The organism is Jannaschia sp. W003 (assembly GCF_025144335.1).
Classification (GTDB): Bacteria; Pseudomonadota; Alphaproteobacteria; order Rhodobacterales; family Rhodobacteraceae; genus Jannaschia.
Genome location: NZ_CP083539.1, coordinates 686339 through 742419, shown reverse-complemented (window position 1 = coordinate 742419; position 56081 = coordinate 686339). Strand labels below are relative to the sequence as shown.

Annotated in this window: 54 protein-coding genes (1 of these 54 cut by a window edge); 25 read left to right on the top strand and 29 right to left on the bottom strand. The window is 73.7% G+C overall.

What is annotated here, in order from left to right:
- The 3 genes in view from K3554_RS03475 to K3554_RS03465 are tightly spaced (at most 25 nt apart) and all read left to right on the top strand, a layout consistent with a single transcriptional unit that may run on beyond the window.
- Positions 1-841, top strand: partial view of an ABC transporter ATP-binding protein gene (locus K3554_RS03475; protein ID WP_259943607.1) — the 3' portion only. The gene continues 164 nt to the left of window position 1, outside the view; 841 of the gene's 1005 nt are visible here — the last part of the coding sequence; its start codon lies off the left edge, out of view; its stop codon occupies positions 839-841.
- Positions 838-1593: an L-iditol 2-dehydrogenase gene (locus K3554_RS03470; protein ID WP_259943605.1), complete on the top strand. Its 756-nt coding sequence runs from the start codon at positions 838-840 to the stop codon at positions 1591-1593. The genes K3554_RS03475 and K3554_RS03470 overlap by 4 nt, the downstream gene beginning before the upstream one ends.
- Before the next feature lie 25 nt (positions 1594-1618).
- Positions 1619-3085, top strand: a complete 1467-nt coding sequence (locus K3554_RS03465; protein ID WP_259943603.1) for a mannitol dehydrogenase family protein — start codon at positions 1619-1621, stop codon at positions 3083-3085.
- Between the two features lie 23 nt (positions 3086-3108).
- Here the strand turns inward: K3554_RS03465 and K3554_RS03460 are convergent, their stop codons facing one another.
- On the bottom strand, positions 3109-4548 hold the full coding sequence (locus K3554_RS03460; protein ID WP_259943601.1) for an aldehyde dehydrogenase family protein: 1440 nt from the start codon (positions 4546-4548) through the stop codon (positions 3109-3111).
- A gap of 74 nt (positions 4549-4622) precedes the next feature.
- Positions 4623-5918, bottom strand: a complete 1296-nt coding sequence (gene xylA / locus K3554_RS03455; RefSeq protein WP_259943598.1) for a xylose isomerase — start codon at positions 5916-5918, stop codon at positions 4623-4625.
- Between the two features lie 356 nt (positions 5919-6274).
- Here xylA and K3554_RS03450 point away from each other — a divergent pair, with 356 nt between their 5' ends.
- From K3554_RS03450 to K3554_RS03410, 9 genes are read left to right on the top strand one after another with little or no spacing between them, the layout of a single operon-like run.
- Positions 6275-7594 (top strand): nucleotide sugar dehydrogenase, encoded by a 1320-nt coding sequence (locus K3554_RS03450; protein WP_259943595.1) that lies wholly within the window; start codon positions 6275-6277, stop codon positions 7592-7594.
- A gap of 7 nt (positions 7595-7601) precedes the next feature.
- Entirely contained in the window at positions 7602-9077 is a 1476-nt protein-coding gene (locus K3554_RS03445; RefSeq protein WP_259943585.1) for a glycosyltransferase family 2 protein, read from the top strand.
- Positions 9078-9085: 8 nt separating this feature from the next.
- Positions 9086-10138 carry a hypothetical protein gene (locus tag K3554_RS03440; protein WP_259943583.1) on the top strand — a complete coding sequence of 351 codons (1053 nt, stop codon included), beginning with the start codon at positions 9086-9088 and terminating at the stop codon, positions 10136-10138.
- Entirely contained in the window at positions 10135-11604 is a 1470-nt protein-coding gene (locus K3554_RS03435; protein ID WP_259943582.1) for a sugar phosphate nucleotidyltransferase, read from the top strand. Before K3554_RS03440 ends, K3554_RS03435 begins: the two co-directional genes overlap by 4 nt.
- Positions 11597-13396, top strand: coding sequence for a right-handed parallel beta-helix repeat-containing protein (locus K3554_RS03430; protein WP_259943579.1), 1800 nt, complete (start codon positions 11597-11599; stop codon positions 13394-13396). Before K3554_RS03435 ends, K3554_RS03430 begins: the two co-directional genes overlap by 8 nt.
- On the top strand, positions 13393-14172 hold the full coding sequence (locus tag K3554_RS03425) for a hypothetical protein (protein WP_259943576.1): 780 nt from the start codon (positions 13393-13395) through the stop codon (positions 14170-14172). Before K3554_RS03430 ends, K3554_RS03425 begins: the two co-directional genes overlap by 4 nt.
- Positions 14169-15467, top strand: coding sequence for an alginate O-acetyltransferase AlgX-related protein (locus K3554_RS03420; RefSeq protein WP_259943573.1), 1299 nt, complete (start codon positions 14169-14171; stop codon positions 15465-15467). The genes K3554_RS03425 and K3554_RS03420 overlap by 4 nt, the downstream gene beginning before the upstream one ends.
- Positions 15464-18184 carry a hypothetical protein gene (locus K3554_RS03415; RefSeq protein ID WP_259943570.1) on the top strand — a complete coding sequence of 907 codons (2721 nt, stop codon included), beginning with the start codon at positions 15464-15466 and terminating at the stop codon, positions 18182-18184. Before K3554_RS03420 ends, K3554_RS03415 begins: the two co-directional genes overlap by 4 nt.
- Positions 18181-19164 (top strand): alginate lyase family protein, encoded by a 984-nt coding sequence (locus tag K3554_RS03410; protein ID WP_259943568.1) that lies wholly within the window; start codon positions 18181-18183, stop codon positions 19162-19164. The genes K3554_RS03415 and K3554_RS03410 overlap by 4 nt, the downstream gene beginning before the upstream one ends.
- A gap of 16 nt (positions 19165-19180) precedes the next feature.
- On the opposite strand, the gene msrA is transcribed toward K3554_RS03410, so the two are convergent.
- The gene (gene msrA, locus K3554_RS03405; protein WP_259943561.1) at positions 19181-19687 is read right to left on the bottom strand and encodes a peptide-methionine (S)-S-oxide reductase MsrA; all 507 of its coding nucleotides are present in this window, start codon (positions 19685-19687) and stop codon (positions 19181-19183) included.
- A 111-nt stretch (positions 19688-19798) separates the two neighbouring features.
- Here msrA and K3554_RS03400 point away from each other — a divergent pair, with 111 nt between their 5' ends.
- Positions 19799-20764, top strand: a complete 966-nt coding sequence (locus K3554_RS03400) for a cation diffusion facilitator family transporter (protein WP_259943558.1) — start codon at positions 19799-19801, stop codon at positions 20762-20764.
- Here K3554_RS03400 and K3554_RS03395 read toward each other — a convergent pair.
- Both K3554_RS03395 and K3554_RS03390 read right to left on the bottom strand, forming a co-directional pair.
- Positions 20699-21460 (bottom strand): MauE/DoxX family redox-associated membrane protein, encoded by a 762-nt coding sequence (locus tag K3554_RS03395; protein ID WP_259943555.1) that lies wholly within the window; start codon positions 21458-21460, stop codon positions 20699-20701. The genes K3554_RS03400 and K3554_RS03395 overlap by 66 nt on opposite strands.
- A 41-nt stretch (positions 21461-21501) precedes the next feature.
- Entirely contained in the window at positions 21502-22380 is an 879-nt protein-coding gene (locus tag K3554_RS03390) for a DUF305 domain-containing protein (RefSeq protein WP_259943552.1), read from the bottom strand.
- A 127-nt stretch (positions 22381-22507) separates the two neighbouring features.
- Between K3554_RS03390 and K3554_RS03385 the strand changes: the two genes are divergently transcribed.
- On the top strand, positions 22508-22780 hold the full coding sequence (locus K3554_RS03385) for a metal-sensitive transcriptional regulator (protein ID WP_259943550.1): 273 nt from the start codon (positions 22508-22510) through the stop codon (positions 22778-22780).
- A gap of 67 nt (positions 22781-22847) precedes the next feature.
- On the opposite strand, the gene K3554_RS03380 is transcribed toward K3554_RS03385, so the two are convergent.
- The 13 genes from K3554_RS03380 to glpD all read right to left on the bottom strand — a co-directional run bounded on the left by K3554_RS03380 (position 22848) and on the right by glpD (position 33674).
- Positions 22848-23726 (bottom strand): copper resistance D family protein, encoded by an 879-nt coding sequence (locus K3554_RS03380; protein WP_259943547.1) that lies wholly within the window; start codon positions 23724-23726, stop codon positions 22848-22850.
- Positions 23727-24101 carry a copper resistance CopC family protein gene (locus K3554_RS03375; RefSeq protein ID WP_259943544.1) on the bottom strand — a complete coding sequence of 125 codons (375 nt, stop codon included), beginning with the start codon at positions 24099-24101 and terminating at the stop codon, positions 23727-23729.
- Positions 24098-24586: a cytochrome c gene (locus tag K3554_RS03370; protein ID WP_259943541.1), complete on the bottom strand. Its 489-nt coding sequence runs from the start codon at positions 24584-24586 to the stop codon at positions 24098-24100. The genes K3554_RS03375 and K3554_RS03370 overlap by 4 nt, the downstream gene beginning before the upstream one ends.
- 2 nt (positions 24587-24588) lie before the next feature.
- Positions 24589-25068 carry a DUF411 domain-containing protein gene (locus K3554_RS03365; protein ID WP_259943538.1) on the bottom strand — a complete coding sequence of 160 codons (480 nt, stop codon included), beginning with the start codon at positions 25066-25068 and terminating at the stop codon, positions 24589-24591.
- A 61-nt stretch (positions 25069-25129) separates the two neighbouring features.
- Positions 25130-25441 (bottom strand): hypothetical protein, encoded by a 312-nt coding sequence (locus K3554_RS03360; protein WP_259943535.1) that lies wholly within the window; start codon positions 25439-25441, stop codon positions 25130-25132.
- 115 nt (positions 25442-25556) lie between these two features.
- Positions 25557-27284, bottom strand: coding sequence for an ABC transporter substrate-binding protein (locus K3554_RS03355; RefSeq protein ID WP_259943533.1), 1728 nt, complete (start codon positions 27282-27284; stop codon positions 25557-25559).
- Between the two features lie 58 nt (positions 27285-27342).
- A complete protein-coding gene (locus K3554_RS03350) occupies positions 27343-27618 on the bottom strand; it encodes a DUF2160 domain-containing protein (protein ID WP_259943529.1) in 276 nt (91 codons plus the stop codon).
- A gap of 111 nt (positions 27619-27729) precedes the next feature.
- Positions 27730-28011, bottom strand: coding sequence for a GIY-YIG nuclease family protein (locus K3554_RS03345; protein WP_259943527.1), 282 nt, complete (start codon positions 28009-28011; stop codon positions 27730-27732).
- Positions 28012-28164: 153 nt separating this feature from the next.
- Complete coding sequence (locus K3554_RS03340; RefSeq protein WP_259943525.1) at positions 28165-29052, bottom strand: carbohydrate ABC transporter permease; 888 nt, start codon at positions 29050-29052, stop codon at positions 28165-28167.
- Positions 29049-29921 carry a carbohydrate ABC transporter permease gene (locus K3554_RS03335; protein ID WP_259943523.1) on the bottom strand — a complete coding sequence of 291 codons (873 nt, stop codon included), beginning with the start codon at positions 29919-29921 and terminating at the stop codon, positions 29049-29051. Before K3554_RS03335 ends, K3554_RS03340 begins: the two co-directional genes overlap by 4 nt.
- The gene (locus tag K3554_RS03330) at positions 29918-30997 is read right to left on the bottom strand and encodes an ABC transporter ATP-binding protein (protein WP_259943521.1); all 1080 of its coding nucleotides are present in this window, start codon (positions 30995-30997) and stop codon (positions 29918-29920) included. Before K3554_RS03330 ends, K3554_RS03335 begins: the two co-directional genes overlap by 4 nt.
- Complete coding sequence (locus K3554_RS03325) at positions 30997-32076, bottom strand: ABC transporter ATP-binding protein (RefSeq protein WP_259943520.1); 1080 nt, start codon at positions 32074-32076, stop codon at positions 30997-30999. The genes K3554_RS03330 and K3554_RS03325 overlap by 1 nt, the downstream gene beginning before the upstream one ends.
- Entirely contained in the window at positions 32073-33674 is a 1602-nt protein-coding gene (glpD, locus tag K3554_RS03320; RefSeq protein WP_259943518.1) for a glycerol-3-phosphate dehydrogenase, read from the bottom strand. The genes K3554_RS03325 and glpD overlap by 4 nt, the downstream gene beginning before the upstream one ends.
- 239 nt (positions 33675-33913) lie before the next feature.
- Between glpD and K3554_RS03315 the strand changes: the two genes are divergently transcribed.
- Positions 33914-34684 (top strand): DeoR/GlpR family DNA-binding transcription regulator, encoded by a 771-nt coding sequence (locus K3554_RS03315; protein WP_259943515.1) that lies wholly within the window; start codon positions 33914-33916, stop codon positions 34682-34684.
- Here K3554_RS03315 and K3554_RS03310 read toward each other — a convergent pair.
- Genes K3554_RS03310 through K3554_RS03290 form a run of 5 tightly spaced genes read right to left on the bottom strand, consistent with a single transcriptional unit; the run spans position 34681 to position 40992 of the window.
- Positions 34681-36039, bottom strand: a complete 1359-nt coding sequence (locus K3554_RS03310) for an aldehyde dehydrogenase family protein (protein ID WP_259943513.1) — start codon at positions 36037-36039, stop codon at positions 34681-34683. The genes K3554_RS03315 and K3554_RS03310 overlap by 4 nt on opposite strands.
- Complete coding sequence (locus tag K3554_RS03305; protein ID WP_259943510.1) at positions 36036-37169, bottom strand: glycosyltransferase family 2 protein; 1134 nt, start codon at positions 37167-37169, stop codon at positions 36036-36038. The genes K3554_RS03310 and K3554_RS03305 overlap by 4 nt, the downstream gene beginning before the upstream one ends.
- Positions 37170-37946 carry a lysophospholipid acyltransferase family protein gene (locus tag K3554_RS03300; RefSeq protein ID WP_259943503.1) on the bottom strand — a complete coding sequence of 259 codons (777 nt, stop codon included), beginning with the start codon at positions 37944-37946 and terminating at the stop codon, positions 37170-37172.
- Between the two features lie 2 nt (positions 37947-37948).
- Complete coding sequence (locus K3554_RS03295) at positions 37949-39460, bottom strand: NAD(P)/FAD-dependent oxidoreductase (protein WP_259943502.1); 1512 nt, start codon at positions 39458-39460, stop codon at positions 37949-37951.
- A complete protein-coding gene (locus K3554_RS03290; protein ID WP_259943500.1) occupies positions 39457-40992 on the bottom strand; it encodes an NAD(P)/FAD-dependent oxidoreductase in 1536 nt (511 codons plus the stop codon). The genes K3554_RS03295 and K3554_RS03290 overlap by 4 nt, the downstream gene beginning before the upstream one ends.
- A 169-nt stretch (positions 40993-41161) precedes the next feature.
- Here K3554_RS03290 and K3554_RS03285 point away from each other — a divergent pair, with 169 nt between their 5' ends.
- Genes K3554_RS03285 through hpnE form a run of 3 tightly spaced genes read left to right on the top strand, consistent with a single transcriptional unit; the run spans position 41162 to position 44126 of the window.
- Positions 41162-42004, top strand: coding sequence for a squalene/phytoene synthase family protein (locus tag K3554_RS03285; protein ID WP_259943497.1), 843 nt, complete (start codon positions 41162-41164; stop codon positions 42002-42004).
- Positions 42001-42867, top strand: coding sequence for a squalene/phytoene synthase family protein (locus K3554_RS03280; RefSeq protein WP_259943495.1), 867 nt, complete (start codon positions 42001-42003; stop codon positions 42865-42867). The genes K3554_RS03285 and K3554_RS03280 overlap by 4 nt, the downstream gene beginning before the upstream one ends.
- On the top strand, positions 42867-44126 hold the full coding sequence (hpnE, locus tag K3554_RS03275) for a hydroxysqualene dehydroxylase HpnE (protein WP_259943492.1): 1260 nt from the start codon (positions 42867-42869) through the stop codon (positions 44124-44126). Before K3554_RS03280 ends, hpnE begins: the two co-directional genes overlap by 1 nt.
- Here the strand turns inward: hpnE and K3554_RS03270 are convergent.
- Together K3554_RS03270 and K3554_RS03265 are read right to left on the bottom strand one after the other, a co-directional pair.
- On the bottom strand, positions 44010-44738 hold the full coding sequence (locus K3554_RS03270; protein WP_259943490.1) for a hypothetical protein: 729 nt from the start codon (positions 44736-44738) through the stop codon (positions 44010-44012). The two genes, hpnE and K3554_RS03270, sit on opposite strands and share 117 nt — an antisense overlap.
- A 96-nt stretch (positions 44739-44834) precedes the next feature.
- The gene (locus K3554_RS03265) at positions 44835-47156 is read right to left on the bottom strand and encodes a transketolase-like TK C-terminal-containing protein (protein WP_259943488.1); all 2322 of its coding nucleotides are present in this window, start codon (positions 47154-47156) and stop codon (positions 44835-44837) included.
- A gap of 391 nt (positions 47157-47547) precedes the next feature.
- On the opposite strand from K3554_RS03265, the gene K3554_RS03260 reads away from it, so the two are divergent.
- From K3554_RS03260 to K3554_RS03240, 5 genes are read left to right on the top strand one after another with little or no spacing between them, the layout of a single operon-like run.
- A complete protein-coding gene (locus tag K3554_RS03260; RefSeq protein WP_259943485.1) occupies positions 47548-48741 on the top strand; it encodes a CaiB/BaiF CoA-transferase family protein in 1194 nt (397 codons plus the stop codon).
- Between the two features lie 43 nt (positions 48742-48784).
- Positions 48785-50080 carry a TRAP transporter large permease gene (locus tag K3554_RS03255; RefSeq protein ID WP_259943484.1) on the top strand — a complete coding sequence of 432 codons (1296 nt, stop codon included), beginning with the start codon at positions 48785-48787 and terminating at the stop codon, positions 50078-50080.
- Positions 50081-50109: 29 nt separating this feature from the next.
- Positions 50110-51132 (top strand): TRAP transporter substrate-binding protein, encoded by a 1023-nt coding sequence (locus K3554_RS03250; RefSeq protein ID WP_259943481.1) that lies wholly within the window; start codon positions 50110-50112, stop codon positions 51130-51132.
- 57 nt (positions 51133-51189) lie between these two features.
- A complete protein-coding gene (locus tag K3554_RS03245) occupies positions 51190-51696 on the top strand; it encodes a TRAP transporter small permease (RefSeq protein WP_259943479.1) in 507 nt (168 codons plus the stop codon).
- On the top strand, positions 51689-52636 hold the full coding sequence (locus K3554_RS03240) for a hydroxymethylglutaryl-CoA lyase (protein ID WP_259943477.1): 948 nt from the start codon (positions 51689-51691) through the stop codon (positions 52634-52636). The genes K3554_RS03245 and K3554_RS03240 overlap by 8 nt, the downstream gene beginning before the upstream one ends.
- A 3-nt stretch (positions 52637-52639) precedes the next feature.
- Here K3554_RS03240 and K3554_RS03235 read toward each other — a convergent pair whose 3' ends face one another.
- The 4 genes from K3554_RS03235 to K3554_RS03220 form a co-directional block, all read right to left on the bottom strand.
- Entirely contained in the window at positions 52640-53116 is a 477-nt protein-coding gene (locus K3554_RS03235) for an Lrp/AsnC family transcriptional regulator (protein ID WP_259943476.1), read from the bottom strand.
- A gap of 63 nt (positions 53117-53179) precedes the next feature.
- Positions 53180-53512, bottom strand: coding sequence for a hypothetical protein (locus K3554_RS03230; protein ID WP_259943475.1), 333 nt, complete (start codon positions 53510-53512; stop codon positions 53180-53182).
- A gap of 27 nt (positions 53513-53539) precedes the next feature.
- A complete protein-coding gene (locus K3554_RS03225; protein WP_259943473.1) occupies positions 53540-54244 on the bottom strand; it encodes a hypothetical protein in 705 nt (234 codons plus the stop codon).
- Positions 54216-54494, bottom strand: a complete 279-nt coding sequence (locus K3554_RS03220) for a hypothetical protein (protein ID WP_259943471.1) — start codon at positions 54492-54494, stop codon at positions 54216-54218. Before K3554_RS03220 ends, K3554_RS03225 begins: the two co-directional genes overlap by 29 nt.
- 146 nt (positions 54495-54640) lie before the next feature.
- Between K3554_RS03220 and K3554_RS03215 the strand changes: the two genes are divergently transcribed.
- A complete protein-coding gene (locus tag K3554_RS03215) occupies positions 54641-55339 on the top strand; it encodes a hypothetical protein (protein ID WP_259943470.1) in 699 nt (232 codons plus the stop codon).
- Positions 55340-55371: 32 nt separating this feature from the next.
- Complete coding sequence (locus K3554_RS03210; RefSeq protein WP_259943469.1) at positions 55372-55980, top strand: ribonuclease HII; 609 nt, start codon at positions 55372-55374, stop codon at positions 55978-55980.
- Positions 55981-56081: the final 101 nt, after the last annotated feature.

The window sequence follows — 56081 nt, the reverse complement described above, 5'->3', positions numbered from 1 at the left end:
CACATCCGGCGTCATCGAGATCGACGGCGAGGACGCCACCAACCGTCCCCCCGCCAAGCGCAGCCTCGCGATGGTGTTCCAGAGCTACGCGCTCTACCCCCACATGACCGTGCGCAAGAACATCGCGTTCCCGCTGCGCATGGCCAAGATGGAGCAGGCCGAGCAGGACCGCCGCGTGGCCCACGCCGCCAAGATCCTGAACCTCGCCGACTACCTCGACCGCCGGCCGGGCCAGCTCTCGGGCGGCCAGCGCCAGCGCGTCGCCATCGGCCGCGCCATCGTGCGCGAGCCCGCGGCCTTCCTGTTCGACGAGCCGCTGTCGAACCTGGATGCCGCCCTGCGCCACGGGATGCGCGTGGAGATCGGCGAGCTGCACAAGGATCTCGCCACCACGATGATCTACGTGACCCACGACCAGGTCGAGGCCATGACCATGGCCGACAAGATCGTGGTGCTGCGCGCCGGGCACATCGAGCAGGTGGGCTCGCCGCTCGAGCTCTACCGCGCGCCGCGCAACCTCTTCGTGGCGGGCTTCATCGGCTCGCCGGCCATGAACCTCTTCGAGGGTCCGGCCGCCGCGGAGTACGGCGCCCACACCATCGGCGTGCGCCCCGAGCACCTGATCCCCTCGCCCACCGAAGGGAAGTGGAAGGGCCGCATCGGCCTGTCCGAGCACCTCGGCTCCGACACGTTCCTCCACATCCACGACACCGGGCTGGCCGAGACGATTACGGTGCGCGCCGGCGGCGAGGTCGACCTGCACCACGGCGACACCGTCTACCTCACGCCCGAGGCCGACAAGATCCACCGCTTCGACGCGCAGGGCCTGCGGATCGCATGAGACTCGAAGGCCGCACCGCGCTGGTCACCGGGGCCGCGCGCGGCATCGGCCTGGCCTTCTGCGAGGCCTACGCCCGCGAAGGGGCCCGCGTGGTCCTGGGCGACATCGACACGGACCGCGCCGCCTCGGCGGCGCGGGGCATCGGCGGCGGCGCCTGCGCCGTGCGGATGGACGTCACCGACCAGGCGAGCATCGAGAGCGCCGTGGCCGAGGCGGAGCCCGACATCCTGGTCAACAACGCGGCCCTCTTCGACGCGGCCCCCATCGTGGACATCACGCGGGCGAGCTACGACCGCCTGTTCGCGGTGAACGTCGCCGGCACGCTCTTCACCCTGCAGGCGGCCGCGAAGGGCATGATCGCGCGCGGCCGGGGCGGCAAGATCATCAACATGGCCTCCCAGGCGGGGCGCCGGGGCGAGAGCCTCGTCGCCGTCTACTGCGCCACGAAGGCCGCCGTGATCTCGCTCACGCAGTCGGCAGGCCTGAACCTCATCGCCCACGGCATCAACGTGAACGCCATCGCGCCCGGCGTGGTCGAGGGCGAGCACTGGGACGGGGTGGACGCGCTGTTCGCCAGGCACGAAGGCAAGGCGCCCGGCCAGAAGAAGCGCGAGGTGGCCGCCGCCGTGCCCTTCGGGCGCATGGGGACGGCCGACGACCTCACGGGCATGGCCGTGTTCCTCGCCTCCCCGGAATCCGACTACGTGGTCGGCCAGACGTTCGGCGTCGACGGCGGCAACTGGCTCGCCTGACGCCCCCCGCACACAGGAGAAGACGATGCGACTGAGCAACGAGACCCTCGGGCAGCTCCCGGAAGGGGTGCGGGTGCCCCGCTACGACCGCTCGAAGCTCTCGGCGGGCATCGTGCACATCGGTCTGGGCAACTTCCACCGCGCCCACCAGGCCTGGTACCTCCACCGCCTCATGGACGCGGGCCTCGCCCACGACTGGGCCATCGTCGGCGCCGGCGTGCGCGCCCCCGATGCGAAGATGCGCGAGCGGCTGCTGGCGCAGGACTGCCTGACCACGCTGATCGAGCTGTCGCCCGAGGGCACCTCGGCTGAGGTGATCGGCTCCATGATCGACTTCGTCCCCGTCGAGGAGGGCCATGGTCCCCTGATCGAGCGCATGGCGCAACCGGACATCCGCATCGTCGCCCTGACCGTGACCGAGGGCGGCTACTACGTGGACCCCGCCACCAAGGGCTTCGCCGCCGCGCACGAGGACATCCGCCACGACGCCGAGAATCCCGGCGGCCCGCGCACCGCCTTCGGCGCCATGATCGAGGCCCTGCGCCGGCGCCGCGACGCCGGGCACCCCGCCTTCACCTGCCAGAGCTGCGACAACCTCCAGGGCAACGGCGACGTGCTGCGCCAGACCGTGGTCTCGCTCGCCCGGCTCTCGGACCCGGAGCTGGCCGACTGGATCGACGCGAACTCCGCGTTCCCGAACTCCATGGTCGACTCTATCGCCCCCGCCACGGGGCCGAACGAGCTGGCCCTCGTGCGCGAGCTGGGGATCGAGGACGACGCGCCCGTGACCCACGAGAACTTCCGCCAGTGGGTGATCGAGGACAGGTTCTGCGCGGGCCGCCCGCCCTGGGACGAGGCCGGCGCCACCTTCACCGACGAGGTGCACGCCTACGAGGCCATGAAGATCCGCATCCTCAACGCGGGCCACCAGGTGATCGCCACGCCGGGCGAGCTGCTCGGCGTCGAGACCATCTCGGGCTGCATGGAGAACCCCCTCATCGCGGCGCTCTTCCGCAAGGTCGAGCGCGAGGAGATCGCGCCCCACGTGGCCCCCGTCCCGGGCATGACCCCCGAGGCCTACGTGGACCTGATCGCGCGCCGCTTCGCGAACCCGCGCATCGTCGACACCGTGCGCCGCGTGGCCTTCGACGGCTCGTCGCGCCACACCGGCTTCCTCCACCCCATCATCCGCGACGGGCTGGCTGCGGGCGTGCCGGTCGAGGGGCTGGCGCTGGTCGAGGCGATGTGGGCGCGCATGTGCGCCGGCACCCGCGAGGACGGCTCCCGCATCGAGGCGAACGACCCGATCTGGGACCAGCTCCACGAGGCCGCCACCGCCGCGAAGGACCGCCCCGCCGCATGGCTGGAGCAGCGCCACCTCTACGGCGACCTCGCCGACCGGTCGCGCTTCGCCGACGCCTTCGCGCGCTGGCTCGGGATGATCTGGCAGGACGGCACCGAGGCTGCCCTGAAGCACTACGCCGGGGCCTGACGCCCCGGCGCTAGAGGCCCCCCTTATTCGGGCGGCCAGCCCCCGATGGCGCGGACCTCGACGAACTCCTCGAGGCCCCAGCGGCCGCCCTCGCGGCCGTTGCCGGACTGCTTCATGCCGCCGAACGGGCTGCCGGGGCCGCGGGCGCGCCCGTTCATGTCCACCATGCCCGAGCGCAGGGCGCGCGCGACCCGCCGCGCCCGCTCCGGGTCCGAGGTCTGCACGTAGTTGGTGAGGCCATAGGGCGTGTCGTTGGCGATGGCGACCGCCTCGTCCTCGCTGTCGAACGGCATCATCCCCAGCACGGGGCCGAAGATCTCCTCGCGCATGATGCGCATGTCGTTCGTGCAGTCCGCGAACACGGTGGGGCGCACGTAGAAGCCGCGGTTCAGGCCCTCGGGGCGACCCGTGCCGCCCGCCACCAGCCGCGCGCCCTCGTCGATGCCGGCCTGGATCAGCGCCTGCACCTTCTCGAACTGCGCCTCGGAGACCAGCGGCCCAATGTGGCGCCCGCCCTCGGAAGCCGCATTGACGCTCGTGGCCTCGGCGGCCTCGCGCGCCTGCTCCACCGCCTCGGCGTAGCGCGAGCGCTCCACCAGCATGCGGGTGGGCGCGTTGCACGACTGGCCGGTGTTGTTGAAGCACCGCGCGATGCCCCCCGCCACGGCCTTGGGGTCGGCGTCGGCGAACACGAGGTTGGCGCCCTTGCCGCCCAGCTCCAACGAGACGCGCTTCACGGTGTCGGCGGCGGCCTTGGTGATCGCGGTGCCGGCGCGCGTGGACCCGGTGAAGCTGACCATGTCCACGTCGGGGTGCGCGGACAGCTGCGAGCCCACGCCCGGCCCGTCGCCGTTGACCATGTTGTAGACGCCCGCCGGCACGCCCGCCTCGTGGAGGATCTCGGTGAACAGGAGGCCCGACAGCGGCGACTGCTCGGAGGGCTTCAGCACCATGGTGCAGCCCGTGGCCAGCGCCGGCATCACCTTCAGCGTGATCTGGTTCATGGGCCAGTTCCACGGCGTGATCAGCGCGCAGACGCCGATCGGCTCGCGGATGATGCGGGTGTCCTCCTCGCCCTCGCGCAGCGGGAACTCGAACGCGAAGTCCGCGAGGGCGTCGATGAACGCCTTGAGGTGACCCGAGCCGGCGCCCGACTGCTGCACCCGCGCCATGTCGATGGGCGCGCCCATCTCGCGGCTGATCGCCTCGGCCATGTCGCCCGAGCGGCGCTCGTAGACCGAGAGGATCTCGCGCAGGAGGTCGAGCCGCTCGGCCTTCGTGCTCAGGCGCCAGCGCGGAAACGCGGCCTTGGCGGCGGCCACCGCGGCGTCGGTGTCGGCCCGGCCGCCGAGCGAGATGGTCTCCGCGACCTCCTCGGTCGAGGGGTCCACCACGCCGAACGCGGTGCCGTCGCGCGGCGCCACCCAGGCGCCGTCGATGTAGAAGTTGCGTGCGTTGCTCATCGCGGGGCCTCCGGGAGGAATTGCGCCCGCCGTTGTCTGCCCCGCCCGAGGGGCGGTCAATGGGGGACCGCGGGTCAGAGGTGGCGGTTCACCAGGTTCTCCAGCCGCTCCTGCCGGCCCGAGCGCGGCCGGGGGTCGATCCCCTCGCGCTCCACCCGCTCGGCGATGGCGGCGAGGTCGCTGCCGAGCATCGCCTGCGCCTCCGGGGCGTCCCATCCCGCGTAGCGCTCGGCCCGCGCCTGCTCAAAGCGACCGTCCTCCAACATCGCCGCCGCCGCGATCAGCCCCCGCGCACACACGTCCATCGCGCCCGCATGGGCCTCCACGAGGTCGGCGGCATCCAGCGACTGCCGCCGCAGCTTGGCGTCGAAGTTGGTGCCTCCCTGCCCCAGCCCGCCGGCGCGCAGGACCTCATAGTAGGCGAGCGCGACCTCGGGGACGTTGTTCGGGAACTGGTCGGTGTCCCAGCCCGACTGGTAGTCATTGCGGTTCATGTCGATCGAGCCCAGCACCCCCAGTTCTCGCGCCAGCGCCAGCTCGTGCTCGAAGCTGTGGCCGGCCAGGATCGCGTGGCCCTGCTCGATGTTCAGCTTCACCTCGCCCTCCAGCCCGAAGCGCTGGAGGAAGCCGTAGCAGGTGGCCACGTCGAAGTCGTACTGGTGCTTCGACGGCTCCTGCGGCTTGGGCTCCACGAGGATCTGGCCCCTGAATCCGATGCGGTGCTTGTAGTCGACCACCATCGACAGCATCCGGCCCATCTGCTCCATCTCGCGGCCCATGTCGGTGTTGAGCAGCGTCTCGTAGCCCTCGCGCCCGCCCCAGAGCACGTAGTTCTCGCCGCCCAGCCGGTGGGTGGCGTCCAAGCACGCCTTGATGGTCGCCGCCGACCAGGCGAACACGTCCGGGTCGGGGTTGGTGGCGGCGCCCGCCATGAAGCGGCGGTGGGTGAAGAGGTTGGCCGTGCCCCACAGGAGCCGGACCTTCGCGCCTTCCATCTTCTCGGCGAAGTAGTCGACCATCGCCTCGAGGTTCCGCCGGCTCTCGGCGAAGGTCACGCCCTCGGGGCGGATGTCGGCGTCGTGCCAGCAGAAGAACGGGACGCCCAGGATCTCGAACAGGCGGAAGGCCGCATCCGCCTTGGCGCGGGCGGCGGCCATGCCCTCCCCCGCCCAGGGGCGCAGGAAGGTCGGGCCGCCGAACGGGTCGCTGCCGTCGGCGGCCAGACTGTGCCAGTAGGCCACCGCGAAGCGCAGGTGGTCCTCCAGCCGCTTGCCCATCACCACGCGGTCCGGATCGTAGTGGCGGAACGCCGCGCCCTCGGCCTCGGGATCGAAGCGCAGCGGCGCCATTCCCTCGAAGAAGTCCGTCATCGATCCGTCCCCCGTTCCGGCGCCCGCGCGCGTCCCGGCGGCAGGGGGCACGACGCGGCGAGGGGGGTCAACCGCCGGGCCGTAGGGGACGGCCTTCGCGTTCGTGCGAATCCCCCGTTGCGCTCGCGCAAGAGGAGAGCGCCGCTCGCGCGCGGCGATGGGTTCGGGCGGGCGCACAGCCGGCGCAACTGTGTCCGCCCCGCCCTCCGGCCGCCGCAATCGCGCCTTGATGTATCCGCCTCGACACGTCGGCGTGGCCGACCCGGCGACGACGCGAAGCCATTGTTGCGCGATGGGGGGAACGGCGGCGACTGCTTTGAAAACCCGCAGACACGGTTAACGCGAAAGGGCCTCCCATGGCGCGCATCAGCATTTTCGGAATCGGTTACGTCGGGGTCGTCTCGGCCGCCTGCCTGGCCCGTGACGGCCACGAGGTCGTGGCCGTCGACGTCGATCCCGGGAAGGTCGCGTCGATCGCCGCGGGCCGCTCGCCCATCGTCGAGGAGGGGATCGACGACCTCGTGCGCGAGACCGTGGCCTCGGGCCGCCTGCGCGCCACCACCGACACCGCCGAGGCCATCGCCGCCACCGACGCCTCGCTGGTCTGCGTGGGCACGCCCTCGGCCGAGGACGGCTCCGTGGGTCTCGGCTACGTCACGGCGGTGTGCGAGCAGATCGGCGCCGCGCTGGCCGCGAAGGACGCGTTCCACTCCGTTGTGATCCGCTCCACGATCGTGCCGGGCAGCACCGAGCGCGCCTGCATCCCCGCGCTGGAGCGCGCCTCGGGCAAGCGCGCCGGCACCGGCTTCGGCGTCGGCTACTACCCCGAGTTCCTGCGCGAGAGCACCGCGATCGCGGACCACGCCGACCCCGGGCTGGTGGTGTTCGGCGCCCTCGACGCGGCGACCGGCGACCTCCTGGAGGGGCTGAACGCCGGCGTGGACTGGCCGATCCACCGCACCGACCTCGCGACCGCCGAGATGGTGAAGTACACCTCGAACACCTGGCGCGCGGTGAAGGTCACCTTCGCCAACGAGATCGGCAACATCGCCAAGGCCAGCGGGATCGACGGCCAGTCGGTGATGGAGATCCTGTGCTCCGACACCAAGGCGGCCATGTCGCCCTACTTCATGCGCCCCGGCTTCGCGTTCGGCGGCTCGTGCCTGCCCAAGGACGTGCGCGCCCTGCGGCGCCTCGCCGAGGACACGGGCGGCTCCCACCGCCTGCTCGACGCGGTGCTGCAGTCGAACGAGGATCAGATCGCCCGCGCCGAGGCGCTGGTTCTGGCCTCGGGCGCCCGCTCCGTGGGCTTCGTGGGCATCTCGTTCAAGCCCGGGACCGACGACCTGCGCGAGAGCCCCCTCGTGGCGCTGGCCGCGCGCCTGATCGCCCGCGGCGTGGACGTGCGCGTCTACGACCCCTTCGTGCAGGAGGCCTTCGACGCCGGCACCCCCGGCGCGGGCCGCGGCAACGAGGGCGTGCCCGACCTCGCCGAGCGGATGGAGAACTCGCTCGACGCGCTGATCGAGGCGTCGGGCACCGTGCTGGTGGGCAACTTCTACGCCGGCGCCGTGGACGCGCTGGAGCGCGCGGTCGACTCGCGCCCCGTGGTGGATCTCACCCGCATGAACCGGACCCGCCGCAGCGACGGCGCCTACAGCGGCATCTGCTGGTAGGTCCCGGATGCGCCACGTCCTCCCCCACGCCGCCTTCTTCGGCCTCGTCGCGCTGCTCGCGTCGATGGTGCCGAGCGGCTTCCTCGGCGAGCCCGAGGTCCGCACGGCGGTCGTGGTGGTGGGCGTGCTCGGGGCTTGGCGCTACAGCTGGGCCACGATCAACTTCACGCGCGCCGCGATCTTCCGCGGGCTGGTCTATCCGCGCTGGCGCCGCGAGCGCGAGGCGCGCTTCGCGGCCGAGCCGCGCCCCTCGCACTGCTTCTTCATGGTCACCACCTACCTCGTGGACGAGGACACCACGCTGATGGTGTACCGCACCGTGTTCCGCGCCGCCGCCGCCGCGCGCGACGGGGCGACCGTGGTGGCCTCGGTGGTGGACGGCAAGGACGCGCGCCTGATCCGCGCCGTGTTCGAGACCATGCCGATCGACATGGGCGGCGTGCGCCTCGTGATCGACCGCATCGCGGCGGCCGGCAAGCGCGACGCCATGGGCAAGGCCATGCGCATCCTGGCCGCGATGGCGCCCTCGGACCGCGACATCACCGTGTTCGTGGACGGCGACACCTGCGTGCCCGAGGACATCTGGGCCCGCGCCGCGCCCGTGTTCACCGACCCCACCGTGGGCGCGCTGACCACCGACGAGGCCGCGATCATCGACCGCGAGGGGCTCTACAAGGACTGGTTCACGCTGCGCTTCGACCAGCGCCAGGTGATGATGTGCTCCATGGGCCTGTCGAACCGCGTGCTGACCCTCACGGGCCGGATGAGCGTGTTCCGCGCCTCGCTGGTGACCGACCCGGGCATGATCGCGGGCGTCGAGCGCGACTACCTCGACCACTGGCGCCTGGGGCGCGTCGACTTCCTGACGGGCGACGACAAGTCCACTTGGTACTGGCTGCTGAGCCGCGGCTACAAGACGGCCTACCTTCCGGACGTGCGCTCGGCCTCGGTCGAGACCCAGCCCCGCGACACCTTCCTCGACAGCGCCCAGACGCTGATGACGCGGTGGTTCGGCAACATGATGCGCACTAACGGCCGGGCCCTGCGCCTAGGCGTGCGCCGCATGGGGCCCTTCACCTGGTGGTCGATCCTCGACCAGCGCGTGTCGATGTTCACCACCCTCGTCGGCCCGATCTCGGTGGCGATCGCCGCGCTCGCCGGCAAGCCCGAGGCGATCCCGCTCTACGTCGCTTGGGTGCTGTTCACCCGCTACGTCTTCTGCGCCTACATCGCCCTGTTCCGCGGCACCTGGTTCCCGGTCACCCACCCGCCGATCCTCTACTTCGGGCAGGTCGCTGGCGCGCTGGTGAAGACCTTCGTGTTCTTCCGCCTCGACCGCCAGAAGTGGACCCGCCAGGGCTCCGGCGCGGCGGCGGCGCTGACGGGGATGCAACGTCTCCGGCGCTTCGAATCCACGGCCATGCACGCGCTGGCCCTCGGATGGCTCACCGTCGCCATCCTGTTCGTGAACTCTGTGGAATAGGATCCGCAATGACCTTCGCACGGCACGTTCCGGCCGATTTCGCCCACCTCGACGAGCACCCCCTCCTGGCGGTGCCCTTCGCGCTGACCCTGGGCGGCATGCGCCTGCGCGGCGAGCGCCTGTCGATGACCCATCTCGTGGCCACCGCCGAGGCCGAGGGCGGCGTTCCCGAGCCGGGCGCCGGCGGCATCGCGCGCCTGCAGGTGGAGTTTCCCGGCTTCTCGGTCACGCTCGCGCCCGAGGTGCTCGTGCGCGCCGCCGAGCCGGGCGGCGCGGTGCTCCTGGCCTTCGCCGACCCCACGGGGCCGCACCTGCCGCAGCTGCGCTACCTGCTCAATGCGGTGATCGCCGGCGAGGTCGCGGGCGTGGACGGCCTCCTGCGCTACAGCGGCCCCGCTGGCGCCCCGAAGCCCAAGGCCGCGGCCTCGCCCCGGGCGGACCTGCGCGCGCGCATCCGCAGCCTCGCCAGCATCGCCCTGAGCGCGGCGCTGATCGTCGCGGCGGCGGGGGTGCTGACCCACCGCGCCACCACCGCCACCGAGCTGCACCCCGTGTTCGTGGAGACCGGCGGCATGGGGATGCGCGCCACCGCGCCGGGCCAGCTGAGCTACCTCGCGCCGGATGCGGCCGAGGGCGAGGTGGTCTTCGCGATCGCCTCGAACGCGGGCGACGTGCTGAACTTCGCGATGCCCTGCGACTGCGAGGTGCGCGTCGCGCCGGGGCTGCGCGAGGGCGCGACGCTGCTGCCCACCGACACCGTGCTGACGCTGCTCGACGCCGAGCCGGAGCTGGGCGCGCGCACCATGATGAGCGTCGAGGGCTTCGCCCGCGTGCTCAACGGCGACCACGCGACGCTGCGCCTCGCGGACGGACGCTCGTTCCGGGTCGAGGTCGCCGCGGGCGAGGCCGCCACCGCGGCCGCCATGCGCGGCGAGATGTTCGTGCCCGTGAGCCTCGTGCTGCCCGACGGCGCCCTCTCGGAGGCCGACGCCGGCCTCGCCGGACGCCTCCTGATCACCACGCCGCTCCTGGGCGGCCTCCTGCCGGAGTTCGGAACATGACCGTCACCCCCCTCATCGTCTGCGGCGGAAACGGCACCAGGCTCTGGCCCCTCTCGCGGCGTCAGGCCCCCAAGCAGTTTCAGCGCGTGGCCGGGCCCGACAGCCCCACCTTCTTCCAGGCGGCCGTGCTGCGCCACCGCGGCCCCGTCCACGGCGATCCGCTGATCGTCACCGGCGCCGCCCACGAGGGCACGGTGCGCGCGCAGCTGCGCGAGATCGGCGTCGAGGCCCGCATCCTGTGCGAGCCCATGGGCCGCAACACCGGCCCCGCGGTGCTGGCCGCCTGCGAGGCCGCCGTGGAGGAGGACCCCGACACGATCATGGTCGTGGTGCCCGCCGACCACGTGATCGAGGGCGACATGGGCGAGGCCATCGCGGGCTGCGTGCTCGCCGCCCGCGCGGGGCGCATCGTCACCTTCGGCATCCCGCCCCGCTACGCCGAGAGCGGCTTCGGCTACGTAATCGACGACGGCCCCCTCGCCGGCCACCCCGGCCCCCTGCGCGCCGTGGCCCGCTTCGTGGAGAAGCCCCCCGCCGCGGAGGCCGCCGCGCTGATCGAGGCCGGCGGCGCCTACTGGGCCTCAGGCCTGTCGATGTTCGCGGCCCGGACCCTCATCGCGGAGTACGCCCGCGTCGACCCCGAAAGCGCCGCCCACGTGCGCGCCGCTGTGCAGGCCGGCACCCGCGGCGAGGGCTCGCTGCACCTCGCGGGCGCCTCGTTCATGCTCGCCGCCGCCGAGCCCACCGAGGCGCTGGTGTTCGAGAGCTCGCCGCTCGTGGCGCTCGCCCCCCTCGACGTGGAGTGGGACGACGTGGGCTCTTGGAAGGCCATGCACGCGGTGGCCCGCCCCGACGGCGACGGCAACGTGCTGCAGGGCGACGTGATCGCCATGGGCACCCGCAACACCTTCGTGCGGGCCGAGAGCCGCCTCGTGAGCGTGGTGGGTCTCGAGAACGTGGTGGTGGTGGAGACCGCGGACGCCCTCCTGGTCGCCCACATCGACGAGGGCCAGCGCGTGAAGGACGTGGTGGCCCGCCTCGGCGAGACCGCGCGCCTAGAGGCGGTGCGCCACGCCGACGCGCCCGAGCCGTCGATGGTGCCGCTTCCCAGCACGGCCGTCGCGCCGCTCGGCTTCGACCCGGCCGACGCCGCCGCCGAAGGTCTGCGCCTCGGCACCTCCGAGATCGCCGTGGGCCGCGGCTCCACGATGGCGCCGGGGGCGCGCACGCACCAGGCGATCGTGGTGCGCGGGCACCTGCGCGCCACCGGGCCGGCCTGGACCAAGGAGGTCCGCGAGGGCGGCCGCGTCTATGCCGACGAGGACGGGCCCGTGGAGCTGCGCAACCTCTCGGACCGCCCCACGACCCTCCTCTACGTCACGCTCGGCGACGACGAGGGCCCGGTCTCCGGCTCCTCGCCGGACCGGCCCGGCCCGCCCAAGCCGCCGCGCCTCGCCCATGGCTGAGACCCGGGCAACCGGACGGACCGCCGCGGCGCTGGTGCTGCTGGCGTCGTGCGCCGTCGCGCCCGCCGTGCCGGAGGCCCGCGCCGCGGGCGCCGACGGCGGCGCCTCGCTGCTGTCCTCCTCGGCCTTCGCGCCGGCGCTGCCCTTCGACCTCGTCGCCCCGGCGGACCCGCCCGCCTCCTCCGCGACCGACCTCGGCCCGGACTTCGGCCTCGGCCCCGATCCGGATTTCGGCGCGGTGCCCGCATCGCCGGCCGCGCCGGCCGCCGTGCCCGTCCCGACCTTCGCCCCGCCCCCCGCGGCGACGGATCCCGCCGCCCCCGCCGCCGCGCTAGCACCGGAGTCCGCGCCCCCCCCGCCCGCGCCGCCCCCCGCCGCGGCGCGCGACATGGACGCGCGCCTCGGGACGGCCGCCGCGGCGCTCGATGCGGCCGCCGAGGCCGAAGGTCCCTTCGACCTCGGAGCCCTGCGCGCCGCCGCCGGCATGACGGCCCCCCCGCCCGCGGGATTCCCACCCCCCCGCGCCGCGCCGCCCGACGCGGTCGCCCGCGCGGTGCCCTTCGACCTGCGCCTCGCGCTCGCGATGCTCTCGCAGGGAAGCACCCGCGCCGACGACGAACGGGTGCGCGCGGCCCAGGGCGCCCGCGGCGACGTGGCGCTGGCCCTCGAGGGCGGCGTGGCCACGCTCGACACCGTGCGCGAGGGCCTGCGGGCCACGGGCCTCCAGCCCGAGGACGGCCCCGTCCGGGTGCCGCTGGTGGTGATGCCCGACGCCGTGCTGCTCCTGCGCCCCGGCGAGATGCTGGCGCTCGCGCGGGCCCACGGGGCCTTCGTGCTGGCCTTCGGGCGCATCGAGGCCGACGGCGCCCGCATCGAGGCGCACGGCCCGGCGAACGCCGCCGTGCCCGCCTTCGCGCCCTTCGTCGCCGTGGCCGGCACCGGATCGCTGTGGATGCAGCGCACCGTGGTCACGGGTCTGGGCTTCGGCATCACCGACAAGTACGCGGGCCTCGCCATGCTGGGCCATCCCCTGCGCCCGCCCCTCGCGCCCTCGGCGATCCTCGGCAGCCACCTGCGCGGCGGGGGCGGCGTGGTGCTGGCCTCTGCGCCCGGCGTACGGGTCGAGGGCACCCGCTTCTCCGCCATGCGCCGCGGCGCGCTGCGCATCGACGCGAGCCCCGGCGCGGTGGTCGCGGGCAACCTGTTCCACGGCACCGCCACCACCAACGCGATCCGCCTGCGCGCGGGCTCCGCCGGCGCGCGCATCGAGGGCAACGCGGTGCTCGGCGGCGCGCGCGCGGCCATCGTCGCCGTGGACAGCCGCGGCGTGCGGGTGGCCGACAACCTCGTGTGGCGCCGCGACGGCGGCGCGGTGAAGCTCGACCGCGCGCCCTGCGGCCGGGTCGAGGGCAACGTGCTCGTGGGCAGCCGCCAGAAGGGCATCGAGGTGCGCGGCAGCGCGGGCGTGCGCGTGGACCGCAACCTCGTGAGCGGAAGCCGCAGCGCCGGCATCTGGATCTCGGCGCAGGAGGGGGAGGCGGTGACCCGGCTCACCGCCAACCGGCTGGAGCGCAACGGCACCGGCCTCGTGGGCGCCACCGCCGCGCGCGTGGCGCTGCGGGCCAACGACTTCTCGGCGCAGCTTCCCCGCCTCGCCGGGGGCGATCTCGCCACCTTCTCGACGCAGCTCGCGCGGGACCTGCGTGGCGCCGAGGCGACCACGCTCCGGGCCGCCGGCGCGCCCGCGCGCAACGTGTCCCCCGCGCCCGCCTGCGACGGAGACCCCGCATGAGAATCGCCTCGCCCCCCCTGTTCGCGCTCGCGGTGCTGTGCTTCGCCGCCGCGCTCGCCGCCGCCGCGCGGGCGGCCGAGCCCGCCACCGTGCCCATGACCATCCCGCCCGCGCCGGAGGCCGACGCCACCGTGGTGCGCAGCGAGGCGGGACGCCGGACCATGGAGGGGCTGCCCGCCACCCTGCGCGCCGTGCGCCGCCGCATGCAGCAGGGCGGCGCGGTGGAGCCCGCGCAGCTGCGCGCCCTCGCCGACCGGGGCGACGGGCTGGCGGCGCAGCGCTACGCCCGTCTCTTGCTGGCCGACCCAGAAAGCTCGGCGTCGGACCGCGCCTTCTACGCCGCGCTCGCGGTGCGCACGGGGCGCAGCGCGCTCTTCCGCCCGATGCTGCGCGCGATGGCGCGGCTCGACCCCGCGACCGAGCCGCCCGAGCGCGTGCGCCGCCTGATCGCCACGCTCTACCCGCAGGCCTGGGCGGGGAACGCCGCAGCGCTCGACGCGGTGGAGCGGTTCAACGGCGAGGGCCGCCTGTTCGGAGCCCTCAGCGATGCCACGCGCGAGCGGATGCTCGCGCTCATGCGCCGCGCCGGCGACGGGCGCGGACAGCTCGCCATGGCGGTCAGCCTCATGGAGACGCGCCCCGCCGCGCCCGCGCCCTGGCCCGGCCGGGCGGAGGCCGACGCGCTGATCGCGGAGGCCGGCGCCTCCGACCATCCCGGCGTCGCCGCCGCCGCCGCCGCGCTCGCCGCGATCCTTGCCGAGGAGTCCGACCCATGATCCCCGTCCGCCGCCATGCCGCCGCCGCCCTCCTGGGCCTGGCGGCCCTCAACGCCGCCCCCGCCGCCACCGCGTCGCAGTACGGCTGCCGCGGCATCGAGGCGCCCGGCTTCGGCATGATCGAGGGCCGCGAGGGCGCGGTGTTCCGCATCGACCCCGACCTCCATGCCGACCACTGGATGACCGACGGCACCGTCGCGCGCATCGCGCGGCTCGCCGACGCGCTGGCCGCGGGCGGGACCCGCCTCGTGGTGGTGCCCGTTCCCACCAAGAGCATGGCGATGCCCGAGGAGCTGCCCCTCCTCGCTGCCCATGCGGGCTTCGACTCCGCGATGGCCGCCTCGCTCTACGGCGAGAACCTGCGCCGCCTGCGCGCGCGGGGCGTGCTGGCCGTCGACGGGCGCGCCGCGATGCGCCGCCTCGCGCTCGCGGGCACCGCGCCGTTCCCCGCGCTCGACCCGCGCCCCACGCCCGAGGGGCTGCGCGCGCTGGCCGCCGCGGTGGGCGAGACGCTCGACGCCGCGGGGCTGCGCCCCGACGCCCCGCGCCGCTTCGAGAGCCAGGCGGGCGCGCCGCACCCCGTTCCCTCGGCCATGCGCGCGCGCCTCGCCGCGCGCTGCGACGGCGACCTCCCGTCCGTGAAGCGCGCCGCCTGGACCACCCGCGTCCTGCCCAGCTTCGACGCCGCCGCGCCCGCCGCCTCGGTCGCCGTGGCCGCCTCGGCGCTCGGCGGTGCGGAGCCCTTCGCCGGCTTCGTTCAGGAGGCCACGGGCCGCCTCGCCGACGCGGTGCTCCACGTCGAGGGCGAGGACGCCTTCTCGGCGATCACCTCGCTCCTGGCCGGGCCGGCCCTCGACGCCGGCCGCCCCGAGGTGCTCGTCTGGGCCTTTCCGGTCTGGGCCGACCTCGCCGCGCGCGGGGACGCGCCCTGGGCCGAGCTGACCGCCGCTGCGGCCGCGTCCTGCGCCTCCCCGATGGCGCTGGGCGCCGACCCCGCCACGGGCCGCCTGCGCGCGGCGCTCGCCGCGGTCCCCGCGGGCCCCGGCGCGGTGCTGCGCCTCGAGACCGGCACGCCCGGCGCCCGGCGCGCCTCGTTCGTGTTCGTGGCCGCGGACGGCGCGCGCCGCGTCCGCTCGGTCCACCGCGCCGCGGATGCGGCCACGGGCGGACGCTTCTACGTGCCCCTCGCCGGCCTCTTCCCGGGCGGTGCCGCCGGGGTCGAGATCGAGACCGACGCGGGCTTCGGCCCCCGCCCCGCCCTGTCCGTCTGCACCCTTCCGGAGGAACGCTCGTGACGCCCTTCGCCGTCCGCACCCTCGCCGCCACCGCCCTCCTCGCGCTCGCCGCGCCCGCCGGGGCCGACGGCCCGCCCGCGCTGCGCTTCGCACCGCCCCCCGCCGCCTCGGACGAGCCCTGCCGCCCCGATCACGCCGAGGCGGAGATCGACGATGACCCGGAGGGCGACGAGGAGGAGCTCACCGATCCCGACCGCGCCCGCTTCCTCGCGCGCGACATCCGCAACGCCATGCGGGACGACCCCGAGGGGCAGTTCGACTTCATCGCCGCCCTGATCGCCCGGCGCGCCGCGGTGGACGTGGACTTCTCGGAGGCGGACGCCACGCTCGCGCTGATCGACCTGCACCTGCGGGCGGGCCGCGGCGGCGCGCCGCTCGCCGCCGCGGGCCTCGTGCCCGCGCTGTGGGAGTCGGTGGACATGCTGGGCCACCGCGAGCGGATCGCGCTCGCGCGCTACTACAGCGACGGCGTCGGCGTGGAGCGGGACGAGGAGTTCGGCCAGCACATCCTGCGCGAGACGGCCTACCTGGGCAGCGCCGAGGCCCTCCTGGAGATCGCCCGCCTCCAGCTCCGCGGCGAGATGGTCGACGCCTGGACCGCGCCCTTGGACCTGACCGTCACCATGGCGTTCGGCGGGCTCCTCGGCGCGCTCGACTCCGGCCTGTGCCGCCGCGCCCTGCGCATCGCCCGCGAGTACGAGCGCGGCGAGGTGGTCGCCGCCGACGCCGCGCTGGCCTTCGCCTGGCGCCGCTACGCCGCCGAGATGGGCGACGCGGACGCGGCCTGGGACATCGTGCAGCGCCACCTCGACGCGCCGGCGGGCGCCAAGGACCCGGCCGACCTGCGCCGCTACCTCGCCATCGCCGCCTCGCGCGGGCGCCGGCCCGACCCCGGGGAGACCGCGCGCCTGCTGGCCGAGGGCGTGGTGACCGAAGGCACGCTCGCGGCGATCCTCGGGCCCGACCACGACCCCGGGGCCGCCGTCACCGTGGCGCCCCATCTCGACCTTGCCGTGAACCTCGACACGCTGGAGCCCGACGAGAGCGGCATCTACCTCGACCACCTGCGCGAGATCGCCCTCATGCCCGAGGCGCCCGGCGCGGTGTTCACCCGGATCGCCGCCGAGCTGGCCGTGCGCCGGGGCCGCTGGGCCTCGGAGCCCGAGGCGATGCGGATGCTCGAGGAGGCGGTGCGCCGCGGCGACGGCGCAGGCATGGCCCGGCTCGCGGGCATGCTCCTTCGCTACCGCCACGACCCCGCCCGCCGCGACCGCGCCATCAGCCTGCTGGAGGAGACCGTGGCCCGCTTCGGCATGGCCGAGTCGATGGACGCGCTCGACGGGCTGTTCCGGTGCCAGCTTCCCGACGCCCCCCGCCTCGAAGAGGCTGAGCACTGGGCCGCCGCCTACCGCGCCACCGGCCACGAGGTCGTGCGGATCACCGAGAACGACCTCCTGGCCCTCGATCCCAATCGCGACCCCGAGGCCATCGCCCGCATCCAGAGCCAGGCGCTGGACGGCCGGCCGGCGATGGTGGCCGCCCAGGTGCAGCGCCTGGAGGCCGCCGGTGCGCCCGACCCGGCGCTGCGCTTCTGGGCGCCGCGTCTCGGCGCCTCGCGCCAGGCGCTGGAGGACTACGCAGAGCTGGAATTCGCGCTGGCCGCCGCGCCGGACGCGCGCGATCTATCGGTCGAGATGTTCCGCCGCATCTACCTCAACAACGGCGTGACCACCGCGCTCGACCTCGCCATCGCGCTGACCGAGCACCACGCCCGCGACCCCGGGATCGTGAAGGAGATCGCGCACCTGCTGACCATGGCCGGCAACCGCGGCGAGGGCGCCGCGATCCGCCTGCTCGCGCGGCTGGAGGGCGGCGACCCGCGGGCCGTCTACGAGCGCTTCGCGGCGGCGATCGAGGCGCGGGGAGACTTCCTCGCCATGATGTTCGCGATCCCCTTCGTGCCGCAGGCCAAGGTCGCGGACTACACCGACCGCGCCGTCTCGCTGATGGTCTGCGGCACCAAGGACGCCGACGAGCTGGGCGACGCCGCGGCGATCCGGGGCGACGGGGTGCAGAGCCACCACTGGCGGCAGGTGGGCCTGCACTTCCGGGGCGGCCACGTGCTCTCGAAGCTGCGCCTGAGCGACCGGCAGATGGCGCTCCACGCCAAGGGGCGCGCACCCGACGCCGCCGCCATCGCCGCGCGCGACGCGGCCGACGGCGAGCCGGGCGCGGCGGTGGAGGCGTTCCGCCTCGTGTCCGACCCCGCGCTCGAGGGCTACGACCCCGAGGTGGCCACCGCGCGCATGGCGGAGCTGGCCGCGCGCGCCGACCTGAGCCCCCTGCCCGTGCTGCGGGCGTGGCGGCGGGCCGGCCCCGAGGTGCGCCGCATGGTGGCGGAGCGCGTCTCCGTGGCGCCGCTCCTGGAGCGGGCCGCCCATTCCGGCGATCCGGCCGCCGCCTACGAGTACGCAGCGATCCTGCGCGACGGCGCGTCGGACCCCGCCGCCCTCGCCCCGGCGCTGCGCTGGTTCGAGGAGGCCGCGCGCGCGGGCCATCCGGGCGCGATGGTGGACGCGGGCCTGATCCGCGGGCTCGGCCCGGCCCTCCTGCGCGACGCCGAGGCCGCCCGGAACTGGCTCGACCGCGCCGCGGCCCTGGGCGAGCCGCGCGCCGCCGACATGGCGCGGATGGTGCGCATGGGGGCGGGCTCGTGAAGGGGCCCGCGCTGGCCCTCCTCGCCGCGGTGGCGCTGGCGCCGTCCGCGCGCGCGGCCGCCGCGGGCGACTGCGCGGCCCACCCGCCCGTGCTCGGCCTCGCCTTCGAGTCGCGCTACGAAGACGGCGACGCCACCCGCTCGACGCTCGACGCGGATCGCAAGGCCGCCGTGCTCGCCGCGATCGAGCCGCTCGACAGCTTCGTCACGGCCCTCGCCGGGGACGAGGGCGCGGCGGGCGCCGACTGCACCCTCGCCCGGCTCGCCGCCTGGGCCGAGGCCGACGCGCTGGCCGGCATCGGCACCGAGACCGCGGCGCTCACCTTGGGCTCGCGCCTCGCGGGGCTGGCGATCGTGGCCGGCGAGGCCGCCGCGCACCGCCCTGGCGATCCCCGGATCGCGCCCGTCGCCGCGTGGCTCGCGCGGCGCATGACGCGGCAGATGCGCTTCTGGGAGCGGGCGCCCGACGGCGCCGCCTCGGGCAACCTTCGGGCCTGGGCCGCGCTGGCGGGCGCCGCCGTCGCCGACCTTGCGGACGATCCCGTGATGCGCGGCTGGGCGGCGTGGTCGGCCACCTACGTCGCCTGCACCGCCGATGCGGCGGGCGCGCTGCCGCAGGAGATGGGGCGCGGGCCGCGGGCCATGCACTACCAGCTCCACGCGGTGGCCCCGCTGGCGGTCACGGCCGCGATCCTGCGCCCCCACGGCATCGACCTGCGCGCGCGCTGCGGCGGCGCCCTTGACCGCGTGGTGGGCTTCACGCTGGAGGAGCTGGAGACCGGAGGCCCGCGGGTCGCGGCCCTCGCGGGCGAGGCGCAGACCACCTTCGAGCGGGGGGTGCAGGGCTTCCAGCTCGCCTGGATCGAGGCGTGGCTCGCGCTCGTCCCCGACGCACGGGCCGAGCGCATGGCCGCACCGCATCGCCCCCTGAACTACTCGAAGCTCGGGGGCGACCAGACGCGGCTCTGGAGCGGGCGCTAGAGCCTGTTCGCAGTCCCTATTCCGCGGCCTCGCGCCGCGGCAGCACCCAATCGGGCCGCGGGAAGTGGCAGGTGTAGCCGTTCGGGATCCGCTCCAGGTAGTCCTGGTGCTCCGGCTCGGCCTCCCAGAAGTCGCCCACCGGCTCGACCTCGGTGACCACCTTGCCCGGCCAGAGGCCCGAGGCCTCGACGTCGCGGATGGTATCCTCGGCGACCCGCTTCTGCTTTTCGTCCGCGTAGTAGATCGCGGAGCGGTAGCTCATGCCGCGGTCGTTGCCCTGCCGGTTGGGCGTGGTGGGGTCGTGGATCTGGAAGAAGAACTCCAGGATGCTGCGGAAGGAGATGCGCTCGGGGTCGAACAGGATCTCGATGCCCTCGGCGTGGGTGCCGTGGTTGCGGTAGGTGGCGTTGGGGACGTCGCCCCCGGTGTAGCCCACGCGGGTCTTCTCCACCCCGGGCAGCTTGCGGATCAGATCCTGCATGCCCCAGAAGCAGCCCCCGGCCAGAACGGCGCGTTCGGTCATGTCGTGTCCTCCGTTTCCCCTGATATGGTGCGCCCGCCTCCCGCCGCCAATGGGGGCCGGGGAACCCCGGCGCGGGGCCGCGTCGTTGGGCACCGAGGCAGGGGGAATCGCATGGGCGCGGGACATTCGCACGGACCGAAGATCGACGCGGGCGCGAGCCCCGAGGCACGACAGGCGCGCGAGCGCGCGGTGGCCATCGCAGCAGTGCTGACGGGGGGCTTCATGTTCGCCGAAGTGGCGGGGGGCCTCGTGTCCGGCTCGCTCGCGCTGCTGGCCGATGCGGGCCACATGCTCACCGACTTCGCCTCGCTCGTGCTCGCGTGGCTGGCCTTCCGCCTCGCGCGGCGCCCCTCGGACTGGCGCCGCACCTACGGGTTCGACCGCTTCTCGGTGCTGGCGGCCTTCGTGAACGGCGTGTCGCTCTTCGCGATCGCCGCGTGGATCGTGTTCGAGGCCTTCCACCGCCTCGGCGAGCCGGGCGAGGTGCTGGGCGGGCTGATGCTCTGGGTGGCGCTGGGCGGCCTCGCCGTGAACCTCCTGAGCTTCTGGGTCCTGTCCCGCGTCGAGGAGGACGACCTCAACGTCCGCGCCGCCGCGCTCCACGTGGCGGGCGACCTCCTGGGCTCCGTGGCCGCGCTCGGCGCGTCCCTGGTGATCATCTTCACCGGCTGGACCCCGATCGACCCGATCCTGTCGGTGCTGGTGGCCCTGCTGATCCTGCGCTCGGCGTGGTCGGTGGTGCGCGAGAGCGGGCACATCCTCCTGGAGGGCGCGCCCGCCGGCTTCGACGGCCGCGCCGTGGCCGCCGACCTGGTGGCGGCGGTCCCGGGCGTGGCACAGGCCGACCACATCCACGCCTGGTCGATCACCGAGGCGCGCCCCATGGCGACGCTGGAGGTGGAGCTGGCGCCGGGCCACGCCCCCGACCCGGTGCGCCGGGCCGTGAAGGCCCGGCTCGCGGAGCGGTTCGACGTGGGGCATGCCACCGTGGAGGTGCGCCCGCCGGCCGGCTCAGGTGAAGAGCAGCACGAGCATGATCACGCTCATGGCGATCATGCCGAGGTTCTCGGTCAGTGACACGAAGCCTAGGGGGACCTTCGAGTCCCCGCCCACGCAGGCGCACTTCAGCTCGCGCTTGTCGACGTAGACCGCCTTGTAGACGCTGACGGCGCCCACGATGCCGATGAAGAGGGCCGCCGGGGCCGACAGCCAGGTCAGCATCATGCCGGTCATCAGGATGCCCGCGCCCGTCTCCACGAAGGGATAGACGTAGCCGTAGGGCACCCAGCGCTTGGCGAGCAGGTCGTAGTTCAGGAACATGGTCGAGAAGCTCTCGATGTCCTTCAGCTTCTGCAGCCCGAGGAAGATCATCGACAGCGACACGAACCAGCCCAGCGTCTGCCAGGTCAGCAGCGTGTCGAACGCGTACCACGTCAGCGCCACGGCCGTGAGGGCGGCCACCGAGAACAGCGCGATGATGGGCTGGTAGGACAGGCCGTCGTCGTCGGGGTCCCGCTTGCCGAAGTGGACCTCGAGGTCGGAGTAGCCGCCGACCCGCTCGCCGTCGATGAAGGTCTGGGGCGTGGTCTTGACGCCGTGCTCGGCCTTGAAGGCGTCGACCTCCTCGCGGGTGCGCAGGGGCCGGTCCTCGACCGTGTAGCCCTGCCGCTCCAGGAGGTCCTTGGACTTCAGGCCGTAGGGGCAGGTGTGGTCCGGCATCATCATCCGGTAGAGGACCGCGCGCTTCGCGGCCGTGGTGGTGTCCTTGGGCATGGAAGCCTCCTTCGGGTTCGTCGGATGCCGCGCGTCGCGGCTCAGGATCGGCACTCATATAGGCCGCGGTAGCCCACGCGCAGAGGGGCGGCGCCCGCGGCGAGCTCGAACACCGCGTCGGCGGCGCCGTCGGGGGCCGGGGTGATGGTCACGGTCATGTCATCCGCGCGCAGCACGGCGCCCTCCGCACCGCCCTCGGCGGCGGCCTCGACCAGCGTCCCCGACAGCTTCGCCACGCCGGTGCCGTCCGCGCCGACGGCGGCGATCGCGCCCTGCCCGGGCGAGAAGCGGAACGTGCAGCGCGCATCGGGCACCACGCGGTCCACCTCCGCCTCGGTCATCGGGGCGAGGTCGAGCCCAGCCACGACGGCGCTGGAAAGCGCCTCGGAGACCGTTCCCACCGGCGTCTCGCCCTCGCCCTCGCCGAGGGGCGCTTCCACCGCCTCGCCCCGCTCGAGCGCGGCGATGAGGTACGCCATCTCGGCGATCTCCCGCTCCTGCGCGGCGATGATCTCGTCGGCGAGCTTGCGCACGCGCGGGTCCGACAACTCGGCCCGCTCCGAGACCATGATGGCGATGGAGTGGTGCGGGATCATGGAGCGCATCCACGACGAGTCCTGCACGGTGACCTGCGAGCGCACGAGCCACAGGCCCAGTGCGAAGAGCACGGCCGAGGCGGCGAAGAGGGCGACGTTCACGGCGCGGTTGCGGTACATGTGGAGCATGAAGGCCAGCATGATCGCCAGCATCGTGCCGCCCATCAGCATCGCCATGAAGGCGCGCGTCTCGCTCAGCCAGAAGTCCTCCAAGCGGTAGATGTTCCAGTACATGAAGAAGTACATCACCACGGTCGAGGTGAGCACCATCAGGATCAGACGCCCGTAGTTCGATCCGCCGGAATGGTCGTCGTGCCGCTTCATACCGCTCCTCCGCTATACCCGTCTGGGGTATCACACATACCCCCGAGGGGCATCCGGGTTCCACCGCAGGCACGCTTTCGTGTGCGGAGGTCTCGACATCGGCGTCCCGCGTCCCCTTATTCGGTCCATGCATGGAAACAGGGATGCCGCGCTCGCCCGTCTCCGCCGGGTCGAGGGCCAAGTGCGGGGGCTCGCGCGCATGGTCGAGGAGGACCGCTACTGCGTCGACGTGCTGACGCAGATCGCGGCCGTGCGTGCGGCGCTGAAGGGCGTGGAGCGGCTGGTGATCGAGGACCATGCCTCGCATTGCATCGAGCACGCCGTGGAATCGGGCGACAAGGGCGAGCAGCGGGCGAAGTTCCTGGAGCTGATCCAGCTGCTCGACAAGGCCCGCAGTTAAGCCCGGTTTTGGGGGGCGCCTCCCGTGCACCCCCCGTACACACCCCGTGCATACGATCGGCGCCCCCTCAAAGGTTCGCGGGCGGCACCGTCGCGGTGGTGATCGCGGCCGTCGCCACGAGGATCAGCGTCACCGCGGCGCCTTCCCAGGCGATCGAGCGGCGCAAGGCGCGGGCGGCGCTGGGGCGGCCCTGCTGCAGGGCGGGCACGAGGCGCAGCTTGTTGAGCGCAGCCAGCCCGAGCAGTCCCGCGACCACCGCGACCTTCGCGAGGAGGCCCCAGCCGTAGGCCGTGCCGACGAGGGCCAGCGGCGAGCCGGAGAGCAGCCACGCCAGCCCCGTTCCCGCGACCACCAGCAGCGCCACGAGGCCAGCGGCGAGGATGCCGAAGCGGTGGAGAAGCGCCGCGCCCCCGGGCGCGAGGGCCGCGCGGCGGAGGGGGGCCAGGGCGCCGACCCAGTAGCTCGCCGCGAGGAGGTGCAGGACGAGGAGCGTGGCGAGGGCCCAACGGGGCTCGCCCAAGGTGTGCCCGACCTGCGCGTAGGAGACGGCGACGGCGAGCGCGCCGAGGAGGGGGACGATGCGCCCGACGAGGCCCGGCAGGAGAACGGCGAGGATCGCGATCTCGCCCGAGGCCCGCCAGACGGCGGCGGCGCCGAGGGGGCTCTGCCAGACGAAGCCGAGCATCACCGGGTCGGTCGCGCCGTCCAGCCCCAGCCCCGAGATGCGCGCCGCGCGGATGCCGAAGCGCAAGGCGAGCACGGCGAGGCCAGCGAGCGCCGCGGCCACGGCGACGCGGCGCGCGAGGCGCAGCACCAAAGCGTCGGCCTCGCGGAACAGGGCGAGGAAGATCGCCCCGCCCGCCGCCAGCAGCGCCGCGGCGTAGCCGGCGGCCTTGGCCGCGACCGCGAGGACGGTCAGCGCGTCGAGCGGGGCGAGGCCTTCCAACTAGTCGTCCGCCTCGGGCTCGGCCTCGGGATCCACCGCGAAGGCGAAGCCGCCCTGCATGGGGTGGCCGTCGGCGCTCATGCCACGCCATTCCACGCGGTAGGGACCTGGCTCCAGCGCCTCGGCGGGCACGGCGAGGTAGCGGGTCACGGACGCCATGCCGCTCTCGCTCTCGGTCTCGACCTCGACGCCCTCCTCGCCCTCCCCGCCGCGCAGGAGCGTGAAGGCGATCACCCGCATGGGCATGTCGAAGTCGAGCGCGATCTCCGGCGCCTCGGCGACGATGGCCCCGTCGGCGGGCGTGGTGACGGACTTGCTGTGGGCATGGGCGCCGCCCGCGAGGGCGAGGGCGAGGAGTGCGGCGAGGCGGATCATGGTCGGGTCTCCCGGTCGGCGGCCTCGGCGGCCGCGGCGTCGATGGCGTCGTGGCGCGCGCGGATCTCGGGCGGCCAGGTGGACTTGATGTAGCTCAGGGCGGCGCGGATCTCCGCATCCGTCAGGAGGCCCGCGAAGGCGGGCATCCCGGTCTCGGGCGCCGCGTCCCCGAGCAGCGCCTCCAGCCCGTCGCGGGTCAGCGCGAAGAGCGTGGCGCCGTCGTGGTGCCAGGTGTGGCCGGTGGCGTCGTGGGGCGGCGCGGGGCGCAGGCCGTCGGGGCCGGGCTCGCGCCAGCGCGGCTGGCCCTCGAGCCGCGCCCCGTGGCAGGCGGCGCAGCTTTCGGCGTAGATGCGGGCGCCCAGCGCCACCTCGGCGGGGTCGTCCGGGCGCAGGCGCACCGGCTCGGCCGCCCCCGGAAGGACGGCGAGCGCGAGCGCCGCCGCCGCCGCCCCGAGGGCGGCGACGGCGATGAGGGCGGGGCGCATGGTCAGCCCGCGAAGGGGTCGGGGGTGCCGGCGCGGAAGAACACCCGCCCCGCGCCCGCGTCGCCGCCGAAGGCGAACACGTCGAAGCGCGCCGAGGGGTCGTCGCCCATGCCGGGCGAGCCCATCGGCATGCCCGGCACGGCCAGGCCCGCGATCGCGGGGCGGTCCCGCAGCACGGCGGCGACGGCGGCGAAGGGCACGTGGCCCTCGAACACGTAGCCGCCCGCACGCACGGTGTGGCAGGAGTGGAGCGCGTCCGGAACGCCCAGCGCGGCCTTCTGGGCGGCGGGGTCGGCCAGCTCGCCCACGGTGACGGCGTAGCCTTCGGCGCGGGCGAGATCGGCCCAGGCGTGGCAGCAGCCGCAGCCGGGCGCGGCGAGCACCTCCATCGGCACGGCGGCCTCGGTGGCGGCGGCGGCGGGAAGGGCGGTGGTGAGGGCGGTGCCCCCGAGGAGGGCGAGGAAGAGACGTCGGTCGGTCATGGGGTCGCTTTCGATCTGAGTGGCGCGCCGCAGGGACGCGGAAAGGCTCTGGAACGGCGATTCAGGCTCTCGGGGGATCGAGCGGGACGTCAGGCACGCGCCCGCGACGCGGCAGGTCGCCCGCCGGCGCGAGGCGCGCGCGGGCGGAGGCGAACGGGGGCTCGGCGGCCCCGGACAGGAGGAGGGCGTCGCCGATGCAGGCGGCGGCGGCGCGGGCCGCGCCCGGCTCACAGCAGGCGCCCGCATGACCGACCGGGGCGGCGTGGGCGTGCGCGTCCGCCGGGACCGGCGGGTGATCCATCGCGTAGCCTGCGGCCGCGAACGGCGCGGCCAGGAGGGCGAGGACCAGGAGGAGCGGGGCGAGGGCGCGCATGGGACCGATACCTAGAAGGGGTATGCGGGCCGGGCAAGGATCGCGGCATACGACTTCGTGAGGTCGGCCGAGGCGGGGGGCCGGGGCGCACGGGGCGCCCCGGCCGGGGTTTAGCCTACTCGCTCCAGGACTTCACGAGCTCGTCGTAGGAGACCGTCATCGGCTCCTCGTCCTCGTTCTCGAGCTTGGCCTTCGGCGCGCCGGGCTGCGAGAGCCAGTACTCGGGGTCCTGCTCCTCGTTGAGCACGGGGCCGAGGTCGCCCTGCACGCCCGCGCGCTCCAGGCGCTCGAGCACCTGCTCCTGCGCCTCGCACAGGGCGTCGAGCGCCTCCTGCGGGGTCTTGGCGCCGGACATGGCGTCGCCGATGTTCTGCCACCAGAGCTGCGCCAGCTTCGGGTAGTCCGGCACGTTGGTGCCCGTGGGCGACCATGCGACGCGGGCGGGCGAGCGGTAGAACTCGATCAGGCCGCCGAGGCGCGGGGCGCGTTCGGTGAAGTGATCGGAGTCGATGGTGGACTCGCGGATGAAGGTCAGCCCGACGTCCGACTTCTTGAGGTCCACCGTCTTGGAGGTGACGAACTGGGCGTAGAGCCATGCGGCCTTGGCCCGGTCCACCGGGGTCGATTCCATCAGCGTCCAGGAGCCGGCGTCCTGGTAGCCGACCTTCATGCCGTCCTCCCAGTAGACGCCGTGGGGCGAGGGGGCCATGCGCCAGCGGGGCATGCCCTCGTCGTCCAGCACGGCCGCCGCGCCGTCGCCGACCATGTCGGCGGTGAAGGCGGTGTACCAGAACATCTGCTGGGCGATCTGGCCCTGCGCCGGGACCGGGCCGGCCTCGGAGAAGGTCATGCCCGCCGCGGTGGGGGGCGAGTACTTCTCGAGCCACTCGATGGCCTTAATTACGGCGTAGACGGCCGCGGGGGCGTTGGTGGCGCCGCCGCGGGCCACGCAGGAGCCGACGGGCTGGGAGTTCTCGTTGACGCGGATGCCCCACTCGTCGACCGGCAGGCCGTTGGGCTCGCCCACGTCTCCCATTCCGGCCATGGACATCCACGCGTCGGTGTAGCGCCAGCCGAGCGAGGGGTCCTTCTTGCCGTAATCCATGTTGCCGAAGACCTCGCCCTCGACGCCCATGTAGCTCATGTCGCGGCCGGTGAAGAACTCGGCGATGTCCTCGTAGGCCGACCAGTTGACCGGGACGCCGAGGTCGTAGCCGTACTCGGCCTTGAAGTCGTCCATGGTCTTCTGGTCCGTGAACCAGTCGTACCGGAACCAGTAGAGGTTCGCGAACTGCTGGTCGGGCAGCTGGTAGAGCTTGCCGTCCGGCCCCGTGACGAAGTCGAGGCCGATGAAGTCCTCGAGGTCGAGGGTCGGCGAGGTGACGTCGGCGCCCTCGCCGGCCATCCAGTCGGTGAGGTTGCGGACCTGCTGGTAGCGCCAGTGGGTGCCGATCAGGTCGGAGTCGTTGACGTAGGCGTCGTAGATGTTCTGGCCGGACTGCATCTGGGTCTGCAGCTTCTCGACCACGTCGCCCTCGCCGATCAGGTCGTGGGTGACGTTGATGCCCGTGATCGCGGTGAAGGCCGGGGCCAGCACCTGGGATTCGTACTCGTGGGTGGTGATGGTCTCGGAGACGACGTTGATGTCCATGCCCGCGAAGGGCTGGGCCGCGTCCACGAAGAACTGCATCTCGGCCTCCTGCTCCTCGCGCGAGAGCACCGACAGGCCGTCGATCTCCGTGTCGAGGAACTGCATCGCGGCGTCCATGTCCGCGAAGGCCGGGCCGGCGAGCAGCCCGAGGGCGGCCCCCAGCGCGGTGGTGGATCGGATTGCGAGTCTCATGTCTTTCCTCCCTGTTCAGACATTCGTGTGCGCCCCGGCGGGGCGCAGTTCGCCTCGCCTACACCCAGCGGAACACCGCGGCGGCGTAGACGAGGCAGACGAGCAGCGCCCAGGGCTGCGGCCCCAGATCCAGCCCCAGCCAGATCAGGTTGATGAAGGCCGAGCCGAGCAGCGTGATGAAGAGGCGGTCGCCGCGCGTGGTCTCGATCCGCAGGACGCCCACGCGCGGCGTCTCGGGGCGGCGAATCGCCAGCACGGTAAAGGTGACGAGCAGGAGCGCGATCACCGCGAAGAAGGCCGCCGTGGGCCAGGTCCAGGCCATCCAGTTAAGCATGGCGCGCTCCCTCCCTTGCAGCGTCATCCTCGGGCCTGTCCCGAGGATCTCCCACCGCCACCCGCGTCATCCTCGGGCCCGGCCCGAGGATGACGGTGTGGGGACGGCACGCTAGCGGGCGATCTCTTCCCACAGGTCGCGCCAGCCGGGATTGCGCTCGCGAATCAGCGCCACCTTCCACGCCCGACGCCAGTGCTTGATCGCCTTCTCGCGCCGGATCGCCGCCTCCGGCCCGGCATGCCGTTCGAACCAGACCAGTCGCTCCAGGTTGTAGCGGTCGGTGAAGCCGGGCGCGGCATGGGTGCGGTGCTCCCATACCCGCCGGACCAAGTCGACCGTCACCCCGACGTAGAGCGTCCCGTCCGGCCGGTTGGTCATTAGGTAGACGAACATCGAGCTTCCGTGCGCCGGCATCCACGTGCTCGCCTCGAAGCCTTGCCGGCCCGTTCGAGACCGTCATCCTCGGGCGGGACCCGAGGCTCTTCCGGCACGAGGTCCTCGGGTCGAGCCCGAGGATGACGGGGGAAGGGTTAACACAACGTGTCATCACACCCTCCCCAACGCAAAGCCCTTGGCGATGTAGTTCCGCACGAACCAGATCACGAGCGCGCCCGGCACGATGGTCAGCACCCCCGCCGCGGCCAGCACGCCCCAGTCGAGGCCCGAGGCCGAGACGGTGCGCGTCATGGTCGCCGCGATGGGCTTGGCGTCCACGGTGGTGAGGGTGCGCGACAGCAGCAGCTCCACCCACGAGAACATGAAGCAGAAGAAGGCGGCCACGCCGATGCCGCTCGCGATCAGCGGCATGAAGATGCGCACGAAGAAGCGCGGAAACGAGTAGCCGTCGATGTAGGCGGTCTCGTCGATCTCCCGCGGCACGCCGCGCATGAAGCCCTCGAGGATCCACACCGCGAGGGGCACGTTGAAGAGGCAGTGGGCCAGCGCCACGGCGATGTGCGTGTCGAACAGGCCCACCGAGGAGTAGAGCTGGAAGAACGGCAGCGCGAACACCGCCGGCGGCGCCATGCGGTTGGTGAGCAGCCAGAAGAACAGGTGCTTGTCGCCCATGAACGTGTAGCGCGAGAAGGCGTAGGCCGCTGGCAGCGCCACGGCGAGGCTGATGGCCGTGTTCATCACCACGTAGATCAGCGAGTTCACGTAGCCCATGTACCAGGACGGGTCGGTGAGGATGGTCTCGTAGTTCGCGAGCGTGGGCCGCCGAGGCCAGAGCGAGAAGCCGCCCAGGATCTCGGCGTTGGTCTTCAGGCTCATGTTCACGAGCCAGTAGATCGGCAGGAGCAGGAACAGCAGGTAGAGGGTCATCACCACGGCGCTGCCCGAGGGGCGGAAGCGCCGCGCGAGGGTGCGCGCCCGCGAGGGCGCCACGTCGCCGGGGATGGAGGCCGCGCCGGGGGCGGAGACGGTGTCGCTCATCGCCCGTCCCTCGCGTCGAGGTTGGTCATCACAGTGTAGAACACCCAGGAGATCAGCAGGATCACCAGGAAGTACATCAGCGAGAAGGCCGCCGCGGGCCCGAGGTCGAACTGCCCAAGCGCCATCTTCACGAGGTCGATCGACAGGAAGGTGGTGGCGTTGCCGGGGCCGCCCCCGGTGACCACGAAGGGCTCGGTGTAGATCATGAACGAGTCCATGAACCGCAGGAGGATCGCGATCATCAGCACGCCCGCCATCTTGGGCAGCTCGATGTAGCGGAACACGGCCCAGCGGCTCGCCTGGTCGATCTCGGCGGCCTGGTAGTAGGCATCCGGGATCGAGCGCAGGCCCGCGAAGGCCAGCAGCGCCACCAGCGAGGTCCAGTGCCAGACGTCCATCACGATCACCGTGACCCAGGCGTCGAGCGTGTCCTGGGTGTAGTTGTAGTCCAGCCCCAGCGCCTCGAGGGTGCGGCCCAGCAGGCCGATGTCGACGCGCCCGAATATCTGCCAGATCGTGCCCACCACGTTCCACGGGATCAGGAGCGGCAGCGACATCGCCACGAGGCAGAACGACGACCAGAAGCCGCTCTTGGGCATGTGGAGGGCGACGAAGATGCCGAGGGGCACCTCGATGGCGAGGATGATCGCCGAGAAGGCGAGCTGGCGGCCCAGCGCGTCCCACATCCGCTCGGACCGGAGCATGTCGCGGAACCAGTCGAGGCCGGCCCAGAAGAACACGTTGTTCCCGAACGTGTCCTGCACCGAGTAGTTGACCACGGTCATCAGCGGGATCACCGCCGAGAAGGCCACCAGCACCAGCACCGGCAGCACCAGGAACCAGGCCTTCTGGTTGACGGTCTTGTTCATGCGGCCTCTCCCGCCGGCGCCACGCGCCAGTCGCCCTCGTAGACGTTGACGCCCTCGGGCGCGAAGCTGACGCGGTCGGCGTCGGGCACCGCCTCGTCCTCGCCGAGGATCGCGCTGGCGGGCGTGCCGCCCACGTCGAGGCGCACGATCTTATGGCGGCCGACGTCCTCGACCCGCCGGATGCGGGCGGGCAGCCCCTCGCCGCCGGCGTGGAGGCGCAGGAACTCGGGGCGCACGCCGACCTGCACGCGGCCGCGCGCGGCGTAGGACGCACCGAGGTCCACGGCGGCGCCGCCGATGCGGGCGGTATGCCCCTCCACCTCGGCGTCGAAGAGGTTCATGCCGGGCGAGCCGATGAAGTAGCCCACGAAGGTGTGGGCCGGGCGCTCGAACAGCTCCTGCGGGGTGCCGATCTGGACCACGCGGCCGTCGTGCATGACCACGACCTTGTCGGCGAAGGTCAGCGCCTCGGTCTGGTCGTGGGTGACGTAGATCATGGTGTGGCCGAAGTCGTCGTGCAGGCGGCGTAGCTGGGTGCGCAGCTCCCACTTCATGTGCGGGTCGATCACGGTGAGCGGCTCGTCGAACAGCAGCGCGTTCACATCCTCGCGCACCATGCCGCGGCCGAGCGAGATCTTCTGCTTGGCGTCCGCGGTCAGCCCCCGCGCCTTGTGGGAGAGCTGCGCCTCCATGTCGATCATGGCGGCGACCTTCTGCACCCGGCGCGCGATCTCCTCGGCGGGCAGGCGGCGGTTCTTGAGCGGGAAGGCGAGGTTCTCGCGCACGGTCATGGTGTCGTAGACGACCGGGAACTGGAACACCTGGGCGATGTTGCGCTCGGCCGTGGGGGCGTCCGTGACGTCGCGGCCGTCGAAGAGGACGCGGCCCCGGCTGGGGCGCACGAGGCCCGAGATGATGTTGAGAAGGGTCGACTTGCCGCAGCCCGAGGCGCCGAGCAGGGCGTAGGCCTCGCCGTCGCGCCAGTCGTGATTCAGCTCCTTGAGCGCCCAGTCGTCGTCAGTGGCGGGGTGCGCGAGGTAGGAGTGGGCGAGGTTGTCGAGGGTGATCTTGGCCATCACGCCGCCTCCGCGTAGGGCGCCGTGGCGGCCAGCCGGCCGTCCTCGGCGAAGAGGTAGACGCGCGACGGGTCGAGGTAGACCGGCAGCGGCTGGCCGGGGCGCAGCGAGCGGACCCCGTGCACGAGGCCGACCCAGCGCTCGCCCGCGTGGTCGAGGTGCACGAAGGTCTCGGAGCCGGTGATCTCGGTGACGCCGAGGGTGGTGTCGAAGCGGATCGCGCCCGGCGCGGGCTCGAGGCCGAGGTGGTTGGGACGGAAGCCGGCGCGGTAGCGCCCGTCGGGCAGGCCCTCGCCCAGCGAGGCGGCGTGCTCGCCGTCGCCGAGGCGGATCGCGCCGCCGCGCTTCTCGACGTCCACGAAGTTCATGGGCGGGTCCGAGAAGACGCGCGCGGTGACGGCGTCGGCGGGGCGGCGGTAGACCTCGGCGGTGGGGCCGAACTGGGTGACGCGCCCTTCCCAGAGGGTGGCGCAGTGGCCGCCGAGCAGCAGCGCCTCCTCGGGCTCGGTGGTCGCATACACGAAGATCGCGCCCGATTCCTCGAAGATGCGCGGGATCTCGGCGCGCAGCTCCTCGCGCAGCTTGTAGTCGAGGTTGGCGAGCGGCTCGTCGAGCAGCACGAGGCCGGCGTTCTTGACCAGCGCGCGGGCGAGCGCGCAGCGCTGCTGCTGGCCGCCCGACAGCTCCAGCGGCCGGCGCTCCAGGAAGGGGGTCAGCTTCATCAGCGCCGCGGTCTCCTCGACGCGGGCATCGATCTCGGCGCGGTCCACGCCCATCAGCTTCATGGGCGAGGCGATGTTCTCCCGCACCGTCATCGAGGGGTAGTTGATGAACTGCTGGTAGACCATCGCCACGCGGCGGTCCTGCACCCGCATGCCGGTCACGTCCTCGTCCTGCCAGAGCACGCGGCCCGCGGTGGGTTGGTCGAGCCCGGCCATCAGCCGCATGAGGGACGTCTTGCCCGAGAGGGTGGGCCCGAGCAGGACGTTCATGGTCCCGTTCTCGAGGTGCAGCGTGGTGGGGTGGATGTGGGTGCGCCCGCCCACCTCGCGGCTCACGGCCTCCAGCGTCAGGCTCATTGCGCCACCTCCGCCGGTTGCAGGTCCGCGGCCAGCCGCCGCTCCATGTGCCGCCGCAGGGCCGCCTCGCCCGCCCCGTCGAGCCGCAGGCCCAGCTTCGAGCGGCGCCAGAGCACGTCGTCGGGCGTGCGCGCCCATTCGCGGTCCATCAGCCAGTCCACCTCGCGCGCGGTCAGGGTCGCGCCGAAGTCCTCGCCCAGCGCCTCGGCCGAGGCGGCGCCGTCCAGCATCGCGCGCGCCTCGGTGCCGTAGGCGCGCACGAGGCGCAGCGCCCAGCGCGCGTCGAGGAACGGGTGGTCGCGGCGCAGGCCCGCGACCAGCGCGTCCACGCCGTCCACGGGGAAGTCGCCGCCCGGCAGGGGCGCCCCGGCGGTCCAGTCGCCGGCGTCGTGGCCGAGGGTCTCGTTCACGTGCGCCATCGCCCCCTCGGCCAGCCGGCGGTAGGTGGTGATCTTGCCGCCGAAGACGTTCAGCACCGGCGCGCCCGCGGTGCGGTCCACCTTCAGCACGTAGTCGCGCGTGGCCGCCGTGGCCGAGCGGGCGCCGTCGTCGTAGAGGGGCCGCACGCCGCTGTAGGTCCACACGATGTCGTCCATCGTGACGGGGCGCTTCAGGTAGGCGTTCACGAAGTCGATCATGTATCGCTTCTCGTCCTCGGTGCAGACCGCCGGCTCGGAGGGGTCGGGGTGCTCGGCGTCGGTGGTGCCGATCAGCGTGAAGTCGGTCTCGTAGGGGATCGCGAACATGATGCGCCCGTCGGTGCCCTGGAAGAAGTAGCACTTGCCGTGGTCGAACAGGCGCCGGGTGACGATGTGGCTGCCGCGGACCAGCCGCACGCCCTCGCGCGCCTTCGAGCGCAGCGCGCCCTTCAGGATGTCGCCCACCCACGGCCCGCCCGCGTTGACGATCATGCGCGCGCGCCGCTCGGTGCGGGCGCCGGTCTCGCGGTCCTCCAGCGCGGCGACCCAGGCGCCGTCCCGGACCTCGGCGGAGACGACCTTGGTGCGGGCCAGGATCTCGGCGCCGCGCGCCTCGGCATCGCGGGCGTTCAGCACCACGAGGCGCGCGTCCTCGACCCAGCAGTCGGAGTACTCGAAGGCCTTCTCGAAGCGGTCCTGCAGCGGCTCGCCCTCGGGGCGGCCCCGCAGGCGCACCGTCTCGGTGCCCGGCAGGATCGTGCGCCCGCCGAGCCCGTCGTACATCGCCAGCCCCAGGCGGATCAGCCAGGCGGGGCGGCGCCCGCGCATCCACGGCATCGCCAGCCCCAGGAGGCGCGAGGTGGGCGTGTCGCCCTCGAAGCGCTGGGCGGGGTGGTAGGGCAGCACGAAGCGCATGGGCCAGGCGATGTGGGGCATCATGCGCAGCAATACCTCGCGCTCGCGCAGCGCCTTCCGCACGAGGTCGAACTCGAAGTACTCGAGGTAGCGCAGGCCGCCGTGGAACAGCTTGGTCGAGGCCGAGGACGTGGCCGAGGCGAGGTCGTCCATCTCGCACAGCACCACGGACAGGCCGCGGCCGGCGGCGTCGCGGGCGATGCCGCATCCGTTGATGCCGCCCCCGATCACGAGGACGTCCGCGATGTCCGGACCATTCGCCAAGCCGCCCGCCTCCCCCCGTGCGCCGCCGTCGTCATCGTCGTCGCGCGAGGCATAGCAACCGCGCGACGGAGCGAACAAGGGTTATCTTCGCCCATGTTCGTTTTGGCCGCGTCGATCTGGGATCGCCGCCCTGCGGCGGAGATTTCCGTCGATCGTGTTCGCTTTGGGGGAAAGCGAAAACCGTTGACCGGCGCCGCGCCCCCGGGTCATCTCCGGTCCCAGCCGCCACCCGAGGTCCGATGTCCCAGGCCGTCCGCCACCCCAAGATCCTCGACATCGCCCGGCGCGAGGGCGGGGTCAGCGTGGAGCGGCTGTCGGAGCACTTCGGCGTGACGCTCCAGACCATCCGCCGCGACCTTGCGGAGCTGGCCGAGGCGGGCCAGCTCGAACGCGTCCACGGCGGCGCGGTGCTGCCCTCGGGCACGGTGAACATCGCCTACGAGGAGCGGCGGCGCCTCCATGCGGGCGGCAAGGCGGCGATCGCGCGGGCCTGCGCGGCGCAGATCCCCGACGGGGCCTCGGTGTTCCTGGCGATCGGCACCACGGCCGAGGCGGTGGCCGCGGCCCTCGTGCACCACCGCGGGCTCCTGGTGGTCACCAACAACGTGAACGCGGCGCGCATCCTCGGGCCGCGCGACGGCGAGGTGGTGGTGACGGGCGGCACGATGCGCGCCGCCGACGGGGGGCTGGTGGGCGACCTGGCCCGCACGGCGGTGGAGGGGTTCCGCTTCGACGTGGCGGTGGTGGGCTGCTCGGCGCTCGACCCCTCGGGCGACGTGCTCGACTTCGACGGGCGCGAGGCCGGGGTGAGCCGCGCCGCCGTGGCGCGGTCGCGGCGCGCGTTCCTGGCGGCCGACGCCAGCAAGTTCGCCCGCACCGCCCCCGTGCGCGTGCTGTCGCTGGAGGGCCTCCACGCCTTCGTGACCGACGCGCCGCCCCCCGCGGCGCTGCGGGCGCGCTGCGAGGGGTGGGGCACGCGGGTGGAGGTCTGCCCGCCGGGCGGGAGCTAGCGCCCCATGCGCCGGAACAGGCGCCGGGCGGCGTCCGGGTAGGGCGGGGCCAGCACGCGCAGGGCGCGGGTGGAGAGGGGCGTGAACACGGTGCGCTCGTGGCTGAACTCGCGGAAGCCGCGCTCGCCGTGGTAGGCGCCGTGCCCGCTCTGGCCGATGCCGCCGAAGGCGCGGTCGTGGAGCGCGAGGTGCAGGACGGCCGCGTTCACCGCGCCGCCGCCCGAGCGCATCCGCGCCAGGAACCGCCGGGCCGCGCCGTGCTCGCCGAACACGTAGGCCGCCAGCGGCGTGCCCCCGGCCTCGGCGCGCAGCACGTCCTCGGGCGCGTCGTAGGGCAGGATCGGCAGCACAGGGCCGAAGATCTCCTCGCGCATGAGCGCGCCGTCGCGGGGCGGGTCGAGAACCACGGAGGGCGGCACCGGCACGTCCGCCTCCACGGTGCGAACCTCGGCGCCGGCGGCGCGGGCCTCGTCGAGCATGGCGCGGACGCGGGCGCCGGCGCGGGGGTCGATCATGCCGGTGTAGTCGCGGGGCAGGAAGCCGCGTGCGCTGTCCATGAGCGCGTCGGCCCACGCGCCCTCGGTGCCGCGCGGCACCCAGAGGTGGTTCGGCGCCACGCAGGTCTGGCCGGCGTTGAGCCAGCGGCCCCAGGCGACCGCGGGGGCGTGCTCGGCCGGATCGGCGCCGGGCAGGGCCACGGCGGGGCTGCGCCCGCCCAGCTCCAGCGTCACGGGGGAGAGCGTCTCGGCGGCGGCGCGCGCCACGAGGCGGCCCGTGGCGGTGGAGCCGGTGAAGAAGATGTGGCCGAAGGGCAGCGCGGTCAGCGCCTGGGCGGTCTTGGGGCCGCCGAGGACGACGGCGGCCTCGTCCTCGGGGAAGACGTCGGCCACGAGGGCCGCCAGCGCCTCGGAGCTGTGGGGCGCGCGCTCCGAGGGCTTGAGGAGCGCGCGGTTGCCCGCCGCCACCGCCGTCACGAGGGGCACGAGGGCGAGCTGGATCGGGTAGTTCCAGGGCGAGAACACGCCGACGACGCCCTTGGGCTCCATCCAGGTCTCGGCGCGGCCCGGCAGCGGCTGGAGCACCCAGTCGCGGCGCGGCGCGGTCCAGCGGCGCAGGTGGCGCAGGGTGTGGCGGATGGCGCCCTGCACGAAGGCCAGCTCGGCCGTCAGCGTCTCGCTCTCGGCGCGGGGGCGGAAGTCCTCGGACACGGCGCGCACCAGGGCGTCCTGCCGGGCGCCGATGGCCCGGCCCAGCGCCGTCAGGCGCGCGCGGCGGGCGGCGAGGTCCGGCACGGCGTCGAGCGAGAACGCGCCCGTGAGGCGGGCGTGGACCCGGCGGGCCTCCTCGGCGCTCATCGGGCGCCGTAGGCGCGGCCGCGCCAAGTCACCCGGCGGCCCCGCCGGGCGTCGCGCAGGGCGCGGAACTGGATCCAGAGCGTCACGAGAACTCCCACGGGATGGAGAAGGACGGAGAGCGGGTGCTGGTGCATCCGCCATGCGAGCACGGTGCGCGCCGCGAGCAACAGTACCACGGCCGCGAGCGAGAGCCACGCGGCGCCCCACGCCCCGGCGAGGAGGGCGAGGGGCAGCACGAGGAACGGCAGCACGTGGCCGCCGAACAGGAGCGCGGTCCAGACCGGCAGGGCGCGGGGCGTGGCCATGCCCTCGGTGGCGTTCTTCGAGAACCCCTCCACGATCGCGGGCCAGTCCTCGTACATGCGCACGTGGGCCAGCGGGGTGGCGTCCACGAGATCGGTGCGCCCGCCGGCGCGGCGCACGTTTCGCGGCAGGTTCAGGCCGTCGTGCATCCGGTCGCGGAAGGCCGCGTGGCCGCCCGCGGCCTCGTAGGCGCCGCGCGTCACCATCAGGAGCTGGCCGCAGCCGGCGGCGAAGGCCGGGTCGGGCCGCGCGCGGGCCATGGGGACCGGCAGGTAGCCCAGCAGCACCACGAGGATCTGGGGGATGGCCACGATCTCGGGCAGCGTGCGGGTGATCTGGCGCGGAAAGCCGGAGACGAGGGCGAGGCCGAAGCTCTCGAGCCAGGTCCACAGGCGCGCCACGGCGTCGGGGGCGAGGCGCACGTCGGCATCCACGAACAGGAGCACCGGGTGGCGGGCCGCCTCGGCCAGCTGGTGGCAGGCGTGCTGCTTGCCGTTCCAGCCCTCGGGCAGCGGCGCGCCGCGCAGGAGGCGCACGCGCGGATCGGCTGCGGCGGCGGCCTCGACGATGCGGTCGGTGCCGTCCGCGGAGCCGTCGTCGAGCACCACGACCTCGATCTCGGCGTCCCGCTGGGAGAGCGCGCCGTGCAGGGCGCCCTCGATGTTGCCGGCCTCGTCGCGGGCCGGGATCAGGATCGACACGGGGCGCTGGGCGGCGCCGCCCCGGGGGGGCGGACGCAGGGCACCGAGGTTCACGAGGGTCATCGCCGCGTAGAGCAGCGCCAGCGCGAGGGCGACGATCGCGAATGCCAGGAGGAGGAGCGACATTCAGCGCTCCGGCAGGTGGTCTGGGTCGTGGGCGCGGCCCCCGAGACGGGCGCGCGCCGCCTGCCACAGGCCGTACACCCCGCCCACGCCCCGCGTGCCGCCGTGGAGGGTGCGGAACCGCCCGGGGTCGCGCGCCATCGCCGCCGCGGCGAGGCGGTCCTGCGCGCGCTCCAGCTCGCCTGCGAGCGCGTCCGTGGCGCCCTCGCCCCGCGGCTGCACGGGCGCGCCGAAGGCAGCCAGCGCCTCGGGGCGGCGCTCGGACCAGAAGGGGTATTCGAGCGCCAGCGGCAGGGCCACGGCGCCGGGCACGCGGGCCAGGAGGTGCGCGAGGCCGGGGCGCAGGGCGACGGGGCGCTCGCGCGGGTCGGCGAAGCGCCCCTGCGCGGTCATCCAGAGCATGCGGGCCGGATCGGCGAGGACGTGCTCGCCCACCCGCAGGAAGCGCACCGCGCCGGAGCGCCGGTCGGGGTCGATGCCGAACATGCCGATCCGGCGCATGAAGCCGTAGCGCTCCAGCGCCGCGGCGTCGATCGGGCCGAAGGGCGCGCGGTCCGGGAAGAGCGCGCCCTGCATCACCATGAACACGGCCGGATCCCACCAGCCGGGATGGTTGGCGTAGACCACGAGCGGCGCGCCCTCGGGCAGCGCGGGCAGGCCCGGCTCCAGGAGGCGCAGGGCGCGGAAGCCGCGCCCCACCTCGCGGCGCATGACGCCGGCGAAGAAGCGGCACAGCGCCGCGCTGCGCAGCGCGACCGGGTCGTCCGCGAGGGCGGCCACGATTACTCGGCGGCCACGTTCGAGACGCTGTCGCCGTCGAGGCTGTCGGCGGCGATCCAGCCCGACATCAGGGCCATGGGCATGCCCGGCCCCGGATGCGCCGAGCCGCCCGCGAGGTAGAGCCCCGGCACCTGCCGCGAGCGGTTGCCCGGCTTGAACGCGCCGTTGACGCGTCCGTGGCTGGCGAGCCCGTAGATCGCGCCGTTCAGCACCTTGTAGCGCTCGTGGATGTCCTGCGGGGTGAGCGCGCGCTCGAAGGCGATGCGGTCCTCGAGGTCGTCCATGCCGGCGGCGCGGCCCAGCTTTCGCAGGATGACCTTGCGGTACTCGGGCAGCATCCGCGCCCAGTCCTGGCCATCGCGCAGGTAGGGGGTGTGGACGAGCACGTAGAGCGCCTCGCCGCCCTCGGGGGCTACGGCTGCTTCGGTCCGCGCAGGCGCGGCGATGTAGGCGGTGGGATCGGGCGCGGGCACGCCGCGGTCGTAGATGGCGCGGAACTCCTCCTGAGGGTCGCGCGAGAAGACGAAGTTGTGGTGGGCGAGGTGGTCGTAGGCCTCGCGCAGGCCGAGGTAGAGGACGACGCCCGAGCAGGCGGCCTCGCGGTTCTTGTGGCCGAACCGCTTCCACGCGTCCCCGCCGATCAGCTCGCGGTAGGTGCGCACCGAGTCCATGTTCGAGACGATGCGGTCGAAGGCCATGCGCTCGCCCGAGGCGAGGCGCACGGCGGCGGCACGCCCGCCCTCCAGCTCGATTCCCTCGACGTCGACGCCGGTGCGGTAGTCCACGCCCAGCTCCTCGCCGAGGCGCACGAGGGCCTGCGGCACGGCGCGGGTGCCGCCCATCGGGTACCAGACGCCCTCGCCCTGCTGCATCTGGGCAATGCCGCAGAGGACGGCCGGCGAGGCCAGCGGGCTGGACCCGACGTACTGAATGAAGTGCTCCAGCATCTGCTGGACGCGGGGATCGCGAACGTCGCGCTTGATCTGGCCCGCGACGGTGCGGTGCATGCGCAGCGCCATCACGTCACGCAGGGTCTCCAGCGACATGTTCTGCTTCAGGTCCATCGTGTCGCGCAGGTCCTCGACCGAGCGCCAGAAGAAGAACCGGTCGGAGACGTCCGAAAGGCGGTCGGCGACCTTCATGAACCGCTCGAACCCGGCCTCGTCCTCGGGCGACAGGCGCCCGATCTCGCGGGCGGCCAGCTTGGGGTCGTCGCGCAGGTCGAGCACGGTGCCGTCGTCGTAGAAGCAGCGCCACTGGGGGTCGAGGCGGCGCAGGTCGAGGTAGTCGGCGATGTCGCGGCCCGCCTCGGCGAAGACCCGCTCCAGCACCCGCGGCATGGTGAGGATGGTGGGCCCCATGTCGAAGCGGAAGCCCTCCTCCTCCAGCACGGCGGCCTTGCCGCCGAGCCAGCCGTTCTTTTCCAGCAGGGTGACCTTGTGGCCGCGCGCGGCCAGCGTGGCAGCCGCCGCGAGGCCGCCGAGGCCGCCTCCGATGATGCCGACGTGGCTCATTCCGCCGCCTCCTTCATCCCCATGCCCGGCGCGGGCATTCCCATGTCCTCGGCCGCGAGGCGGGCGGCGATGCGCGCGCTCTCGAAGATCGTCGGCAGGCCCGAGCCGGGATGCGTGCCGCCGCCCGTCAGGTACACGCCGTCGACGTCCTCGTAGCGGTTGTGGGGGCGGCGGTGAAGCATCTGGCCGAGGTTGTGCGCGAGGTTGAACGTGGCGCCCCGGTAGATGCCCATCTGCGATTCCCAGTCCGCGGGCGAGATCATGCGCTCGGTGCGGATGCGGGGCCGGATGTCGTGGCCCGAGAGCTTGGATAGCCGATCGAGGATCTTCTCGCGGTAGACAGGGGCCAGCGCCTCCCAGTCCTCGCCGCCCTCGAGGTTGCCGGTGGGCACCAGCACGTAGAGCGTGGAGTGCCCCTCGGGCGCCAGCGTCGGGTCGGTGACGGAGGCGTTCTGCACGTAGATCGTGGGCTCGCGCGGGGCGAGGCCCTGCTCGATCTCGCGGATGTTCTTGGTGTAGTCCTCGGACAGGTAGATCGTGTGGTGGTGCATGTCGTCGAAGCGCCCCTCGATGCCGAGGTAGAGCATGAACGTCGAGCAGGAGTACTTCTTCTTCGCGATCGTCTTGTCGCTCCACCGCTTGCGGCGGGCGTTCGGGATCAGGCGCGGAATGGTCGAGGCGAAGTCGCCGTTCACCACCACCGCATCGGCGGGGATCGTGCCCGTGCGGGTGCGCACCGCCGTGGCGCGGCGGCCTTCGGTGACGATCTCCTCGGCGCCTTCCGACAGGCGGATGTCGACGCCCATCTCGCGGGCGATGCGCGCCATGGCCTTGGGGATCGCGTTGCACCCGCCCACGGGGTGATAGACCCCGAAGCCGTACTCCACGTGCGCCACGATCGTGAACAGCGAGGGGCACTTGAACGGCGACATGCCGAGGTACTTCGACTGGAACGAGAAGGCGAGGCGCAGGTCCGGGTGCCGGAACCAGCGCTTGAGGTCACCGTCCACGGTCAGCCACGGCCGGAACAGGGGCAGCGCGCGCAGCATGTCGACGCCCACGAGGTCGCGCGCACTCGCGAAGGGGCGCTGGAGGATCGGGCGGAAGGCCTCGAACTTGGCGGCGTTCTCCGCGAGGTAGGCCCTCACGTTGGGCGCGTCCGCGGGCGAGATGCGCGCGGCCTCGGCCGTGAGCCGGTCGATGTCGGGGGTGGCGTCGAAGGTGTTCCCGTCGTCGAACTGGAGGCGGTACATCGGGTCGAGGCGCTTGAGGTCCACCTCCCGGTCGAGGTCGCGCCCGCAGGCGGCGAAGATCTCGCGCAATACCTCGGGGTAGAGGTAGAAGGTCGGGCCGTAGTCGAAGGTGAACCCGTCCTGCTCGAAGCTGGCGGTGCGCCCGCCCACGCGGTCGGCCTTCTCCAGCAGGGTCACGCGGGCGCCGGAGGCGCGCAGCAGCATCGCGGTGGCGAGGCCACCGGGGCCGGCGCCGACGACGACGACGTCGCGGGCGCGCGTATCGGATTGGGCGTTCATCGGGTGCTCCGTCGGGAGGCGCGGGATCGTGCCGCGGTCTGGTCTGATGCTCCGGCGGCGTCTAGGCTGCACAGGGCGGTCGGTCGTGTTTTTCGCATCGGTTCGCTTCTCGGGGTCTGGCCGCGATCTAGGTCAACCGACACGGATGTCACGAGGGGAGAGCGGGCGGATGACGCTGGCAGGCGGGATGCAGACCGGCGGCGCGGACGCTGCCGATCCGTGGCACGCGGCCGCGTCCGAGAACTTTCCGGTGGCCTCGCGCCTGCTCGCGCCCCGGGTTCGGCCTCAGGTGGTCGCATTCTACCGCTTCGCGCGCGCCGCCGACGATGCGGCCGACGATCCCGCGGCCGCGCCCGAGGCGCGGCTCGCCCGGCTCGCGGCGCTGGAGCGGGGGCTGGACGGCGAAGACGCGGGCCCGGGTGCGGCGCTGCGTCGCGCCGTCGGGCCGGGCGCCGCGCTGGAGGAGGCGCGGGCGCTCCTGGTCGCCTTCCGCCGCGACGCCGCGGGGGCGCGCTGCGCGGACTGGGCGGCGCTGCGGGACTACTGCGCACACTCCGCCGCGCCGGTCGGCCGGTTCCTGCTGCGCGTCCACGGCGAGGGGGCCGGGGCGCACGCGCTGTCCGACGCCCTGTGCGCCGCGCTGCAGGTGCTGAACCACGTGCAGGACATCCGCGCCGACTGGCAGCGGCTCGGGCGCCGCTACCTGCCCGGCGACTGGATGCACGCGGCGGGGGCCGGGGACGCCGCGCTCGCCGCGTCCACCGCCTCGCCCGCCCTGCGCGCGGTGATCGACCGCACCCTCGGGGCCACGGGCGCGCTGCTGCGCGAGGCGGCGCCCCTGCCCCGGCGCATCCGTTCGCGCGGCCTGCGCGCGCAGGCGGCGGCGACCCTGTTCCTGGCCCGAAGGCTCCACGCGAGGCTCGAACGCGGCGATCCGCTGGCGGGCCGCATCGCGCCCACGCGGCTCGACTTCGCGCGCGCGGGGCTCGCCGCCGCCGCGGCCCTGCCGTGAGCTTCGCGCCCGCCACCACCGAGCGCGGCGACCGGGCCGAGGTGCGCCGCGTGGTGGCGGGCGCCGGGTCGAGCTTCGCCCTCGGCATGCGCGTCCTGCCCGAGCCGCGGCGCCGCGCGATCCATGCGGTCTACGCCCTCTGCCGCGCCGTGGACGACATCGCCGACGGCGACGCGCCGGGCGCGGCCACGCCCGAGGCGCGGGCCGCCGCCCTCGATCGCTGGGAGCGCGAGGTCGCCCTCGCCTTCGCGGGCCGCCCCGGCACCGCGATCGGCGCCGAGATCGCCCGCGCCGCCGCGTGGCTCGACCTGCCCGAAGCGGAGTTCGCCCTGGTGATCGACGGCATGCGCATGGACGCGCGCGCCATCGTGGCGCCCTCGGCGGAGGTGCTGGACGCCTACATCCGCCGCGTGGCGGGCGCCGCGGGCATCCTCTCGATGCGCTGCTTCGGCGCCTGGCTCGGGCCGCCCTCGGAGCGGTTCGCCCTCCACCTCGCGCGCGGGCTGCAGCTGGTGAACATCCTGCGCGACGTGGAGCAGGACGCCGCGATGGGCCGGCTCTACCTGCCCCGCCCCGTGCTGGAGGCCGCGGGACTGCCGGGCGAGCCCGCCCGCGTGCCGGGCCACGCCGCCCTGCCCCGGGCGCGCGCGCTGGTAGGGGCCGACGCCCGCCGCGCCTTCCGCGCCGCCGCCGCCGAGATCCCCGCGCACCGCCGCGTGCCGCTGCTCCCTGCGCTGGTGATGATGGGCCCCTACGAGCGCCTGCTGCGCCGCTGGGAATCCGACTGGACGCGCCCGCCGCCCCGTCGCTCGCGCCTCGGCAAGCTGGTGGACGGGCTCGCCGCCGCGGCGCGCCCGGTCTGATGCCGCGCGCCTTCGTGATCGGCGCGGGGCTGGCCGGCCTCGTGGCCGCGGAGGCCCTCGCCCGCGGGGGCATGGCCGTCACGGTGCTGGAGGCCTCGCCCAAGGCGGGCGGGCGCTGCCGCTCCTACCGCGACGCGCGGCTGGGGCGGGTGATCGACAACGGCAACCACCTCGTGCTCGCCGCCAACCGCGCGGTGCTGGACTGGGCGGGGCGCATCGGCGGCGCGGACGCGCTGGAGCGGGGCGAGGCGGCGTTCCCGTTCCTCGACCTCGCGGACGGCCAGCAGTGGTGCGTGCGCCCCGGCCCCGGTCCGTGGGGGGCGCTGGCGGCCCGCCCCCCCGGCGTGCGGCCCGGCACGCTGGTGCGCGACATGGCCCGGCTGGCGGCCGCGCGCCCCTCGGCCACGGTGGAGCGGGCCGTGGGCGCCGCCTCGCCGCTGATGGCGCGCTTCTGGGACCCCATGAGCCGCGCCGTGCTGAACGAGGACCCTGCACGCGGCTCGGCCCGGCTGCTGGCGGCGGCGCTCCTGCGCTCCTTCGCGCGCGGCGCGGGCGCAGCGCGGCCGGTGTTCTTTCCCCGCGGCCTCGGCCCGGCGCTGGTGGACCCCGCGCTCGCCCTCTTGGAGCGACAGGGCACCCAGATCGACCTGCGCCGCCCCGTGGCGGCGCTGGAGGGCGGCGACCGCCTCCGCACGATCCATGCCGGCGCGCGCATCGACTTCGCGCCCGGCGACGTGGCCGTGCTGGCCGTGCCGCCCCGGCAGGCGAGCGCGCTCCTGCCCCGCCTCGCGCTGCCGCCCTCGGGCCGGGCCATCGCCAACGCGCACTTCGTGGTCCCGGACAGCGGCCTGCCCCCCCTCCTCGCCCTGCTCGGCGGCACGGCGCACTGGTTGTTCCGGCGCGGCGACGTGGTGTCGGTCACGGTCTCGGCGGCGGAGGATTCCGCGCTGGAGGGGCTGGGGCGCGACGCGGCCCTCGCCCGGCTCTGGGCCGACGTCGCCGCCGCCGTGCGCGCCCACGGAGGCGCCGTGCCCCCCGCCATGCCCGCCGCCCGCTTCCTGCGCGAGCGGGCCGCCACCTTCGACCAGTCGCCCGAAGGCGCCGCCAGGCGGCACGGGCCCCGCACGCCCTGGCCGAACCTCCTACTCGCCGGGGATCACGTCCGCACGGGGCTGCCCGCCACGCTCGAAGGCGCCGTCCGCTCCGGCGAGCGCGCCGCGCGGCTGGCCCTCCGGGCGGCGCAGCGGGCCGCGCCATAGGCCGTAGAGCACCGGGTTCGCCTCGACGACGTCCAGAAGCAGCCCGCCCAGCGGCAGGCGGCGCCCCGAGAGCAGCGCCGCGTGGCCCGCGACTGCCCCCGCCACCGCGCCGAGGGTGTTGGCGATCACGTCCCACATCGTGTCCACGAGACCCGAATCCTGCGCGTTCGTGCCGAAGAGCTGGTCGAGCGCGAACTCCAGCACCTCCCACAGCGCCCCCGCCATCATGGCGAAGCCGAAGGCCAGCGTGCCCAGCACCCACAGCGCCGTGCGCGGCGGCGCGCCCGCGGTGGGCAGGAGCGCTAGGCCGAAGCCCACCACCGCCAGCACCGCCGCCGAGACCACGTGGAGCGCGAGGTCCCACCACGGCAGGGCCTCGTAGACCTGCAGGTGCTCGCCCAGGAGGAGGGCGGCGAGGGCGTAGAGCACGACCCCGGCGTGGAGGCGCGGCGGAAAGCGCAGGTTTGACACGGCCTCGAACAGCGCGAGCGTCGCGGCGAAGCCGGCGGAGGCGAGCGCGATGGCCCAGCCCGCAAGCCCGAGACCCCAGGCGGCGAGCGCGCCGAGCCCGAGGCCCGCGAGGGCGAGGGTGATGCGAAGGGCCTCGTGCAAGGGCCGTCCTCCTGTTCCACGACACAGGTAAGACGCCCCGGGGGCGATCCAAGTTTCCCCCGCGCCGCGCCGACGCGCCGCGAGCCGCCCGGGCCGTCAGGCGGACCGGGCGCGCCGCGTTCCCATGGTCCGCTTCGCCGCCCGCACGATGCCGTCCGCGTCGATGCCGAAATGGCGGTGGAGATCGGCCACCGTGCCGGTCTGGCCGAAGTGCTCGACCCCGAGGCTGCGGACCCGGTGCCCGTGCACGCCGCCCAGCCACGCCAGCGTCGCGGGGTGCCCGTCGATCACCGTGACCAGCGCGGCGTGGCCCGGCACGTCCGCGAGCAGGCGCGCCACGTGGCTCTCCTCGCTCGCCGTCCAGCCGGCGTTGAGGCGGTCGGCGGACGTCACCGCCAGCACCGCCACGTCGCCGGTCCAGTCCCCGAGCCGCCCGGCGGCGGCGATGGCCTGGTCGGCGATCGCGCCCTGGTAGGCGATCACCACGCCCGTGCGCGGCGAGGGCGGGCGCAGCCAGTAGGCGCCGTCGATCACGCCGCGCTCGAAGTCCTGCCCCCGCGGGCCGGGCTGCTCCAGGGGGCGGGTCGAGAGGCGCAGGTAGACCGAGCCGCCCTCGGCATCGCGCGCCCAGTCGCCCTCGTCCGCGCGGCCCTCGCGCTGGAGGTAGTCGAAGGCCCAGCCCATGACGATCGCCAGCTCGTCCGCGAAGGCCGGCTCGAAGGCGGCCAGCCCGTCCTGGCTCATGCCGATCAGGGGCGAGGCGATGGACTGGTGCGCGCCGCCCTCGGGGGCGAGCGAGACGCCCGAAGGCGTGCCCGCGAAGAGGAAGCGGGCGTCCCCGTAGCAGGCGTAGTTCAGCGCATCGAGGCCGCGCGCGACGAAGGGGTCGTAGAGCGTGCCCACCGGGATCAGCCGGCGCCCGAACAGGGAATGCGACAGGCCGGCGGCGCCCAGCGCGAGAAAGAGGTTCATCTCGGCGATGCCCAGCTCCAGGTGCTGCCCCTCGGGGCCGAAGGCCCATTTCTGCGTCGAGGGCACCCGCTCGTCGCGGAACGTGTCGGGCCGCTCGCGGCGGTCGAAGAGGCCGCGCCGGTTCACCCAAGGCCCGAGGTTGGTGGAGACGGTGACGTCGGGCGACATGGTGACGATGCGATCGGCCAGTGGCCCGCCCTGCTTCGCCACCGCGTCGAGGATCTTGCCGAACGCGGCCTGGGTGGAGATCTCGCGGTCCGCGGGCGCGGGGATCGCGGGCACGGCGGCGGCGCCGTCCTCCAGCCGCCGGGGTCCGCGTGCGAAGAACGGCGCGCGCTTGGCGGCGGCGGCGAGATCGGCGGGAATGTCCCACTCGGCGCCCCGCTCCACGTCCATCTCGCGCTGCCACTCGGCGAACTGGGCGGGGTTCATCAGGCCCGCGTGGTTGTCCTTGTGCCCCGCCAGCGGCGTGCCCCAGCCCTTGATCGTGTAGGCCAGGAACACCGTGGGGCGGTCGTCCTCCGCCGCTTCGTCGAAGGCATCGCACAAGGTCGCCATGCAGTGCCCGCCGAGGTTCGCCATCAGCGCGGCCAGCTCCGCGTCCGAGCGACGGTCCAGCAGCGCCGAGACGTCGCCCTGGTCGCCCAGCTCCTCGGTCAGCCGCGCGCGCCACGCCTTGCCGCCCTGCCACGTCAGCGCCGAGTAGAGCTGGTTCGGGCAGGCCTCGATCCATTCCCGAAGCCGTTCGCCGCCCGGCTCCGCGAAAGCGGCCTCCTGCAGCTTGCCGTGGCGCAGGCGCGCGACGCGCCAGCCGAAGGCCCGGAAGATCGCCTCGATCCGCTCCCACAGGCCCTCGTGCACCACGCCGTCGAGCGACTGGCGGTTGTAGTCCACGATCCACCAGCAGTTGCGCAGGTCGTGCTTCCAGCCCTCCTGCAGCGCCTCGTAGACGTTGCCCTCGTCCAGTTCCGCATCGCCCACCAGCGCCACCATGCGGCCCATCGGCCAGTCGGGACGCAAGGCGTCCTTGGCGTGCAGGTAGTCCTGCACCAGGGAGGCGAACAGCGTGGCCGCCACCCCGAGGCCCACCGAGCCGGTCGAGAAGTCCACGTCGTCCACGTCCTTGGTGCGCGAGGGGTAGCTTTGGGCGCCGCCGAGGCCCCGGAACCGCTCCAGCTTCTCCCGCGGCATGTTCCCGGCCAGCGCCTGGATCGCGTGGAACACGGGCGAAGCGTGGGGCTTGACGGCGACCCGGTCCTCGGGGCGCAGGGCGTGGAAGTAGAGCGCGGTCATGATCTGCGCCATCGAGGCCGACGAGGCCTGGTGCCCGCCCACCTTCACCTCGCCGTCGGCCCTGGGGCGGACGTGGTTGGCGTGGTGGATCGTCCAGTGCGAGAGCCACAGGGCGGCGCGGGCCAGCCGGTCGAGGGTGCGGGTGTCGGTCATGGCGGGGGCTCCGGGAAGGGGGATCGGGCGGCACGCGGGGGGGGCGCGACGGTTGGATCACTTTTAGGCGGGAGGGCGGGACATTTTGCTGCGTTCTCGCGGACACGCGGCGGACGGGCTGGAACGCCGATGCCGCCGATCCGGCGTTCGGTAGCATTTCCTGCCATTCCCGTTTCGTGACCGCCTCGGAGTCTCAGTTCTGCGGTGAGCGTGACTTACGGCCCGTTCGCTCGCATTGGCCGGGATTCCCCCATGGCACGCCGTGCCAATGAAACTGCCCCTCCCGCCTCCGTCGTGCCAAAATAACACTTATGCATCCGCACCTCCGCAACCCGCCGCCGCATCCCTCCCGATACCGTCTGCGCAGCGCCACCAGACGGAGACCCGCCCCATGGCACCGCTCGACGGCATTCGCGTGATCGAACTCGGACAGCTCATCGCCGGGCCCTACTGCGGCCAGCTGCTGAGCGACTTCGGCGCCGAGGTCGTCAAGGTCGAGCCGCCCGAGGTGGGCGACGCCATGCGCCAGTGGGGCCGCCCGGACCGGAGCGGCGACCCCGTGTGGTGGGACGTGATCGCGCGCGGCAAGAAGTCGGTCACGCTCGACCTGCGCCGCCCCGAGGGGCAGGCGGTGCTGCGCGACCTCGTGGCCGAGTCCGACGTGCTGGTCGAGAACTTCCGCCCCGGCACCATGGAGCGCTGGGGCCTCGGCTACGACGCGCTCGCCGCGATCAACCCGCGCCTGATCATGGCCCGCGTGTCGGGCTACGGCCAGGACGGGCCCTATGCCGGGCGCGCGGGCTTCGCCTCGGTCTGCGAGGCGGCGGGCGGCCTGCGCCACATCTCCGGCTACCCCGACCGCGCCCCGATCCGCATCGGCCTAAGCCTCGGCGACACCATGGCCGGCGTGAACGCGGCCATGGGCGTGCTGCTCGCCCTCCAGGACCGCCACCGTACGGGCCGGGGCCAGGTGGTCGACAGCGCCATCTACGAGGCCGTGCTCGGCCTGACCGAGAGCCTCGTGGCCGAGTACGACGCCGGCGGCCACGTGCGCGAGCGCAACGGCTCCTCGCTGCCCGGCATCGCCCCCTCGAACGCCTACCCCGCGCGCGACGGCAAGGACGTAGTGATCGGCGCCAACCAGGACTCGGTGTTCCGGCGCCTGTGCGAGGCCATGGACCGGCCCGAGCTGGCCGACGACCCGCGCTACGCCACCCACCGCGCCCGGGGCGAGAACCAGGCAGAGCTGGACGACCTGATCGCGGACTGGACCCGCACCGTGGACGCCGCCGAGATCGTGGAGCGCATGGCCGCCGGGGGCGTGCCCGTGGGCCTCGCCTACACCGCCGAGGACATGCTGGCCGACCAGCACTTCGCCGCGCGCCGGAGCATCGTGCACGTCGAGGACCCGAAGCGCGGCCGCACGCTCGCCATGCAGAACGTGTTCCCGCGCCTGTCGCGCTCGCCCGGCGCCGTGCGCGGGCTTGGGCCCGCCCTGGGCGAGCACACCGACACCATCCTCGCGGAGACGCTCGGCTACGACGCCGCGCGCCGCGAGGCCCTGCGCGCCGACGGCGTGACCTGAGCCCCGGGAGGGAGGACGCCGTGAACACCCGAGGAGACGCGCCGTGCTAGAGCCGATCATCGTCGTCGTGATGCTGCTGGGCCTGATCGGGGCCGGCGCGCCGATCTTCCTGGCGCTGGGCGCCTCGGGCCTCCTGGGCCTGTGGATGGCGCGCGGCCCGCTCGCGTTCTTCTTCGCGCCCACCTCGTTCTTCGGGCAGCTCAACTCCTTCGAGCTGATCGCGCTGCCCCTGTTCATCCTGATGGGCAACATCCTCGGCGCCACCCCCGTGGGGGCCAACCTGTTCCGCGCCGCGTCCCTGTGGCTCCAGTGGCTGCGGGGCGGGCTCGCCATCTCCACCGTGGGCGCCTCGGCCATCTTCGGCGCGGTCTCGGGCGTGTCCGTCGCGGGCGTCGCCGCCGTGGGCTCGATCGCGGTGCCGCAGATGCTGGACCGCGGCTACTCGCGGGGTCTGGCCGCCGGATCCGTCGCGTCCTCGGGCGCGCTGGCCATGCTGATCCCGCCCTCGGTGCCGTTCATCATCTACGGCGCGGTCTCGGGCGTGTCCGTGGGCGCGCTCTTCATCGGCGGCATCCTTCCCGGCATCGTGCTGGCCCTCGCCTTGTGCCTCTACATCTGGGTCCGGGTGCGCCTGAACCCCGCCGAGGCGCCCGCCGACGACGGCCCCAGGGCCCCCCGCGCCGAGAAGCTGCGCGCCCTCGGCGGCATCTGGCACGCCATGCTGCTGGTGCTGATCGTGCTGGGCTCGATCTACTCCGGCATCGCCACCCCTTCCGAGGCCGCCGCCTTCGGCGCGCTGGGGGCGTTCCTGATCGCGGCCCTCATCTTCCGCTGCCTCGACTGGCGGCGCACGGTCGCGATTCTGCGGTCCTCGGTGAAGGTGTCGGGCGCGATCCTCCTCATCATGGGCACCGCCAAGATCTTCGGCGACTACCTCAACCTCGTGCGCGTCCCCGAGAACGTCTCGGCCGCGCTCACCGCCACGGACCTGCCGCCCTGGGCGATCCTGACGCTGGTGATGGTCGCCCTCGTGCTCCTGGGGATGCTGGTCGACGCGGTCTCGCTGATCGTGGTGACCACGCCCATCCTGCTGCCGCTCGTGACCGCGCTGGGCTACGACCCGCTGTGGTTCGGCATCGTGCTGGTCATGAACCTGGAGATCGCGGTGGTGACGCCGCCCGTCGGCCTCAACCTCTACGCCCTCAAGGGCGTGTGCCCCCAACTCGAGGTCGAGGAGATCATCCGCTCCGTGGTGCCCTTCGTGGCGGTCCAGTTCGCGGTGCTGATGCTCTTCGTCCTCTTCCCGCCGATCAGCCTGTGGCTGCCCGGCCTCCTGTGACCGTCTCGAACCCAAGGGAGAACCCAGAGATGACCACGACCCGCAGAACCCTGCTCGGCTCCGCCGCAGCCCTCGCCGGCGCCCTGGCCTTCGCGGCCCCCGCCATGGCCGAGACCACGCTCACCGGCGTCAGCTACCTGCCGCCCTCCTACAAGGCGCTGAGCTACGGCTCCGCCGGCTTCGTGGAGCGCCTCGACGCCTCCGACGCCATCGCCGTGGACTACTACGACAGCGGCAAGCTCTTGAAGGCCGACGAGCAGCTGCCCGCGCTGCGCTCGGGCACCATCGACTTCATGTTCCACACCACCAGCTACATCACCCGCTCCTCGCCGATCCTCGGGATCACCGGCCTGCCGGGCGTGGTCGAGGCGCTCTACGAGAACCCGGGCCGCATCGCCAAGGGCTCGCCCCTGTTCGAGCTGATGAACGAGGAGCTGGCCAAGGAAGACCTCCGCATGATCTCCATGATGGGGAACGTGCTGGAGCCGGAGTACGTCTGGTCCACCGGCGACGGGGCGATCCGCTCGATCGACGACATCGCGGGCAAGAAGGTCCGCGTGGTCTCGTTCGAGGCGACCAAGCTGATGGAGGACTTCGGCGCCGCCGCCGTGCGCATCCCCTCCTCGGAGCTCTACCTCGCGCTCCAGCGGGGCACCGTGGACGCCGCCGTGGCGAACATCTCGACGGTCGTGGGCCGCTCGCTGCAGGAGCAGCTCGGCGCCGTCTACACCCTGCCCGTGACCGCCTTCGGCATCGGCCTGTTCATGACCACGAAGCGCTGGGAGGCCCTGAGCGACGAGGAGCGCGCCGCGGTCGAGGATGCCGCCGCCTGGTTCGAGGAGAACGGCGCCCGCGAGGCCAACGACGTCATCTACCCGAACGAGTTCTGGCCGATGATGGAGGAGGCCGGCATCGAGGTGATCGAGCCCACCGCGGAGGAGCTCGAGCGCCTCGAGGCGGGCTCGCAGGCCGTGATCGACGCCTGGCTCGAGGAGGTCGGCCCGGAGGTCGGCCGGCGCGCCATCGCGCTCGCCACCGGCGCCGAGTCCTGATGATCCGGGGGGCGCGCCCGCCGCGCCCCCTCCCCCACCCGCTCCGGAGGTCCGACCATGCGCACCGCCTACACCTTCCTCGAGCGCCTGACCCAACGGGGCGGGCAGGTCGTGCTGGTCTTCATGGTGCTGACCATCGTGTACGACGCCGTCGCCCGCTACCTCTTCGCCGCGCCGACCTCGTGGTCGCTGGAGATCAACACCTTCCTGATCGTCTACGTGGCCGTGATGGCCGCCGCCGACGTGCAGCGCACCGACAGCCACATCCGCATCACCTTCTTCGCCGACCGGCTGGGGGACCGCGGCCGGCGGACGGTGCGCGCGATCATCGGCCTGTTCGGCGCCGGGTTCGCCGGCATCATGGCCTGGCGCGGCTACCTGATCGCCGCCCAGGCCGCGGAGTACGGCGAGCGGGTCTCGTCGTCCTTCGGCACGCCCATGGTGATACCCTACGCCATGCTGCCCATCGGCTTCGGCCTCCTCGCGATCCGCTTCGCGCTCGACGTGCTCGATGCCTGGCAGGGCCGCGCGCCCGAGGCCGGGGAGGGCACCGAAGTTGTCTGAGACCCTCGCAGGCAAGGACGCCCCCGTGACCGACCGCCGCCCCGCCATCGTCGAGGTCGCCCCCCGCGACGGCCTCCAGAGCATCCGCGATCCCCTGCCCACGGACACCAAGATCGCGCTGATCCGCGACCTTGTCGCCGCCGGCTGCCGGCGCGTGGAGATCGGCAGCTTCGTGAGCCCCAGGGCGGTGCCGCAGATGCACGACATGGCGGAGATCGCCGCCGCCGTGCTGGACCTGCCCGCCCGGCTCATGGCGCTGGTCCCGAACGTGCGCGGCGCCGAGCGGGCCGCCGGGGCCGGCATCCGCGAGATCGGCTACGTGTTCTCGGTCTCCGAGTCCCACAACCGCAGCAACGTCCGACAGTCCGTCGCAGACTCGCTGGACGGGCTGGGCGCGGTGGCCGCCGCCCTGCCCGAGAACACGCGCCTGCGCGTCAACGTCGCCACGGCCTTCGACTGCCCCTTCGAGGGCACCGTGCCGCTGGACGCCGTGCTCGCCGCCACCCGCCGGGCCGCCGCCATCGCCCCCGAAGCGGAAATCGCGCTCTGCGACACCACGGGCCGCGCCAACCCCTTCGCGGTGGCCGAGCGGTTCCGCGCCGCGATGGCCCTGCCCGAGACGGCGCGGAGCACGTGGGCCTTCCACGGCCACGACACCTTCGGGCAGGGCGTCGCCAACGCGCTCGCCGCCTGGCACGCGGGCGTCCCCGCCTTCGACGCGGCTGCCGCCGGCCTCGGGGGCTGCCCCTTCGCGCCTGGCGCGACGGGCAACACCGCCACCGAGGACCTCGTGTTCGCGTTCAACGAGGGCGGGCTCGACACCGGCATCGACCTGGGCAAGCTCCTCGACGTGGCCGACCGCGTGGCGGCCCTGCCGGGCGGCGTCACCGGCTCGCACCTGCGCCACGTGCCGCGCGAGCGGGCGGCGCGGGCCGCGTGAGGTTCACGCCAGATGGCCCAGCGGCAGGGCCGTGGAGTAGGCCACCTGCTTGAGCGCGAAGCTCGACCGGATGTTGGCGACCGAGGGGATGCGCGTGAGGCTGTCCTTCAGGAACCGCTCGTAGGCATGGAGGTCGGGCACCACGACGCGCAGCAGGTAGTCGCTCTCGCCGGTCATGAGGTAGCACTCCACCACCTCGGGGCGCTTGCGGATCTCGGCCTCGAACTCGCCCAGCCGCTCGCGGCTCTGCCGCTCCAGCTGCACCGACACGAACACGCTCACCGCGAGGCCCAGCACCTCGGCGTCGAGGAGGGTGACCCGGCGCTTGATGACGCCCGCCTCCTCCAGGATGCGCACCCGGCGCAGGCAGGGCGAGGGCGACAGACCGATGCGCTCGGCCAGCTCCACGTTCGACACGTCCGCATCCTGCTGAAGGATGCGCAGGATCTTGAGGTCGATGCTGTCGAGATGGAGGGACACGGGGCATCCGGGGGCGGCTGGGATCGGCCTGAGGGTGTCAGCCCCCCCGCGCCCCCGCAAGCCTCAGCCGAGGCCCGCCGCCCGCTCCGCCTCCGGCAGCCCTTCCCACCACGCCGCGTAATCCGTGTTCCACGGCGCGCGGCGGGTCACGTCCGGCGCGTCGTCGTCCCACCAGACGGGGCCCCGCTCGCCCAGGGCCACCTTGGCGGCCTGCACGCGGGCGCGGGCGGCGCGCGTCTCGTCGGGGGTGGCCGCGTCCCGCACGGCGCGGCGCGCGGACATCAGCGCGCGCACCGCCTCCTGCCGCGCGTCCTCGGCGAGGCGCGGGTCGGTGCGGCGCCACAGGCGCCCCTTGGCGACGAAGTAGCGCCCGTCGGGCGTCTCGGGGTAGCGCATGGGGGGCGAGATAGGGCGGCCGCGGCCCTAGAGTATGCGGATCACCTTGGGGTCGAGGTCCAGCACGTAGCCCTGCCGCGTGATGTTGCGCACCAGGAGGGCCGTGACGATCTGGTTGCCCAGCGCGTCGCGCAGGCGCTTGATGCGGGTCGCGCCCGCGGCCTCGTCGCAGTCCGGCTCGGGCTTGCCCGAGATCATCGCCTCGATCTGCGCGCCGGTGAGGATGTCGCCGTCGATGCGCGCCTCGGCCAGCACGCTCAGCGTCTCCATCGCCGCATCGGTCAGCTTCAGGTCGATGTCGTTCAGCGACACCGCGTTCTCGGCCCGGCTGAGCACCAGCGACGTCACCTGGATGCCCGACCGCTCGATCTCGCCCATGCGGCGGTTCAGCGTCACGATGGCGACCAGCAGCACCACGCAGGCGATCAGGAGGGCGGTGGCGAAGACCAAGAGCACGAAGATCACCGTGCGGTAGCTGGCGAGCACCTCCGAGAAGGCCGTGCCGGACTGCGCCAGCACCTCCAGCAGGCGGATCTCGGCGGGCGCGGTCAGGCCCTCGGACTCGACGAAGATGCGCTCCACCCGGTCGTTGAAGGCGTCCGCCTCGGGCAGGGCCGCGAACAGGAACACCGCGGCCGCCCCCAGGAGGAGGACCACCGCGCCGATGCCGAGTGCCAGGATGCGGGCCGAGCGGGCCCGCGTCTCAGTAACGGAGGAAGTAGGGGCCTGCACTCGCTCTCCTCTGGTCGAGTCCCGTGTCGTCGAACACGTCCACCACCTGAAGCAACTCCCAGCCGTCGTCCAGACGGCTCCGGAGCGCGGCGGCGGCGGCCTCGGGGTCGCAGTCCTCGGGATCGAGCTGGATCACGCCGTAGTGCAGGCGCAGGGGATCGTTCCGCTTGGCCTTGTAGTCGGCATAGCAGGCGGCCTGAACGGGCAGCGCGACCACGAGGGCGAGGATGGCGAGAAGGGCGGTTTTCATTCCCCCCATCTGTGGCAGCCGCCCCCGTCAGGCAATAGCGCACGCGCCGTCATGCCATGACGCGACCCGGTCATTGCGGGCGAAACCGGGGGGCGAGGAACTGGATCGACACCCATCCGTTCCCCCAACGACCAGGGAGACCCGCCATGCTCAAGCCCCTCGCCGCCACGTTCGCCGCCTCGCTCGCCCTCGTGCTCGCCCTGCCGGCCCCCGCCGACGCCCAGTTCCGGCGCGGCACCTACGGCCATTCCCACGATGACATCATGCCCCACCGCCACCCCAACGGCTCGCATCATCCCTCCGAGCACGCGGCCGTCGGCACCTACGGGCACAGCCACGACGGCATCGCCGAGCACCGCCACCTGAACGGCTCCGACCACCGCGCCTCGCACGGGCTGGAGCCCGCCCGCGACCGCGAGGCGGAGCGTGCGGCCGAGCGCGAGCGCGAGCGGCGCGAGGCCGAGCGGGCCCGGCGCGAGGCCACGCGCGAGGCGGAGCAGGCGCGCCGCGAGGCCGAACGGGAGCGCCGGCGCGCCGCGGAGGCGGCGGAGCGGGCCGCCGAGGCCGAGCGCAAGCTCGCCGCCGAGGCCGAGGCCCTGCGCCTGCGCGAGGAGGCCGAGCGCGAGCGCCTCGCCCTGCGCACCATCCCCGCGGGCTGCGAGGTGCCCCTGCGCGGCGACTTCACCGGCCTCGACGCCTACTGCGTGGAGCGGGCCGTGCCCTCGCGCGCAGCACTTCCGCGCGAGTGTCTCCACGAGGTCGAAACGCGCCGGGGCCGGCGCTGGTTCTACGGCCCCGTGTGCCTGCTGTCCGAGGGCTGGCGCCCCGCCGCCGCCCAGCGTTGACGCGGCCCGCTGCGGCGGGCACCCCCGGGGCCATGCCCGGCCCCGACCTCCACCTCGAACGCGAGGCGCATGCGCGCGGCCGCCTGCGGGTGGCCGGCGTGGACGAGGTGGGCCGCGGCCCCTGGGCCGGCCCCGTCACCGCCGCGGCGGTGATCCTGGTCCGGGACGCCCCCCCGGGCGTGGACGACTCCAAGCGCGTCGGACGCGCGCGCCGCGAGGCGCTGGAGCCGATGATCCGCGCGGCCTCGCTCAGCGGCGTCGGCGAGGCCTCGGTCGCCGAGATCGACGCCCTCGGCATCGTGGCCGCCACCGCGCTGGCCATGCGCCGCGCCGTCGCCGCCCTGCCCGAGCCGCCCGACCACCTGCTCGTCGACGGCCGCTACCTCCCCCCCGGTCTGCCCTGCGAGGCCCGCGCGGTGATCCGCGGCGACGGGCTGTCGCTGTCGGTGGCGGCGGCGTCCGTGCTGGCCAAAACGTGGCGCGATCGGGGCATGGTGGCGCTGGCGCAACAACATCCGGGCTACGGCTGGGAGCGCAACGCGGGATACGGAACCCGCGAGCACCGGGTGGCCCTCGGCCAGCTCGGCGTGACACAACATCATCGGCGTTCCTTCGCGCCCATACGCAACATGTTGTGCTGACGGCCCCGCCCCCATTCGGCCCCAATCGGTTTCTGGACCGGACACGATCCCGCCTTCATGTTGGCCCCATAACAACGAGGCGACCCCGCGACAGACGGCGG

Coding starts and splice junctions, on each gene's coding strand:
- K3554_RS03470 (WP_259943605.1), top strand. CDS start 838: ATGAGACTCGAAGGCCGCACCGCGCTGGTCACCGGGGCCGCGCGCGGC.
- K3554_RS03465 (WP_259943603.1), top strand. CDS start 1,619: ATGCGACTGAGCAACGAGACCCTCGGGCAGCTCCCGGAAGGGGTGCGG.
- K3554_RS03460 (WP_259943601.1), bottom strand. CDS start 4,548: ATGAGCAACGCACGCAACTTCTACATCGACGGCGCCTGGGTGGCGCCG.
- xylA (WP_259943598.1), bottom strand. CDS start 5,918: ATGACGGACTTCTTCGAGGGAATGGCGCCGCTGCGCTTCGATCCCGAG.
- K3554_RS03450 (WP_259943595.1), top strand. CDS start 6,275: ATGGCGCGCATCAGCATTTTCGGAATCGGTTACGTCGGGGTCGTCTCG.
- K3554_RS03445 (WP_259943585.1), top strand. CDS start 7,602: ATGCGCCACGTCCTCCCCCACGCCGCCTTCTTCGGCCTCGTCGCGCTG.
- K3554_RS03440 (WP_259943583.1), top strand. CDS start 9,086: ATGACCTTCGCACGGCACGTTCCGGCCGATTTCGCCCACCTCGACGAG.
- K3554_RS03435 (WP_259943582.1), top strand. CDS start 10,135: ATGACCGTCACCCCCCTCATCGTCTGCGGCGGAAACGGCACCAGGCTC.
- K3554_RS03430 (WP_259943579.1), top strand. CDS start 11,597: ATGGCTGAGACCCGGGCAACCGGACGGACCGCCGCGGCGCTGGTGCTG.
- K3554_RS03425 (WP_259943576.1), top strand. CDS start 13,393: ATGAGAATCGCCTCGCCCCCCCTGTTCGCGCTCGCGGTGCTGTGCTTC.
- K3554_RS03420 (WP_259943573.1), top strand. CDS start 14,169: ATGATCCCCGTCCGCCGCCATGCCGCCGCCGCCCTCCTGGGCCTGGCG.
- msrA (WP_259943561.1), bottom strand. CDS start 19,687: ATGACCGAACGCGCCGTTCTGGCCGGGGGCTGCTTCTGGGGCATGCAG.
- K3554_RS03400 (WP_259943558.1), top strand. CDS start 19,799: ATGGGCGCGGGACATTCGCACGGACCGAAGATCGACGCGGGCGCGAGC.
- K3554_RS03395 (WP_259943555.1), bottom strand. CDS start 21,460: ATGCCCAAGGACACCACCACGGCCGCGAAGCGCGCGGTCCTCTACCGG.
- K3554_RS03390 (WP_259943552.1), bottom strand. CDS start 22,380: ATGAAGCGGCACGACGACCATTCCGGCGGATCGAACTACGGGCGTCTG.
- K3554_RS03385 (WP_259943550.1), top strand. CDS start 22,508: ATGCATGGAAACAGGGATGCCGCGCTCGCCCGTCTCCGCCGGGTCGAG.
- K3554_RS03375 (WP_259943544.1), bottom strand. CDS start 24,101: ATGATCCGCCTCGCCGCACTCCTCGCCCTCGCCCTCGCGGGCGGCGCC.
- K3554_RS03370 (WP_259943541.1), bottom strand. CDS start 24,586: ATGCGCCCCGCCCTCATCGCCGTCGCCGCCCTCGGGGCGGCGGCGGCG.
- K3554_RS03365 (WP_259943538.1), bottom strand. CDS start 25,068: ATGACCGACCGACGTCTCTTCCTCGCCCTCCTCGGGGGCACCGCCCTC.
- K3554_RS03360 (WP_259943535.1), bottom strand. CDS start 25,441: ATGCGCGCCCTCGCCCCGCTCCTCCTGGTCCTCGCCCTCCTGGCCGCG.
- K3554_RS03355 (WP_259943533.1), bottom strand. CDS start 27,284: ATGAGACTCGCAATCCGATCCACCACCGCGCTGGGGGCCGCCCTCGGG.
- K3554_RS03350 (WP_259943529.1), bottom strand. CDS start 27,618: ATGCTTAACTGGATGGCCTGGACCTGGCCCACGGCGGCCTTCTTCGCG.
- K3554_RS03345 (WP_259943527.1), bottom strand. CDS start 28,011: ATGTTCGTCTACCTAATGACCAACCGGCCGGACGGGACGCTCTACGTC.
- K3554_RS03340 (WP_259943525.1), bottom strand. CDS start 29,052: ATGAGCGACACCGTCTCCGCCCCCGGCGCGGCCTCCATCCCCGGCGAC.
- K3554_RS03335 (WP_259943523.1), bottom strand. CDS start 29,921: ATGAACAAGACCGTCAACCAGAAGGCCTGGTTCCTGGTGCTGCCGGTG.
- K3554_RS03330 (WP_259943521.1), bottom strand. CDS start 30,997: ATGGCCAAGATCACCCTCGACAACCTCGCCCACTCCTACCTCGCGCAC.
- K3554_RS03325 (WP_259943520.1), bottom strand. CDS start 32,076: ATGAGCCTGACGCTGGAGGCCGTGAGCCGCGAGGTGGGCGGGCGCACC.
- K3554_RS03315 (WP_259943515.1), top strand. CDS start 33,914: ATGTCCCAGGCCGTCCGCCACCCCAAGATCCTCGACATCGCCCGGCGC.
- K3554_RS03310 (WP_259943513.1), bottom strand. CDS start 36,039: ATGAGCGCCGAGGAGGCCCGCCGGGTCCACGCCCGCCTCACGGGCGCG.
- K3554_RS03305 (WP_259943510.1), bottom strand. CDS start 37,169: ATGTCGCTCCTCCTCCTGGCATTCGCGATCGTCGCCCTCGCGCTGGCG.
- K3554_RS03295 (WP_259943502.1), bottom strand. CDS start 39,460: ATGAGCCACGTCGGCATCATCGGAGGCGGCCTCGGCGGCCTCGCGGCG.
- K3554_RS03290 (WP_259943500.1), bottom strand. CDS start 40,992: ATGAACGCCCAATCCGATACGCGCGCCCGCGACGTCGTCGTCGTCGGC.
- K3554_RS03285 (WP_259943497.1), top strand. CDS start 41,162: ATGACGCTGGCAGGCGGGATGCAGACCGGCGGCGCGGACGCTGCCGAT.
- hpnE (WP_259943492.1), top strand. CDS start 42,867: ATGCCGCGCGCCTTCGTGATCGGCGCGGGGCTGGCCGGCCTCGTGGCC.
- K3554_RS03265 (WP_259943488.1), bottom strand. CDS start 47,156: ATGACCGACACCCGCACCCTCGACCGGCTGGCCCGCGCCGCCCTGTGG.
- K3554_RS03260 (WP_259943485.1), top strand. CDS start 47,548: ATGGCACCGCTCGACGGCATTCGCGTGATCGAACTCGGACAGCTCATC.
- K3554_RS03250 (WP_259943481.1), top strand. CDS start 50,110: ATGACCACGACCCGCAGAACCCTGCTCGGCTCCGCCGCAGCCCTCGCC.
- K3554_RS03245 (WP_259943479.1), top strand. CDS start 51,190: ATGCGCACCGCCTACACCTTCCTCGAGCGCCTGACCCAACGGGGCGGG.
- K3554_RS03230 (WP_259943475.1), bottom strand. CDS start 53,512: ATGCGCTACCCCGAGACGCCCGACGGGCGCTACTTCGTCGCCAAGGGG.
- K3554_RS03220 (WP_259943471.1), bottom strand. CDS start 54,494: ATGAAAACCGCCCTTCTCGCCATCCTCGCCCTCGTGGTCGCGCTGCCC.
- K3554_RS03215 (WP_259943470.1), top strand. CDS start 54,641: ATGCTCAAGCCCCTCGCCGCCACGTTCGCCGCCTCGCTCGCCCTCGTG.
- K3554_RS03210 (WP_259943469.1), top strand. CDS start 55,372: ATGCCCGGCCCCGACCTCCACCTCGAACGCGAGGCGCATGCGCGCGGC.